The 55,766-nt window shown below is 59.7% G+C and carries 54 protein-coding genes (2 of these 54 running past the window's edge); 27 read left to right on the top strand and 27 right to left on the bottom strand.

Going from position 1 to position 55,766, the window contains the following annotated elements; translation table 11 throughout:
- Positions 1–178 carry the final stretch of an alpha/beta fold hydrolase gene (locus tag ACM6G4_RS13905; protein WP_414913904.1) on the top strand. It extends 857 nt beyond the left edge of the window, so only the last 178 of its 1,035 coding nucleotides appear in the window; its start codon lies off the left edge, out of view; it ends in the stop codon at positions 176–178.
- A 129-nt stretch (positions 179–307) separates the two neighbouring features.
- Here ACM6G4_RS13905 and ACM6G4_RS13900 read toward each other — a convergent pair whose 3' ends face one another.
- From ACM6G4_RS13900 to ACM6G4_RS13870, 7 genes are all read right to left on the bottom strand, one after another.
- Complete coding sequence (locus tag ACM6G4_RS13900; protein ID WP_414913903.1) at positions 308–1,636, bottom strand: sigma-54-dependent transcriptional regulator; 1,329 nt, start codon at positions 1,634–1,636, stop codon at positions 308–310.
- Entirely contained in the window at positions 1,633–3,534 is a 1,902-nt protein-coding gene (locus ACM6G4_RS13895; RefSeq protein ID WP_414913902.1) for a sensor histidine kinase, read from the bottom strand. Before ACM6G4_RS13895 ends, ACM6G4_RS13900 begins: the two co-directional genes overlap by 4 nt.
- 151 nt (positions 3,535–3,685) lie before the next feature.
- Positions 3,686–4,420, bottom strand: coding sequence for an amino acid ABC transporter ATP-binding protein (locus ACM6G4_RS13890; RefSeq protein ID WP_056721096.1), 735 nt, complete (start codon positions 4,418–4,420; stop codon positions 3,686–3,688).
- Positions 4,417–5,088, bottom strand: coding sequence for an amino acid ABC transporter permease (locus ACM6G4_RS13885; RefSeq protein ID WP_056721094.1), 672 nt, complete (start codon positions 5,086–5,088; stop codon positions 4,417–4,419). Before ACM6G4_RS13885 ends, ACM6G4_RS13890 begins: the two co-directional genes overlap by 4 nt.
- Positions 5,088–5,834, bottom strand: coding sequence for an amino acid ABC transporter permease (locus ACM6G4_RS13880; RefSeq protein WP_056721091.1), 747 nt, complete (start codon positions 5,832–5,834; stop codon positions 5,088–5,090). Before ACM6G4_RS13880 ends, ACM6G4_RS13885 begins: the two co-directional genes overlap by 1 nt.
- A gap of 195 nt (positions 5,835–6,029) precedes the next feature.
- Entirely contained in the window at positions 6,030–6,944 is a 915-nt protein-coding gene (locus ACM6G4_RS13875) for a glutamate/aspartate ABC transporter substrate-binding protein (RefSeq protein WP_414913901.1), read from the bottom strand.
- A 277-nt stretch (positions 6,945–7,221) separates the two neighbouring features.
- Complete coding sequence (locus ACM6G4_RS13870) at positions 7,222–8,850, bottom strand: glucan biosynthesis protein D (protein ID WP_056721089.1); 1,629 nt, start codon at positions 8,848–8,850, stop codon at positions 7,222–7,224.
- 416 nt (positions 8,851–9,266) lie between these two features.
- Here ACM6G4_RS13870 and ACM6G4_RS13865 point away from each other — a divergent pair, with 416 nt between their 5' ends.
- A complete protein-coding gene (locus tag ACM6G4_RS13865) occupies positions 9,267–9,452 on the top strand; it encodes a hypothetical protein (protein WP_046041279.1) in 186 nt (61 codons plus the stop codon).
- Positions 9,453–9,489: 37 nt separating this feature from the next.
- Here ACM6G4_RS13865 and ACM6G4_RS13860 read toward each other — a convergent pair whose 3' ends face one another.
- The 10 genes from ACM6G4_RS13860 to ACM6G4_RS13815 all read right to left on the bottom strand — a co-directional run bounded on the left by ACM6G4_RS13860 (position 9,490) and on the right by ACM6G4_RS13815 (position 20,190).
- Entirely contained in the window at positions 9,490–9,780 is a 291-nt protein-coding gene (locus ACM6G4_RS13860; protein WP_082562882.1) for a type II toxin-antitoxin system RelE/ParE family toxin, read from the bottom strand.
- Entirely contained in the window at positions 9,758–10,006 is a 249-nt protein-coding gene (locus tag ACM6G4_RS13855; protein WP_056721085.1) for a CopG family ribbon-helix-helix protein, read from the bottom strand. Before ACM6G4_RS13855 ends, ACM6G4_RS13860 begins: the two co-directional genes overlap by 23 nt.
- 261 nt (positions 10,007–10,267) lie before the next feature.
- Positions 10,268–11,752, bottom strand: a complete 1,485-nt coding sequence (locus tag ACM6G4_RS13850; RefSeq protein ID WP_414913900.1) for an APC family permease — start codon at positions 11,750–11,752, stop codon at positions 10,268–10,270.
- A gap of 229 nt (positions 11,753–11,981) precedes the next feature.
- Positions 11,982–13,406 carry a gamma-aminobutyraldehyde dehydrogenase gene (locus ACM6G4_RS13845; RefSeq protein WP_056721081.1) on the bottom strand — a complete coding sequence of 475 codons (1,425 nt, stop codon included), beginning with the start codon at positions 13,404–13,406 and terminating at the stop codon, positions 11,982–11,984.
- Positions 13,407–13,465: 59 nt separating this feature from the next.
- Entirely contained in the window at positions 13,466–14,290 is an 825-nt protein-coding gene (locus ACM6G4_RS13840) for an ABC transporter permease (protein ID WP_414913899.1), read from the bottom strand.
- Positions 14,280–15,227: an ABC transporter permease gene (locus ACM6G4_RS13835; protein WP_414913898.1), complete on the bottom strand. Its 948-nt coding sequence runs from the start codon at positions 15,225–15,227 to the stop codon at positions 14,280–14,282. Before ACM6G4_RS13835 ends, ACM6G4_RS13840 begins: the two co-directional genes overlap by 11 nt.
- A 1-nt stretch (position 15,228) precedes the next feature.
- Complete coding sequence (locus tag ACM6G4_RS13830; protein WP_414913897.1) at positions 15,229–16,266, bottom strand: ABC transporter ATP-binding protein; 1,038 nt, start codon at positions 16,264–16,266, stop codon at positions 15,229–15,231.
- 170 nt (positions 16,267–16,436) lie between these two features.
- On the bottom strand, positions 16,437–17,588 hold the full coding sequence (gene ydcS, locus ACM6G4_RS13825; protein WP_223542179.1) for a putative ABC transporter substrate-binding protein YdcS: 1,152 nt from the start codon (positions 17,586–17,588) through the stop codon (positions 16,437–16,439).
- A gap of 83 nt (positions 17,589–17,671) precedes the next feature.
- Complete coding sequence (locus tag ACM6G4_RS13820; RefSeq protein WP_056721067.1) at positions 17,672–19,129, bottom strand: gamma-aminobutyraldehyde dehydrogenase; 1,458 nt, start codon at positions 19,127–19,129, stop codon at positions 17,672–17,674.
- A 146-nt stretch (positions 19,130–19,275) separates the two neighbouring features.
- Positions 19,276–20,190: a LysR family transcriptional regulator gene (locus tag ACM6G4_RS13815; protein ID WP_007975056.1), complete on the bottom strand. Its 915-nt coding sequence runs from the start codon at positions 20,188–20,190 to the stop codon at positions 19,276–19,278.
- Positions 20,191–20,381: 191 nt separating this feature from the next.
- Between ACM6G4_RS13815 and ACM6G4_RS13810 the strand changes: the two genes are divergently transcribed.
- From ACM6G4_RS13810 to ACM6G4_RS13775, 8 genes are all read left to right on the top strand, one after another.
- On the top strand, positions 20,382–21,074 hold the full coding sequence (locus ACM6G4_RS13810; RefSeq protein WP_414913896.1) for a tellurite resistance TerB family protein: 693 nt from the start codon (positions 20,382–20,384) through the stop codon (positions 21,072–21,074).
- 268 nt (positions 21,075–21,342) lie between these two features.
- Positions 21,343–22,965: a methyl-accepting chemotaxis protein gene (locus ACM6G4_RS13805; protein WP_056721061.1), complete on the top strand. Its 1,623-nt coding sequence runs from the start codon at positions 21,343–21,345 to the stop codon at positions 22,963–22,965.
- Positions 22,965–23,501 (top strand): chemotaxis protein CheW, encoded by a 537-nt coding sequence (locus ACM6G4_RS13800; RefSeq protein ID WP_414913895.1) that lies wholly within the window; start codon positions 22,965–22,967, stop codon positions 23,499–23,501. Before ACM6G4_RS13805 ends, ACM6G4_RS13800 begins: the two co-directional genes overlap by 1 nt.
- Positions 23,498–24,769 carry a CheR family methyltransferase gene (locus tag ACM6G4_RS13795; RefSeq protein WP_414913894.1) on the top strand — a complete coding sequence of 424 codons (1,272 nt, stop codon included), beginning with the start codon at positions 23,498–23,500 and terminating at the stop codon, positions 24,767–24,769. Before ACM6G4_RS13800 ends, ACM6G4_RS13795 begins: the two co-directional genes overlap by 4 nt.
- Positions 24,766–25,446, top strand: a complete 681-nt coding sequence (locus tag ACM6G4_RS13790) for a chemotaxis protein CheW (RefSeq protein ID WP_414913893.1) — start codon at positions 24,766–24,768, stop codon at positions 25,444–25,446. Before ACM6G4_RS13795 ends, ACM6G4_RS13790 begins: the two co-directional genes overlap by 4 nt.
- Positions 25,443–27,722: a hybrid sensor histidine kinase/response regulator gene (locus ACM6G4_RS13785; RefSeq protein ID WP_414913892.1), complete on the top strand. Its 2,280-nt coding sequence runs from the start codon at positions 25,443–25,445 to the stop codon at positions 27,720–27,722. The genes ACM6G4_RS13790 and ACM6G4_RS13785 overlap by 4 nt, the downstream gene beginning before the upstream one ends.
- A complete protein-coding gene (locus ACM6G4_RS13780) occupies positions 27,719–28,729 on the top strand; it encodes a chemotaxis response regulator protein-glutamate methylesterase (RefSeq protein ID WP_223542176.1) in 1,011 nt (336 codons plus the stop codon). Before ACM6G4_RS13785 ends, ACM6G4_RS13780 begins: the two co-directional genes overlap by 4 nt.
- A 48-nt stretch (positions 28,730–28,777) precedes the next feature.
- Positions 28,778–29,779, top strand: coding sequence for a response regulator (locus ACM6G4_RS13775; protein ID WP_223542175.1), 1,002 nt, complete (start codon positions 28,778–28,780; stop codon positions 29,777–29,779).
- 291 nt (positions 29,780–30,070) lie between these two features.
- On the opposite strand, the gene ACM6G4_RS13770 is transcribed toward ACM6G4_RS13775, so the two are convergent.
- The 5 genes from ACM6G4_RS13770 to ACM6G4_RS13750 are packed head-to-tail and all read right to left on the bottom strand — an operon-like array spanning position 30,071 to position 33,440.
- The gene (locus ACM6G4_RS13770; RefSeq protein WP_414913891.1) at positions 30,071–30,235 is read right to left on the bottom strand and encodes a rubredoxin; all 165 of its coding nucleotides are present in this window, start codon (positions 30,233–30,235) and stop codon (positions 30,071–30,073) included.
- Between the two features lie 18 nt (positions 30,236–30,253).
- Positions 30,254–30,592, bottom strand: coding sequence for a hypothetical protein (locus ACM6G4_RS13765; RefSeq protein WP_414914031.1), 339 nt, complete (start codon positions 30,590–30,592; stop codon positions 30,254–30,256).
- A gap of 20 nt (positions 30,593–30,612) precedes the next feature.
- Positions 30,613–31,320: a hypothetical protein gene (locus ACM6G4_RS13760; RefSeq protein ID WP_414913890.1), complete on the bottom strand. Its 708-nt coding sequence runs from the start codon at positions 31,318–31,320 to the stop codon at positions 30,613–30,615.
- A gap of 21 nt (positions 31,321–31,341) precedes the next feature.
- Entirely contained in the window at positions 31,342–32,076 is a 735-nt protein-coding gene (locus ACM6G4_RS13755; protein WP_414913889.1) for a ferritin-like domain-containing protein, read from the bottom strand.
- A gap of 23 nt (positions 32,077–32,099) precedes the next feature.
- Positions 32,100–33,440 (bottom strand): saccharopine dehydrogenase C-terminal domain-containing protein, encoded by a 1,341-nt coding sequence (locus ACM6G4_RS13750; RefSeq protein ID WP_414913888.1) that lies wholly within the window; start codon positions 33,438–33,440, stop codon positions 32,100–32,102.
- A gap of 553 nt (positions 33,441–33,993) precedes the next feature.
- Here ACM6G4_RS13750 and ACM6G4_RS13745 point away from each other — a divergent pair.
- The 8 genes from ACM6G4_RS13745 to ACM6G4_RS13710 all read left to right on the top strand — a co-directional run bounded on the left by ACM6G4_RS13745 (position 33,994) and on the right by ACM6G4_RS13710 (position 41,170).
- Positions 33,994–34,170, top strand: coding sequence for an SDR family oxidoreductase (locus ACM6G4_RS13745; protein WP_414913887.1), 177 nt, complete (start codon positions 33,994–33,996; stop codon positions 34,168–34,170).
- A 119-nt stretch (positions 34,171–34,289) separates the two neighbouring features.
- Positions 34,290–35,385, top strand: a protein-coding gene (gene prfB / locus ACM6G4_RS13740; protein ID WP_109790603.1) for a peptide chain release factor 2 whose coding sequence is annotated in 2 segments (ribosomal slippage) — positions 34,290–34,361 and positions 34,363–35,385 — 1,095 coding nt in all. Because the reading frame shifts where the segments join, the coding sequence is not laid out codon by codon here.
- Positions 35,386–35,499: 114 nt separating this feature from the next.
- Positions 35,500–37,002: a lysine--tRNA ligase gene (lysS, locus tag ACM6G4_RS13735; protein ID WP_056721048.1), complete on the top strand. Its 1,503-nt coding sequence runs from the start codon at positions 35,500–35,502 to the stop codon at positions 37,000–37,002.
- 98 nt (positions 37,003–37,100) lie between these two features.
- Positions 37,101–37,817 carry a TetR/AcrR family transcriptional regulator gene (locus tag ACM6G4_RS13730; RefSeq protein WP_056721047.1) on the top strand — a complete coding sequence of 239 codons (717 nt, stop codon included), beginning with the start codon at positions 37,101–37,103 and terminating at the stop codon, positions 37,815–37,817.
- A gap of 121 nt (positions 37,818–37,938) precedes the next feature.
- Positions 37,939–38,493 (top strand): hypothetical protein, encoded by a 555-nt coding sequence (locus ACM6G4_RS13725; RefSeq protein ID WP_409078249.1) that lies wholly within the window; start codon positions 37,939–37,941, stop codon positions 38,491–38,493.
- 32 nt (positions 38,494–38,525) lie between these two features.
- Positions 38,526–39,803, top strand: a complete 1,278-nt coding sequence (locus ACM6G4_RS13720; RefSeq protein WP_056721043.1) for a flavohemoglobin expression-modulating QEGLA motif protein — start codon at positions 38,526–38,528, stop codon at positions 39,801–39,803.
- A gap of 126 nt (positions 39,804–39,929) precedes the next feature.
- Entirely contained in the window at positions 39,930–40,844 is a 915-nt protein-coding gene (locus tag ACM6G4_RS13715; RefSeq protein ID WP_414913886.1) for an alpha/beta hydrolase, read from the top strand.
- On the top strand, positions 40,841–41,170 hold the full coding sequence (locus ACM6G4_RS13710; RefSeq protein ID WP_046041078.1) for a hypothetical protein: 330 nt from the start codon (positions 40,841–40,843) through the stop codon (positions 41,168–41,170). The genes ACM6G4_RS13715 and ACM6G4_RS13710 overlap by 4 nt, the downstream gene beginning before the upstream one ends.
- A 75-nt stretch (positions 41,171–41,245) precedes the next feature.
- On the opposite strand, the gene ACM6G4_RS13705 is transcribed toward ACM6G4_RS13710, so the two are convergent.
- The 3 genes from ACM6G4_RS13705 to ACM6G4_RS13695 all read right to left on the bottom strand — a co-directional run bounded on the left by ACM6G4_RS13705 (position 41,246) and on the right by ACM6G4_RS13695 (position 43,113).
- Positions 41,246–42,043 (bottom strand): OmpA family protein, encoded by a 798-nt coding sequence (locus ACM6G4_RS13705; protein ID WP_414913885.1) that lies wholly within the window; start codon positions 42,041–42,043, stop codon positions 41,246–41,248.
- Between the two features lie 45 nt (positions 42,044–42,088).
- Positions 42,089–42,502, bottom strand: coding sequence for a DUF4398 domain-containing protein (locus ACM6G4_RS13700; protein WP_414913884.1), 414 nt, complete (start codon positions 42,500–42,502; stop codon positions 42,089–42,091).
- A 266-nt stretch (positions 42,503–42,768) separates the two neighbouring features.
- On the bottom strand, positions 42,769–43,113 hold the full coding sequence (locus ACM6G4_RS13695) for a hypothetical protein (RefSeq protein ID WP_056721034.1): 345 nt from the start codon (positions 43,111–43,113) through the stop codon (positions 42,769–42,771).
- Positions 43,114–43,315: 202 nt separating this feature from the next.
- On the opposite strand from ACM6G4_RS13695, the gene ppc reads away from it, so the two are divergent.
- From ppc to ACM6G4_RS13665, 6 genes are all read left to right on the top strand, one after another.
- Complete coding sequence (gene ppc, locus ACM6G4_RS13690) at positions 43,316–45,946, top strand: phosphoenolpyruvate carboxylase (protein WP_414913883.1); 2,631 nt, start codon at positions 43,316–43,318, stop codon at positions 45,944–45,946.
- Between the two features lie 288 nt (positions 45,947–46,234).
- Entirely contained in the window at positions 46,235–46,882 is a 648-nt protein-coding gene (adk, locus tag ACM6G4_RS13685; protein ID WP_056721029.1) for an adenylate kinase, read from the top strand.
- Between the two features lie 94 nt (positions 46,883–46,976).
- The gene (gene tsaB, locus ACM6G4_RS13680) at positions 46,977–47,651 is read left to right on the top strand and encodes a tRNA (adenosine(37)-N6)-threonylcarbamoyltransferase complex dimerization subunit type 1 TsaB (protein ID WP_056721027.1); all 675 of its coding nucleotides are present in this window, start codon (positions 46,977–46,979) and stop codon (positions 47,649–47,651) included.
- Between the two features lie 218 nt (positions 47,652–47,869).
- Entirely contained in the window at positions 47,870–48,175 is a 306-nt protein-coding gene (locus ACM6G4_RS13675; RefSeq protein ID WP_056721025.1) for a hypothetical protein, read from the top strand.
- Positions 48,175–49,035, top strand: a complete 861-nt coding sequence (locus ACM6G4_RS13670; protein WP_414913882.1) for a DUF72 domain-containing protein — start codon at positions 48,175–48,177, stop codon at positions 49,033–49,035. Before ACM6G4_RS13675 ends, ACM6G4_RS13670 begins: the two co-directional genes overlap by 1 nt.
- A 34-nt stretch (positions 49,036–49,069) precedes the next feature.
- Entirely contained in the window at positions 49,070–49,891 is an 822-nt protein-coding gene (locus ACM6G4_RS13665) for an isocitrate lyase/PEP mutase family protein (RefSeq protein ID WP_414913881.1), read from the top strand.
- A 3-nt stretch (positions 49,892–49,894) separates the two neighbouring features.
- Here the strand turns inward: ACM6G4_RS13665 and ACM6G4_RS13660 are convergent, their stop codons facing one another.
- Positions 49,895–50,515 (bottom strand): hypothetical protein, encoded by a 621-nt coding sequence (locus ACM6G4_RS13660; RefSeq protein ID WP_056721020.1) that lies wholly within the window; start codon positions 50,513–50,515, stop codon positions 49,895–49,897.
- A 93-nt stretch (positions 50,516–50,608) separates the two neighbouring features.
- Between ACM6G4_RS13660 and ACM6G4_RS13655 the strand changes: the two genes are divergently transcribed.
- Positions 50,609–51,391, top strand: coding sequence for a class I SAM-dependent methyltransferase (locus ACM6G4_RS13655; RefSeq protein WP_056721019.1), 783 nt, complete (start codon positions 50,609–50,611; stop codon positions 51,389–51,391).
- Positions 51,392–51,522: 131 nt separating this feature from the next.
- Here ACM6G4_RS13655 and ACM6G4_RS13650 read toward each other — a convergent pair whose 3' ends face one another.
- Complete coding sequence (locus tag ACM6G4_RS13650; protein ID WP_056721017.1) at positions 51,523–52,161, bottom strand: TetR/AcrR family transcriptional regulator; 639 nt, start codon at positions 52,159–52,161, stop codon at positions 51,523–51,525.
- 93 nt (positions 52,162–52,254) lie between these two features.
- Between ACM6G4_RS13650 and ACM6G4_RS13645 the strand changes: the two genes are divergently transcribed.
- Entirely contained in the window at positions 52,255–53,355 is a 1,101-nt protein-coding gene (locus tag ACM6G4_RS13645) for an efflux RND transporter periplasmic adaptor subunit (protein WP_056721015.1), read from the top strand.
- A gap of 6 nt (positions 53,356–53,361) precedes the next feature.
- Positions 53,362–55,766 carry the 5' portion of an efflux RND transporter permease subunit gene (locus ACM6G4_RS13640; protein WP_414913880.1) on the top strand. Its footprint extends 661 nt past the window's final position, so the window shows 2,405 of its 3,066 coding nt (coding positions 1–2,405); it begins with the start codon at positions 53,362–53,364; the stop codon falls past the right edge of the window.

The raw sequence follows: 55,766 nt of genomic DNA, 5'->3' as shown, positions 1-55,766 counted from the left end.
CCTGGCGGCGCATCTGCGTGGCAGTCAGTTGGTCCTGATTCCGGGCCTGGCCCATCGCTTCCAGGAGGCATTCAAGGCGCCGTTGCTGGGGGCGGTGTTGCCGTATTTGCGCGAGCACCGTGAAGACACCTCGCACTGGGCGCAGATCGAGCCTGTGGCCGATCGCAACCTCCTCTAACCCCTGATCACCTGTAGGAGCTGCCGAGGCTGCGATCTTTTGATCTGGATCTTGAAAATCAAAAGATCGCCCGAACGCGGACCGAGCCTCCGGCAGCTCCTACAGAGGTTGTGGGCGATCAGGTTTTGCTCAATGGCTCAGGCCGTACTTTTTCACTTTGTCGAACAGCGTGGTCTTGGCCATGCCCAGTTCCTGGCTGGCCTGGGTCAGGTTGCCGCCGCTGCGTTGCAAGGCGTCGCTGAGCAGGTTGCGCTCGAACGCCTCCACCGCTTCGGCAAAGGCCAGTCCCTGGTTGCCGGCGCCGGCACCGGTTTTCTTGAACGCCGGCAGGCCCAGGGCAAAGCGCTCGGCAACGTTGCGCAGTTCACGCACATTACCCGGCCAGTCGTGGCTCATGAGGTTCGAAACGGTCTGGTTGTCCAGTTCCGGTACCGTGCGGTCGAAGCGCAGGGACGACTGCTGCAGGAAGTGTTCGAACAGTTGCAGGATGTCTTCGCGGCGTTCGCGCAGCGGCGGCAGTTCCAGGGTCACCACGTTGAGGCGGTAATACAGGTCGCTGCGGAACTCGCCGGCCTTGCTCGACTCGACGAGGTCGGATTTGGTCGCTGCGATGACGCGGCAATCCACCGCTACGCTCTGGTTCGAACCGAGGCGTTCGAGGGTGCGTTCCTGCAACACCCGCAGCAGTTTGATCTGCAAGGGCAGGGGCATGCTTTCCACTTCGTCGAGGAACAGCGTGCCGCCGTCGGCGTGCTCGATCTTGCCGATCCGACGTTTGCCCGCGCCTGTAAAAGCGTTGGCTTCGTGGCCGAATATTTCGCTTTCGAACAGGTTCTCCGGCAGGCCACCGCAGTTCAAGGCGACAAACTGCTTGGTATGCCGCCGACTGAAATCGTGCAGGCAACGGGCAACCAATTCCTTGCCGGTGCCGGTCTCGCCTTCGATCAGCACGTTGGCCGAGGTATCGGCAACGTTGGCGATCAGTTCCCGCAGGTTCTGCATGGCCGGCGAGCGACCGATGATCCGCCCTTCGAGGGAATCGCGTTCGGCCAGTTGCCGACGCAACGACGACACTTCCCGCGCCAGGCTGCGTTGCTCCAGGGCGCGGCGGGCCACATCCACCAGGCGCTCCGGGGAGAACGGCTTTTCCATGAAGTCGTAGGCGCCTTTCTGCATCGCGTCGACGGCCATGGAGATATCGCCGTGCCCGGTGATCAGCACCACCGGCAGGCTACGGTCCCGGGCCTTGAGACGGGTCAGCAATTCCAGGCCATCGATGCCCGGCAGGCGAATGTCGCTGAAGACGATGCCGGCGAAGTTGTCGCCGACCCGCTCCAGGGCTTCTTCGGCGCTGCCCACGCCAATGCAGGGAATGTCCTCCAGGGTCAGCGCCTGTTGGCAGCCGAGCAGTACATGGGGGTCGTCTTCGACGATCAATACACTAAGGTCGTTGTTCATATTGGCTCGGCGGGAGTGGGGCTTACCAACGGTAAACTGAGGACGAACGCGGTACCACCGCTGGCCGGGTGCTCGACACCCAGGTGACCGCCGGTGGCGGCGGCCAGGCTGGCGGAAAGGGTCAGGCCCAGGCCCAGGCCTTGTTCGCCGGGTTTGGTGGTGAAGAAGGGTTCGAACAGGTGCTTGCGCGCTTCGGCATCGATGCCGTGGCCGTTGTCACGCACCCGCAGGCGGTATTTGCCATCGAATGCTTCGCCTTCGAGCCACAGTTCGGGTTGTGGCTGCGCTTGCATGGCGTCGAGGGCGTTGCCGATCAGGTTGACCAGAATCTGTTCCAGGCGGGTCTGGTCGATCTGCACCTGTACATCGGTGAAATCGCGGTGCAGTTGCAGGTGAATGTTTTCCACCCGGCCGCCGAGCAATTGCAAGGCCGCGTCCACGCCTTTGCCGAGGCAGGCCTGGCCCTTGTCGTCACCGCGCCGGGCGAACGAGCGCAGGCTGGCGGTGATCCGGCCCATGCGGTCGATCAGTTCGTTGATGGTCTTGAGGTTGGTGCTGGCCACGTCGAGCTGGCCGCGTTCGAGGAAGCGCACGGTATTGCCGGACAAGGTGCGCAGCGCTGCCAGCGGTTGGTTCAGTTCGTGGGCGATGCTGGTGGACATCTGGCCGATGGCCGCGAGCTTTCCGGCCTGTACCAGTTCATCCTGGGCGCGGCGCAAGGTCTCTTCGGCTTGCCGGCGTTCGCGGATCTGGCCCTTGAGCCGTTCGTTGCTGGCGCGCAGGTCGGTGGTGCGTTCGGTAATCCGACGCTCCAGCTGACTGTTGGCTTCCTGCAAGGCTTCCCGGGCCGCGAGGCGAGTGGCGATCACCTTGCGCCGCTCGTTCCAGGCGATCAAAAGGAACGCCAGCAGGGCAAACGCCACGGCCACCAGGATCCCCTGGTTGATCGCTTCGCGGCGCAGGTCCTGCAGCGGCGTGAGCAGGGTGAAATTCCACGGCGTATCGCCGAGCGGCCGGGTCTGCGCCAGGTAGCTGATGTTTTCATCGTCGGACACCAGTTCGCTATTGGCCGGGAACGTGAGTTTTTCCACGCCTTCGGACAGGGTTTCCCGGGCCAGCGGCTGCAATTCGTTGAGCGGGAACCAGTAATACTGCAGGCTGCGGGCGAGTTTTTCCTTGGTTTCTTCGCTCAGCGGTATCACCGATTTCAAGCGTCGTGCCGGATCGCTGGACAGAATGATGATGCCGTTTTCGTCGCTGACGAAGGCTTCCAGGCGTGCCCGTTGCCAGCGTTCTTCCATGGCCTCCAGACGGACCTTGACCACCGCGACGCCGATGATCTTGCCGTGTTCTTCCAGGCCGTGGGCCAGGTAGTAACCGGGTTCGCCATTGGTGCTGCCGATGCCGTAGAAGCGCCCCGGCTGACCGCGCACGGCGTTCTGGAAATAGGCGCGAAAGGACAGGTCTTCACCCAGGTAACTGTCGACATCGCGCCAGTTGCTGGTGGCCATGACGCGACCGGTGGTGTCCATCACGTAGATGGCCCGACTGCGGCTGCGCCGGTTCAGGCCTTCGAGGTAATCGTTGACCGTCTGCCGGTGTTCCGGAGTCGGGTCGGCCAGCAACAGCGCAACGCTGGTTTCGAGTTCCAGCAGGCTGGGCAGGTAGGTGTATTTGCTGATTTCGCTTTCGACTGCACGGGCGTGCAGTTCCAGCTGGCGCTGGCCGTTTTCGCTGAGGCTGCGGATGCCGTAGTGTTCACTGATCCAGAAGCCGATAAAGCCCAGGCCGATCATCATGGCGATGATCAGCGGCGGCAGGAACAAATGGCGAACCAGACGGGGTTTCACGGCGAGTGATGGCGACGTGGCGCGATAAAGAGTGGGGTCGCATTTCATCACAGATGCCTTGGGTCAACCACAACAACAAGCCCAGAGGACTCCCTGTAGGAGCTGCCGCAGGCTGCGATCTTTTGATCTTTGCTTGTTAAAGGCAACATCAAAAGATCGCAGCCTGCGGCAGCTCCTACAGGGGAGACCGTGAAGCTTTTTAGTGCTGCAGGATCTTGTTGAGGAAGTGCTGCGTACGCTCGGCGCGGGCGTTGATATCACCGAAGAACTCTTCTTTCTTGCAGTCTTCGATGATCTTGCCGGCGTCCATGAAGATCACCCGGTCCGCGACTTTACGGGCGAAGCCCATTTCGTGGGTCACGCACATCATGGTCATGCCTTCGTGGGCCAGTTGCACCATCACGTCCAGTACTTCGTTGACCATTTCCGGGTCCAGCGCCGAGGTCGGTTCGTCGAACAGCATGACGATCGGGTCCATCGCCAGCGCACGGGCAATCGCCACACGCTGCTGCTGACCGCCGGACAGTTGGCCCGGATGCTTGTGGGCGTGGGCCGAAAGACCGACGCGCTCGAGCAGTTGCAGGCCTTTCTTGGTGGCTTCTTCCTTGCTGCGACCCAGCACCTTGATCTGCGCGATGGTCAGGTTTTCGGTGATGGTCAGGTGCGGGAACAGCTCGAAGTGCTGGAACACCATGCCCACGCGCGAACGCAGTTTCGGCAGGTTGGTCTTCGGGTCGGCGATGGAGGTGCCGTCGACCACGATGTCGCCTTTCTGAAAAGGCTCCAGGGCGTTGACGCATTTGATCAGGGTCGATTTGCCGGAACCGGACGGCCCGCACACCACGATCACTTCGCCTTTTTTGACCTCGGTGCTGCAATCAGTCAGTACCTGGAAGTCCCCATACCACTTGTTGATGCTTTTGATAGAGATCATACGGCGAACCTTTTTTGCAGACGCTTGACCAGCTGCGAGGCGGCAAAGCTGATAGTGAAGTACACGAGACCCGCGAAAATCAGGAACTCATTGGAGCGGCCAATGATGTCGCCACTGGCGCGCGACGCATTGAGGAAGTCCACCAGGCCGACGGCGTAGACCAGCGAGGTGTCCTGAAACAGGATGATGCTCTGTTGCAGCAACAGCGGCGTCATCTTGCGGAACGCTTGCGGCAGGATGATCAGGCGCATCATCTGTCCGTAAGTCATGCCCAGCGCTTGGGCAGCGCCCATCTGGCCCTTGGGAATCGACTGCACACCGGCACGGACGATTTCGCAGAAGTACGCCGCTTCGAACATCATGAAGGCCACGATGCACGAGGCGAACGCGCCGATCGGCGTGTCTTCGCCAGTGATCCAGCGCAGCACGAACGGTACCGCCAGGTAGAACCAGGTGATCACCAGCAGCAAGGGGATCGAGCGGAAATAGTTAACGTACGCGCCGGCGATGTTCGACAGCACTTTGTTGTGGGACAGGCGCATCAGGGCAAGGATGGTGCCGAGGATGATGCCGCCGATCACGCCCATGGCCATCAGCTTGAGGGTCATGATCATGCCGTTCCACAGGCCCGGCAGAGACGGGATGATGCCCGAGAAGTCGAATTCCATCATTTACCCCCTACGGAAATCAGGCCCGGTACGGCGACTTTCTTCTCGACCATACGCATCAGCAACATCAGGCTCATGTTCAGGGTGAAGTAGATCAGCGTTGCCAGGGTGAAGGCTTCGAACAGGTTGGCGGAGAACTCGGCGGTCTGCTTGGTCTGCGCGAGCAGCTCCATCAAACCGATCAGCGAGGCCACGGAGGTGTTCTTGAAGACGTTCAGGAATTCCGAGGTAAGCGGCGGAATGATGATCCGGTAGGCTTGGGGCAGCAGCACGTTCCAGTAGATCTGCGGTAGCTTGAAGCCCATGGCGCGAGCCGCGGATTCCTGGCCCTTTGGCAGTGCCTGGATACCGGTGCGCACCTGTTCGCAAACCCGGGCGGTAGTGAACAGGCCCAGGCACACGACGACGCTGAGGAAGGCCGAGGTGGTCGGGTTCAGATCCTGCTTGTACCACTCTTGCAGGTCGGCCGGCAGCAGGTCGGGTACCAGGAAGTACCAGATGAACAGCTGAACCAGCAGCGGCACGTTACGGAAGAGTTCGACGTAGCAGGTGGCGATGCCCGATACGATGCGGTTCGGCACGGTACGCATGACGCCCAGGATCGAGCCCAGTGTCAGGGCGATGATCCAGGCCGCGATGGCGATGCCGATGGTCCAGGCCAGACCGGACACGTACCAGTCGAAATAAGTCTCGCTGCCCACGCCGGTGGACTTGAAGAACACGCCCCAGTCCCAGTTGTAATTCATTAGGGTCTCCCCTCAGTTCAATCGATGTACAAGTGCCCGCTTGGGGGAAGCTCCGTTCCCGCCTGTCCTTGAGGGACAGGCACACGCTACCGGCTCGACAGCCACCGGTTCGAGTGTTTCCAAAAAAATGCCAGCAGGAAGTGACCACCTCCTGAAAGGGCCAGGGCCCTCTCAGGAGATAAGGTTAGTCAGAAATCAGGACTTCTTGTCGTCAGCCGCTTTATCAGTCGGTTTGGCGATCAGGGCCTTGAGTTCGTCGCTCATCGGGAAGTTCAGGTTCAGGCCTTTTGGCGGGATTGGCTGCATGAACCACTTGTCGTAGATCTTGTTGATCTCGCCCGATGCGTAGGTGGCCTTGATAGCGTCATCCACAGCCTTTTTGAACGGCTCGTCGCCTTTGCGCACCATGCAGCCGTAGATTTCGAAGGACTGTGGAGTGCCGGTCACGGCCCAGTCGCTTGCCTTCTTGGCCTTGGCGGCTTCACCGGCCAGCAGGGCGTCGTCCATCATGAAGGCCACTGCACGGCCGGTTTCCAGCATCTGGAACGACTCGCCATGGTCTTTGGCGGAGATGACGTTCATGCCCATCTGTTTGTCGGCGTTCATCGCCTTGAGGATGCGCTCGGACGTGGTGCCGGCGGTGGTCACGACGTTCTTGCCGGCCAGGTCAGGAAAATCCTTGTACTTGGAGTCTGCCTTGGACAGCAGGCGAGTACCGATTTCGAAGATGCCGACGGAGAAGTCAACTTGTTGCTGACGCTCGACGTTGTTGGTGGTGGAGCCGCACTCCAGGTCCACGGTGCCGTTCTGCACCAGCGGGATACGGGTTTGCGAGGTGACCAGGTTGTACTTGACCTGAAGGTTCGGCATGTCGAGGTCTTTTTTCAGCGCTTCGACGACTTTCAACTGGATGTCGTGGGAGTAGCCGACCGGTTTGCCGGAAGCATCCGCGATATAGGAAAACGGAATGGAAGCGTCGCGATGGCCCAGGGTGATGGTGCCGGACTCTTTGATCTTCTTCAGGGTGCCGGTGAGTTCGGCGGCGAAAACTGGCGTGCTGATCAGAGCGGCAGCAATGGCTGCGCCCAGGATATGGGGAACGATGCGCATCAAATTTTCCTCGACTTTGTTTTTTTTATGGAGCCAGTTCATCGGCCCTTTTGTGCTGCAAAACACCTGAGCGCTATTGAGAGCCGGCGCAAAGGACATTCGTCGAAGAAGTGTAGAGCATGACTCGTGCCAGACCAGTCGAAATTGATCATGGCATTGATTTGTAAGGGAATTAAATATTTTTTGCGTTGAAATTTCAGTGAGATGATCCGGTTAACCGAACTGACTCGCGGGTCGCGTTCGGAAAACCGAATGGTGGCAGGGTGCTACCCGATCATCAGCTGTACTTGCGCTTGTCCGGCGCTGGCGGGAAGTACTGGTACAACCAGGTTTCACTCAGGGTGCGGTCGTTGGTGCGGATGAATAGACGCAGTTCGACAGGTTCGACGCTGTCATTGGTCGGGTACCAGTCAAACAGGATGCGGTAGCCCTTGATGTCGTCGAGCTTCAGTATGCTGAAATCCTTGACCTCGCCGTTCGAGCAGGTAACGACCGGCTCGATACCCGTACCTTCGGGCAAGCGGTCCAGGCCGCCGCCGGTGAAGTCCACGGCAAAGCGCCGCGCCCACACCGGCGGGTAATGCTCGCCTGGCGCCCAGCCTTCGGTGAAGCCGCCCATGCCCGAACGGGTCGCGTTGACCCGTGCCAACGGCGTTCCGACTGGCGGCAATGCGCTCCAGTAGAGCTTGTAGCCGTAGTTCAGCGAATCCCCCGCAGCCACCGGTTTCTTCGGCGTCCAGAAGGCGACGATGTTGTCCATGGTCTCGCCGGTGGTCGGGATCTCCAGCAGATCGACCGAGCCTTCGCCCCATGAGGTGGTTGGTTCGACCCACAGGCTCGGGCGGCGGCTGTACCAGTCGACGGTGTCCTGATAGCTGGCGAACTCGTGGTCGGTCTGTACCAGGCCGAAACCTTTTGGGTCGGTATCGGCGAAGGCATTGAATTGCAGGGTAGCCGGGTTGTTCAACGGGCGGCAGATCCACTCGCCGTTGCCGCGCCACATCGCCAGGCGGTCGGAGTCATGGATTTGCGGGTGAATGGTGTCGCACATGCGACGCTCGTGGGTGCCGCAACTGAACATGCTGGTCATCGGCGCGATGCCCAACTGGTCGATGGCGGTCCGGGCGTTGACATGGGCGTCGATCTCCATCACCACGCGCTCGGCCTGGCAATCGATATCGAAGCGGTAGGCACCGGTGGCGCTCGGCGAGTCGAGCAGGGCGTAGACCACGAAGCGGGTGCTGTCCTTGTTCGGTGTCTCGAACCAGAACTTGGTGAAGTCCGGGAATTCCTCACGTTTTTTGGCGTAGGTATCGATCGCCAGCCCGCGGGCCGACAAGCCGTACTGGCCGGTGGCGTCCACCGCGCGGAAGTAACTGGCGCCGAGGAAAGACACGACATCGTGCTTGTCCAGTTCCGGGGCCTTGAACAACTTGAAGCCGGAGAAGCCCAGGTCGCCCTTGAGCTGTGCGGTGTCGACCGTGGTGTTTTCATAGTTGAACAGCGACGGGCGGAAATGCACCTCGCGGGCCATCCGGGTTTTCGGATCGACGCTGTACATGCGCACCGGCTGCTTGAAGCCCATGCCGACGTGGAAGAACTGCACGTCCAACTGGCCCTTGAGCTCTTTCCACAACGAATGATTGCCGTCGTAGCGGATCGCATTGAAGTTCTGCGGCGTCATGGTCGCCAGGGTCGGCGGCAACTGCTGCTTGGTGTCCTGGTAGCGATTGCTGGCGAGCTGCTTGGCCTGGAGCTTCAGCGCCTCGAAATCGAACACGGTAGCCTCGCCATCAGCGGTGCCACTGCTGGCGGCCCAGGCCTTGGCGGCCAACAGACCCGTGGCGGACAAACCGGTGTAGGCCGCGATGGCCATGGAGGCTTTGAGCAAGTTCCTGCGGTGCATAAATACAACCTGTCGTGAGCAATCCCGCGCCGTTCCTGGCACGTGCTGGATCGGAAATATCGGTTCGGACATGCCTTCGGCCAAACACAACGGACTTTTAAACAGATGCCCGACAGCTTAAACCGTTCGATTGCAGAGCAAAATTGATTGATGGCATTGCGCTGGCTCGGCAATGAAACAAGACATGTCGGGAAACAATTCCGACAGGGGTTTCTGATTTACAGGGCATTTCTGCTTTTTTCGACTAATTACTCTAAAAACCGCTTTTCAGCGCCCGGAATATTTCTATTCTGTGCACATGACCGGTTTATGCCCGAAAGACCGGTGCGGTTCAGTCGGCACGATGCGGCTGCTGAATAGGGGGAGGGCGATGCGGTTTTTTGCAGTTTTCTTTGACGTTTAGAAGGACATCGTCCATGTCGAAAGTACAAGGCATCACCGAAATGTTGGGAATCTTTCCGTGTCTGGCCCTGGGGCGACGAAGACGCCGGCTCAATAGCGAGGAAATGAAACTGGTGGAACGCTATCGGGAGCTGTCGGAGAGCGACAGGATCGCGATGAGGTATCTGGTTGATGCGATGAGGAGTGTTTCGAGGTTTTGAAGCAATGGGGCATCCCGTCCTGGCTGGATGCCCTCATCTACCAATCCTGGGAACGCTCGGATCGCTGATGCAGCACGCGCAGAACTTGTACCTGGCCTTGGGAAAATCGGTAAGGGGCGATAAAGGGAAAACGGCCAAGTACCAACTCTCGGACATCGGGCATGCCTGAAGGCCTGCCCGAGCCGGGAAACTGTTCCAACAGTTCAAAGGATTGCAGCATCGTGGAAATGATTTCGAGAGCGGCTTTTGCGCCAACTACCTTTCGGTAGTGTTCGTGGATGGCATCGAGATCGCTATCGGCTTTTTCAGTCAGTACTACGCTCGGCACGTTTTGCCCACTTAGCCTTCACGGCATCCAGATCGGTGAGTTTCCCTGCGTCGGCATCGGCGATGCCGTCACTGATGGCTTGCAGATGCCAGGACTCGGCTTCCACATATCGAACCAATGCACGCTTGAGATGGTACTGACGATCTCTGTCGGTCGCCGCAGCCAATAAATCCAGCTGCTGTGCCAATTGTTCTTCGACGCGAAAAGACAAAACGGGTGAGGCCATGATGGCTCTCCTAAGGTGTATACGCTGTAAACGACGTAAACACCCTAGGCCGAGCCAGGGTTTTCGTCAACCGCAGGCGTGCATGGGTTGCACGAAACTCTAGTGCGGCGAACACGAACGAGAGAGAGGGATGTGTTGCCAGATGCTAACGCAACGAGATGGGGTTAACCGACTCAACCCCCGTCGGGGTGATATCCATATTCAATCCTTGTTGGTTTTTTAGATCACCCCGGTACCACGACGGCACCGGGGCGAATGCCGTTACCGGCTGACTTTCCAGGCATCCCCAGCAGGCGCCATGCCATGGTCATACGGCTTGGCGAACCACATGTAGAGCAGGCCCAGACCAATCACGATGGCGGTACTCAGCACCATCGCGTAGTTGATGTACCACGCGGCATCCGGGGTGCGTGGCCAGGCCATGTTGATGATGGCGCCGACGCCGTAGACCAGCGCGCCGATGTTCACCGCCCAGCCCCAGGCGCCGAGGGTGAATTTGCCGCTCGGTTTCCAGCCTTTCATGCGGGCGTACAGGGCCGCGAGCACGATCATCTGGAACGCCAGGTAGATGCCGATGGCCGCGAAGCTGACAATGGTGGCGACCGCGTCCTGCAGGAAGAAGCCGAGGATGATGATCAGCGCCGGCAGGACACCGGAGACGAACAGGGCCGCGACAGGAACCTGTGTTGTAGGGGAAATCTTCTTCAGCAGTCGGCTGCCGATGACCATTTCATCACGGGCGTATGAATACAGCAGGCGACTGGCCGCTGCTTGCAGGCTGATGACGCAGGAGATGAAGGAAATCATCACCACGCCCATCACCACTTTCGAACCGATCGGGCCGAAGGCGTTGTTGAGGATGGTGGTGACCGGGTCCTTGTCGGTGCCGTTGATCACCGCTTGCATGTCCGGCACGGCCAGGATCAGCGCCAGGCAGGCGAACATCGCCGCGATGCCGCCGATGTAGATGGTCATGCGCATGGCCACCGGGATTTTCTTGCTTGGGTTCGGGGTTTCTTCGGCCACGTCGCCGCAAGCCTCGAAGCCGTAATACAGGAACATCCCCGCCAGCGACGCGGTGAGGAACGCCGGCAGGTACGAGCCGTCGACGCTGATATCGAAGGTGTTGAACAACACGCTGATGGATTGATGACGCTCGAAGATCAGCAAGTAAACGCCGACGATCACCGCGCCCACCAGCTCGCACAGGAAGCCGAACATGGCAATGCGCGCCAGCACTTTGGTGCCGCTGAGGTTGACCAAAGTGGCGAACAGCGTCAGGAACAGGGCGATGATGATGTTGGTGTTGTTGCTCGGTTCAAAACCCATCATGGCGGCGAGGTACGGACCGGCACCGACCGCAACGGCGGCGATGGTTACGCACAGGGCGATGGAGTAGATCCAGCCGACCATCCACGCCCAGCGTTTGCCCACCAAGCGGCGAGCCCAGGGGTATACGCCACCGGAAATCGGGAACTGCGAAACCACTTCGCCGAAGATCAGGCACACCAGCAGTTGGCCGCAACCGACCAGCAAGTAAGCCCAGAACATCGGTGGCCCGCCTGCGGCCAGGCACAGGCCGAACAGGGTATACACCCCGACCACCGGGGACAGGTAGGTGAAGCCCAGGGCAAAGTTTTCCCACAGGCTCATGCTGCGATTGAAGTTGGAGGTGTAACCGAGTTTGCGCAGTTGCTCGGCATCGCTGTCGGCAAGGGCTGCAGAGAGATCGGGTGATGCACTCATGTGTGATTGCTCCGGAAAATCGGCAGATTTCGGATGTCCGAAACCGTGGCGGGGCCTTGAGGGCGCCGCCCGGATCGGTGGTTATTGTTTTTTTGAGTTGCGGTGAATCCTTGGTGTAAATCGCTGACATCATCCGTGTGTCTGCTGAAAAGATCGCAGCCTGCGGCAGCTCCTACAGGGTGTACGGCGCTCTTTGTAGGAGCAGCCGCAGGCTGCGATCTTTTCGCGGTTAGTGCTTGAACATCACATGCCGCACAACGGTGTAGTCCTCCAGCCCGTACATGGACATGTCCTTGCCATAGCCGGACAGTTTCTGACCGCCGTGGGGCATTTCGCTGACGAGCATGAAGTGCGTGTTGACCCAGGTGCAGCCGTACTGCAGGCGAGCCGACAGGCGATGGGCGCGGCCGACGTCGGCGGTCCACACGGAAGAGGCCAGGCCGTAGTCCGAATCGTTGGCCCAGCCCAGCACCTGCGTTTCATCGCTGAACCTGGTCACCGAGACCACCGGCCCGAACACTTCGCGGCGCACGATTTCGTCGTCCTGCTGCGCATCGGCCAGTACCGTCGGTTCGAAGAAGTAGCCGTTGCCCTCAACCGCCTTGCCGCCAGTGATCAAGCGAATGTGCGGCTGGGCGATGGCGCGTTCGACGAAACCGGTCACGCGGTCGCGGTGTTGCGCGGTGATCAGCGGGCCGAGCTCGGTCGATGGATCATCCTGCAAGCCGTACTTGATACTGCTGACGGCGGCGCCGAGTTTTTCCACGAACTTGTCGTAGATGCCTTCCTGGGCATAGATGCGGCAGGCAGCGGTGCAGTCTTGCCCTGCGTTGTAGAAACCGAAGGTGCGGATGCCTTCGACGGCGGCATCGATGTCGGCGTCGTCGAAGATGATCACCGGGGCCTTGCCGCCCAATTCCATGTGCATGCGCTTGACGCTGTCGGCGGTGCTGGAAATGATGTTCGAGCCGGTGGCAATCGAACCGGTCAACGACACCATGCGCACTTTCGGGTGGGTCACCAGCGGGCTACCGACCGTAGGACCACGGCCGAACACCAGGTTGAGTACACCGGCCGGGAAGATCTCCGACGCGAGCTCGGCCAGGCGCAGGGCAGTCAGCGGGGTTTGTTCCGACGGCTTGAGCACCACAGTATTACCGGCGGCCAAGGCCGGGGCGATTTTCCAGGCGACCATCATCAGCGGGTAGTTCCACGGTGCGATGGAAGCGATCACGCCCACCGGGTCGCGGCGGATCATCGAGGTGTGCCCCGGCAGGTACTCGCCACCGGCTGAACCGCTCATGCAGCGGCTGGCGCCAGCGAAGAAGCGGAACACGTCGGCAATCGCCGGGATCTCGTCGTTCAGCGCAGCGCTGTAAGGCTTGCCGCAGTTGTCCGATTCCAGTTTCGCCAGCTCTTCGCCGTGGGCTTCGATGACATCGGCCAGTTTGAGCAGCAGCAGCGAGCGCTCTTTCGGCGGGGTATGCGACCAGCTGTCGAACGCGGCGTCGGCGGCGCGTACGGCGGCATCGACCTGGGCTTCGCTGGCTTCGTTGATTTCCACCAGTACACGACCCAGGGCCGGGTTGAATACGGGTTGGGCGGGGCCTTCGCCGTTGAGCAATTGGCCGTTGATCAAGAGTTTGGTTTGCATGGCACGTGTCCTCTTCGAAGCAATTATTTTTCTCTGTAGAAACCGTAATGGGGTGTCGGTTACTTGCCTCCACTGCCCGCAACGCTTTCACCACCCCGGGTCAGGTAATAGGCACCAAGAATCGGCAGCATGGTCACGATCATCACCAGCATCGCCACGACGTTGGTCACCGGCACGTCCCGTGGGCGGCTGAGCTGGTTGAGTAGCCACAGCGGCAGGGTGCGTTCATGGCCGGCGGTGAAGGTGGTGACAATGATTTCGTCGAACGACAGGGCAAACGCCAGCATGCCGCCGGCCAGCAGCGCCGAACCAAGGTTCGGCAGGATGATGTAGCGGAAGGTCTGCCAGCCGTCGGCGCCGAGGTCCATCGAGGCCTCGATCAAACTGTGGGAAGTGCGGCGCAAGCGAGCGATGACGTTGTTGTAGACGATCACCACGCAGAAGGTCGCGTGGCCGACGATGATGGTGAACATCCCCGGTTCGATTCCCAGTGTCTTGAAGGTCGCCAGCAACGCGATCCCGGTGATGATCCCCGGCAGGGCGATCGGCAGGATCAGCATCAGCGAGATGCCTTGCTTGCCGAAGAAGTCCCGGCGATACAGCGCGGCCGAAGCCAATGTGCCGAGGACCATGGCGATCAGCGTGGCAATCGAGGCGATCTGCAACGACAGCTTGATCGCTTCCAGTACATCTGGCCGCGAGAACGCCACGCCGATCCACTTCCAAGTGAAACCCTTGGGCGGAAAGCTGAACGCCGCGTCTTCGGTGTTGAAGGCGTACAGGAAGATGATCAGGATCGGGAAGTGCAGGAACACCAGCCCGCCCCAGGCCGCTATGCGTAGCCCGAGGGATGCCTGCCCTTGAGATGAAGAGTCAGAGCGCATCGAAGGCCCCCAGTCGTTTGACGATGGACAGGTAGATGGCGATCAGTACGATCGGCACCAGGGTGAAGGCAGCGGCCATTGGCATGTTGCCGATCGCGCCTTGCTGGGCGTACACCATGCTGCCGACGAAGTAGCCGGGCGGGCCCACCAGTTGCGGCACGATGAAGTCGCCCAGGGTCAGCGAGAAGGTAAAGATCGAACCGGCGGCAATGCCCGGGATCGACAGCGGCAGAATCACTTGCATGAAGGTCTGGCGCGGCTTGGCGCCGAGGTCGGCCGACGCTTGCAGCAACGAAGGCGGCAGGCGTTCCAGCGAGGCCTGGATCGGCAGGATCATGAACGGCAGCCAGATGTAGACGAACACCATGAAGCGCCCCAGGTGCGAGGTCGACAAGGTGCTGCCGCCCACCCCCGGAATCCCCAGAACGAACTGCAGGACCGGTTCCAGCCCCAGATGCTGCACGAACCACTGCGCCACGCCGCCCTTGGCCAGCAGCAGTGTCCAGGCGTAGGCCTTGACGATGTAACTGGCCCACATCGGCATCATCACCGCGATGTAGAAAAACGCCTTGGTCTTGCCGGTGGTGTAGCGCGCCATGTAGTAGGCAATCGGGAACGCGACGATGGCGCTGGCGATCGACACGACGATGGCCATGCTCAGGGTGCGCAGGATGATGTCGAAGTTCGAAGGCTGGAACAGTGCGGTGAAGTTGGCCAGGGTCAGGTCGGGGGTGACCGCCATGGTGAAGTCGTCGAAAGTGTAGAAGCCTTGCCACAGCAGCGTCAGCAACGAGCCCAGGTAGATCGCGCCGAACCACAGCAACGGCGGCACCAGCAGCATCGACAGGTACAGGTTCGGCCGGCGATACAACAGGTTGGAAAACCTGCGCAACGGCGAGCCGCCCGACGAGGATTGTGAAATAGCCAAGGTGCTCATCTCACACCCCGCCTGCAAGGGTGTCGTGCAACTGGACCATGGCTTCCCGCGCCCAGCGTGCGCTCAGACGCTGGCCAGTCTGATGTTGCGCGCTGCTGTCGATCCACTGATTGTTGGCCTGGCTGATGTTCAGGGTCTGGCCGTTTTCCAGTTTCAGTTCGTAGCGGGTGGCGCTGCCCTGGTACTGGATGTCGTGGAGCAAACCGCTGACTTCGATCTCGTGGCTGGCCAGCGGGCCTTCGGCGAAGCGCACGTGTTCCGGGCGAATCGAAAATGGCTGCGGATTGCCACTGAGTTGCTTGGCCAGGTCGCCGCGAATCACGTTGGAGGTACCAACGAATTCCGCCACGAAGGTGGTGGCCGGTTTCATGTACAGGTTGCGCGGGCTATCGACTTGTTCGATGCGGCCCTTGTTGAACACGGCCACGCGATCGGACATCGACAGCGCTTCGGTCTGGTCGTGGGTGACGAAGATGAAGGTGATGCCGAGCTGGCGTTGCAGCTTCTTCAACTCGCCCTGCATTTGCTCGCGCAACTTCAGGTCGAGGGCGCCGAGGGGTTCGTCGAGCAGCAGCACCCGTGGACGGTTGACCAAGGCGCGGGCCAGGGCCACACGCTGGCGCTGACCGCCGGAGAGCTGCGCCGGCTTGCGCTCGCCGTAGCCGCCGAGGGCGACCATCTCCAGGGACTCTTCGGCACGCTTGAGGCGCTCGACCTTGCCGATGCCTTTGACTTTCAAGCCGTAGGCGACGTTGTCGCGCACGTTCATGTGCGGGAACAGCGCGTAATCCTGGAACACGGTGTTCACGTCGCGCTGGTACGGCGGCAGGCCGGCGGCCTCTTCGCCATGAATGCGGATGGAGCCTGCGCTCGGTTGTTCAAAACCGGCGATCAGGCGCAAACAGGTGGTCTTGCCCGAGCCGGACGGCCCCAGCATTGAAAAAAACTCGCCGTCCTGGATGTCGATGGAAACCCGGTCTACGGCTTTCACTTCGCCGAATTGACGGGAGACGTTGGTGAACTGGACTGCAAGCGTCATGGTGCGGTGCTCCCAAAAGGCGCGCTTTCTTTCAACGGAATCGAGTGTGCTGTGAAAAGATCACAGCCTGCGGCAGCTCCTACAGATTTTGCATAGGGCGCCACATTTGCGGTGCATGCGATCGGCGTAGGAGCTGCCGAAGGCTGCGATCTTTTGATCTGGTCAGGGGATCAACGACCGCCCATGATCGCGATGTAATCCTGGGTCCAGCGGCTGTACGGCACGAATTTGCCGCCTTCAGCCTGCGGGGTTTTCCAGAAGGCGATCTTGTCGAACTGGTCGAAACCGTTGGTCTTGCAGCCTTCGGCACCGAGCAACTCACTGCCCTGGCACGCCGCCGGCACCGCTGGCAACGAGCCGAACCAGGCCGCTACGTCACCCTGGACTTTCGGTTGCAGCGACCAGTCCATCCACTTGTAGGCGCAGTTGGGGTGCTTGGCTTCGGCGTGCAACATGGTGGTGTCGGCCCACCCGGTGGCCCCTTCTTTCGGGATGGTCGAGGCGATTGGCTGCTTCTCGTTGATCAGGCCGTTGACCTGATACGGCCAGGCACCGGAGGCGACCACGCCTTCGTTCTTGAAGTCGCTCATTTGCACAGTGGTGTCGTGCCAGTAGCGGTGGATCAGCGGCTGCTGGGCGCGCAGCAGATCGAGCACGGCCTTGTACTGGGCTTCGGTCAGTTCGTAGGGGTTCTGGATACCCAGTTCCGGTTTGGCCGATTTGAGGTACAGCGCCGCGTCGGCGATATAGATCGGGCCGTCATAGGCCTGTACGCGGCCCTTGTTCGGCTTGCCGTCCGGCAGGTTTTGCGCGTTGAACAACACGCCCCAGCTGGTGGGCGCGGACTTGAACACGTTGGTGTTGTACATCAGCACGTTCGGGCCCCACTGGTACGGGGTGCCGTAGGTCTGCTTGTTGACAACGTACCACGGTGCATCTTTGAGGCGCGGGTCGAGATTCTTCCAGTTCGGGATCAACGCGGTGTTGATCGGCTGCACACGCTTGCCGACAATCAGGCGCAGGGACGCGTCGCCGGATGCGGTCACCAGGTCGTAACCGCCCTTGGCCATCAGGCTGACCATTTCATCGGAGGTGGCCGCCGTCTTGACGTTGACCTTGCAGCCGGTCTCCTTCTCGAAACCGGTCACCCAGTCGTAGGCCTTGTCGCTCTCGCCACGTTCGATGTAGCCGGGCCAGGCCACAATATCCAGTTGGCCTTCGCCCGCCCCGACAGCTTTGAGCGGCTCGGCGGCCTGGACACTGGCGCTGGCCAGCAGCGCGGTAGTGATTGCACTGAGCAGTGCGGTCTTGTGCACGAACATGGGAATTCCCTCTTCTTCAAATTATGGTCGGGGCAGTTGTGAACGTGGTGAAGCATGCCGTTGGTGGCTTGTTATTAGCGTAGTCAGAGATGCTCGCCATGGCGGGCCATGATGTGCCGCACCACGCTGTAGTCCTGAAGCGAATCGCTGGACAGGTCTTTGCCGTAGCCCGAACGTTTCAGGCCGCCATGGGGCATTTCGCTGACCAGCATGAAGTGGCTGTTGATCCAGGTGCAGCCGTACTGCAAGCGCGCCGCGACCTGCATGGCCTTGTCGAGGTTTTGGGTCCAGACCGAGGAGGCCAGGCCGTATTCCGAATCGTTGGCCCAGTCCACCGCTTGTTCCAGCTCATCGAAGCGGGTCACGGTGACCACCGGCCCGAACACTTCGCGCTGGACGATCTCGTCACTTTGCTTGCAGCCGGCGAGCAGGGTCGGCTGGTAATAGAAGCCGGCACCGGAGTGCACCGCCGCGCCGGTCACCCGCTCGATGTGCGGCTGGCCCAAGGCACGCTCGACAAAACTGGCCACGCGGTCACGCTGGCGGGTGCTGATCAGCGGGCCGATTTCGTTGTCGGCATCGCGCTTGCCGGCGAAACGCAGGCTGCTGACGGCCGCACCGAGCTCGGCCACCAGGCGGTCATGAATCCCGGCCTGGGCATAAATGCGGCAAGCGGCGGTGCAATCCTGGCCGGCGTTGTAGTAGCCGTAGGTGCGCACGCCTTCGACCACGGCCTGAATGTCGGCATCGTTGCAGACGATCACCGGAGCCTTGCCGCCGAGTTCGAGGTGGGTGCGTTTGAGTGTCTTCGACGCGGCCTGCAGAATCTTCTGGCCGGTGACGATATCGCCCGTCAGCGACACCATGCGGATCTTTGGATGGCTCACCAGATGGCTGCCGACGCCTTCGCCGCCACCGCAAACGATGTTGATCACTCCCCGTGGCAGGATCTCGGCCAGTGCCGGGGCCAGGGCCAGGATCGACAGCGGCGTGTGTTCCGATGGCTTGAACACCAGGGTGTTGCCCGCGGCGAGGGCCGGGGCGATTTTCCACGCGGCCATCATGATCGGGTAGTTCCACGGCGCAATCGACGCCACGACCCCGATAGGATCGCGCCGGACCATGCTGGTGTACCCCGGCAGGTATTCGCCGCTGAGCTGGCCGGTCTGGCAACGCACGGCACCGGCGAAGAAACGGAACACGTCGACCGTGGCACTCAAGTCGTCCTGACGGGCCAGGTGCAGCGGCTTGCCACAGTTCATGGATTCGAGGCGGGCCAACAGGTCGGCGTTTTTTTCGATGGTGTTGGCGATTTCCAGCAGCAGGTTCGAACGCTGCTGCGGCGTGGTCCGTGACCAACCGGCAAAGGCACGGTGGGCGGCGAGGATCGCGGCTTCGACTTGCTCGGTGCTGGCTTCGGCGATCCGGGTCAGGACTTCCCCGGTGGCGGGGTTGAGAATCGGCTCGACGCAGCCTTGACCGGCAACCAATTCACCATCGATCAACAATGCGGTGAACAACGGGGTCTGCGCGCCAGCCATTTTTCGGGTTCTCGTTTTTTGTGTGGCTTGTTGTGTAGACATGGCAGCGCTCCCTGTAACTGGGGCCCGGCCGTCTTTATTAGATGCACAAGACTAGTTCGCGGGCCCGAGGACAACAAATACTAAATACTGAAGGTGGCGTTCGATTAAATAGATGGCTTGCGCCCGCCGTGGGGTTGTTCGCGGGCGACCGTCAGGAACGGGTCCACCAGCGCCGGTCGCGCGGTGCCGCGACGCCAGGCCAGGCCGACATCCAGGGTCTGGCTGAGGTCGGCGATCGGTCGCGCTTCGATGATGTCGCCCTCCAGTGACCACGGGCGATAGGTCATGTCAGGCTGGATCGACACGCCCAAACCGGCGGCCACCAGGCTTCGCACCGCTTCGGTGGAGGCCGTGCGCAGGGTGATGCGCGGTTGCAGGGAGGCGGCCGACCACATGCGTTGGGCGTTACGGTCCATTTCATCGACGTTCAGTTGAATCAATGGCTCGCGGGCCACGTCGGCGAGGTTGATGCTGTCGTGTTCGAGCAGCGGGTGCTGGGCCGGCAGCCATAGCCGGTGCGGCGAGTGGGTCAGGACTTCGGTCTGCAGGGCGTGGCGGTCTTCGAGGTTGGAGAGGATCAACACGCCGACATCGATCTCGCCGCTGACCAGCAAATGCTCGATGTACGGGCGCTCGTCTTCCATCACGCGGATTTCCACGTTGGGGTAGGCGCGCTGGAAACGGGTGAGCAGATCCGCCAGGTAATAACCGGCCACCAGGCTGGTCACGCCGACGATCAGTTGCCCGGCAACCTGGTCGGTGCTCTGTTGCAGGCTGCGCTTGGCGTTATCCACCGTGGCCAGGATCAAGTGCGCCTGACGCAGGAACTGATGCCCCTGGTGGGTCAGGGTCATGCCCTTGGCGTGGCGGCTGAACAGGCTGACGCCGATTTCCTCCTCCAGTTGCTGGATCGCCAGGGTCAGGGTTGACTGGGAAATGAATGCGGTTTGCGCGGCGGCCGAGATCGAGCCGGTCTCGGCCACGGCGATGAAGTGACGGATCTGACGCAAGGTCATCATGGGAAAGCACCCGGTGGGCTGTTTTTATCGATTGGCGAGAGTGTATATCTTTTTTTTTGATAGGCCGTCGCAAGCGGCAATGGGCGCTGAGGCATGCAACATCTGGAAGCACTCTCGCCCATGGGGCGGGGGCACTTTCGTTTTAGGCTGGTGGTCTTGGTTTCAGGTTAAACGTCTTTTGGAGGCGGTAAATGAACACCCGTGGATTGCTCGATCAACTACTCAAGTCCGGCCAGGACCTGTTGCAGAACAAGGCCGGCAGCCCGCAGCAAAAGGGCGCGAGCGGTGGCACCAGCGCCCTCGGCGGTTTGCTCTCCGGTGCGAGTGGCGGGGCATTGGCGGCAGGTGCAATGGGTTTGCTGCTCGGCAGCAAAAAGGCCCGTAAAGTCGGGGGCAAGGTCGCGGTCTACGGTGGTCTCGCCGCGCTGGGCGTGCTGGCTTATAAAGCCTACGGTAACTGGCAGGCGCAGCAGGGCGGTGCAGCCGCTACGGAGCCGCAAACCCTGGACCGCGTACCGGCCGCGCAAGTCGAGCTGCACAGTCAGGCGATTCTCAAGGCGCTGGTGGCCGCGGCCAAGGCTGACGGTCATGTCGATGCACGTGAGCGCGCCTTGATCGAAGGCGAATTCACCCGGCTCGACAGCGACCGGGAACTGCAACACTGGCTGCACGCCGAGCTCAACAAGCCGCTGGACCCGAGCGATGTCGCCCGCGCCGCCCTCTCTCCGGAAATCGCCGCCGAGATGTACATCGCCAGCGTGATGATGGTGGACGAGGAAAACTTCATGGAGAAGGCTTACCTCGACGAGCTGGCGCGGCAGCTCAAGCTGGAGCCGGGGTTGAAGGCCGAGCTGGAAAAGCAGGTTCGCCAGGCCTCCCTGTAAACCTTCAGGCTGCATTCGCGAGCAGGCTTGCTTCCCACATCAAGTCTTCAGTGATCGCAGATTCTGCATACACCAGAGATTGAATATGGGAGCGAGCCTGCTCGCGATGGCGTTTTCAGCCACACCACCGCCCCTTTTCTGCCCAATCACCCTGGTACCCGTCCCGCCTTTTTTTGACGGGATGAGAAGCGCTGCGCATCCGTCTTATAAATGAAACACCGCCCTCGGCTATACTCCCCGCATTTCGAATCGGCCCCGAGGAATGACTGTGAAGAACTGGACGTTACGCCAACGCATTTTGGCGAGCTTTGCGGTAATTATCGCCATCATGTTGTTGATGGTGGTCGTCTCGTACTCCCGGCTGTTGACGATCGAAAACAGCGAGGCCAGCGTGCGTGAGGACGCTCTGCCAGGGTTGTATTACAGTTCGATGATTCGTGGCGCGTGGTCCGACAGTTATGTGCGCATTCAGGCCATTCTCGGCCTGGAGGAGGGGCAGAGTTTCACTGCCGAGGATGCCGCGAACTTCAAGGGCTTCGCTGATCGGTTGAAAGAGCAGATGGACCTCTACCGTGCAACGATGGGCGACGAAGAAGACAGGGTCGATTTCGCAGCGTTCGAAAAACTTCATGACGACTACCACCGGATTCTGGCCGCGGTGATCGAGTTGCATAAACGCAACCAGAGCGCCGCGGCCGTCAACATGTTCAACAGTGAACTGACCCCGACCTGGGCAGCGGGTCGAATGAAGGTCAATGACATCCTGCGTCATAACAAGACCGTGGCGGACACAGAAATCGCGGCCATTGATGATGCGGTGGTCACCGCCAAAGTCATCATGGGCATTTCCCTGGTGATCGCGGTGCTGGCCGCCGGTCTCTGCGGCCTGTTGCTGATGCGCGCCATCATGGCGCCGATGAACCGCATCGTGAAAATCCTCGAAATCATGCGCACTGGCGACCTCAGCAGCCGTCTGAACCTGGAGCGCAAGGACGAGTTCGGCGCGGTAGAGACCGGGTTCAACGACATGATGACCGAGCTCACTTCTCTGGTGTCCCAGGCCCAGCGTTCGTCGGTGCAGGTGACCACCTCGGTGACCGAGATCGCCGCGACGTCCAAGCAGCAACAAGCCACAGCCACCGAAACCGCCGCCACCACCACGGAAATCGGCGCGACCTCCCGTGAGATCGCGGCCACTTCCCGGGATCTGGTGCGCACCATGACCGAGGTCTCCACCGCCGCCGACCAGGCTTCCGTGGCTGCCGGTTCCGGTCAGCAAGGTCTGGCGCGCATGGAAGAAACCATGCACTCGGTGATGGGCGCGGCCGATCTGGTCAACGCCAAGCTGGCGATCCTCAACGAGAAGGCCGGCAACATCAATCAGGTGGTGGTGACCATCGTCAAGGTCGCCGACCAGACCAACCTGCTGTCGCTCAACGCCGCCATCGAGGCCGAGAAGGCCGGGGAATACGGACGCGGCTTTGCCGTGGTCGCCACCGAAGTGCGGCGCCTGGCGGACCAGACGGCCGTGGCCACCTACGACATCGAGCAAATGGTGCGCGAGATCCAGTCGGCGGTATCGGCCGGGGTCATGGGCATGGACAAGTTTTCCGAGGAAGTGCGTCGTGGCATGTCCGAGGTGCAGCAGGTCGGCGAGCAGTTGTCGCAGATCATCCATCAGGTCCAGGCGCTGGCGCCGCGGGTGCTGATGGTCAATGAGGGCATGCAGGCCCAGGCCACCGGTGCCGAGCAGATCAACCACGCGCTGGTGCAGTTGGGTGATGCCAGCAGTCAGACCGTCGAGTCTCTGCGCCAGGCCAGTTTCGCCATCGATGAGCTGAGCCAGGTGGCCGTCGGGCTGCGCAGCGGCGTTTCGCGATTCAAAGTCTGATGAGCGAAATCACGGCCAAACGCTCTGCCGTGAAGCAGGCGCTGCATGCCTTGTTTCTGGTGTTTCGCATCGGCAACGAGCGCTATGCCTTGAAGGCTGTCGAAGTGGCTGAAGTGCTGCCGCGCCTGCCGTTAAAGCCAATTCCCCATGCTCCCGGCTGGGTCGCCGGGGTATTCGCCTATCGGGGCGCGGTGGTGCCGGTGATCGACTTGAGCGCACTGACCTTTGGCACGCCTGCACAGGCCCGTACCAGCACGCGACTGGTGCTGGTCAACTATCGCCCGGACGAAACCGCCGAGACGCAGCTGCTCGGGCTGATCCTCGAACAGGCGACCGACACCCTGCGCTGCGATCCGGCGGATTTTCAGCCCTACGGCCTGGACAATCGCCAGACGCCTTACCTCGGGCCGGTGCGCAAGGACGAGCAGGGCTTGTTGCAATGGGTTCGGGTCGGCGATCTGCTGGACGATCAGGTACGCGCCTTGTTGTTCCCCTCGCCGCCAATGGATCCGGCACTGCTGCAGGAGCGGCCATGAACAGCGACCAGCGTTTTTTCGACTTCCTCAAGGAAACCATCGGGCTCGACGTGACCTCGGTAGGGCCGGCGATCATCGAGCGAGCGGTGCGCCAGCGCAGCATCGTTGCGCAAGCCGTGTCGGCCGATGAATATTGGCGCACCCTGCTGGGCTCGCGGGACGAGCAGCAGGCGTTGATCGAAGCGGTGATCGTTCCGGAAACCTGGTTCTTTCGCTACCCGGAGTCCTTCGTCACCCTGGCTAAACTCGCGAGCAAGCGTCTGGCCAAGATCAACAACCTGCGTGCATTGCGGATTCTCAGCCTGCCGTGCTCCACCGGCGAAGAACCGTACTCGATCGCCATGGCGTTGCTCGATGCCGGGCTCAAACCGCACCAGTTCAAGGTCGACGGCCTGGACGTCAGCCCGTTGTCAGTGGAAAAAGCCCGGCGTGCGTTGTACGGCAAGAATTCCTTCCGGGGTGACGACATTGCGTTTCGCGATCGCCATTTCATCGCCGAAGGCGAGAGCTATCGCCTCGATCAGCGGGTGCTCGAGCAGGTGCGCCTGCGGGTCGGCAACCTGCTGGACCCGGCCTTGCTGGCCGGTGAGCCGCCCTTCGATTTCGTGTTTTGTCGCAACCTGCTGATCTATTTCGACCAGCCGACCCAGAAGCAAGTCTTCGAAGTGCTCAAGTGCCTGACCCACGTTGACGGCGTGCTGTTTATCGGACCGGCCGAAGGCAGTCTGCTGGGGCGTTTGGGGATGCGCTCGATCGGGATCCCGCAGTCCTTTGCGTTCAGTCGACAGGGGACTGCGGACCCTGATCCCTTGCCGGTATTCGTTCCTGCACCGCTGCCAGTGCCGCAACCGTTGCGCAATCCACCGCCTGCGCCAGTGCGCAGCCGTCCGTTTGCCCAGGTTGCGCCGCCGCGGCTGGCGCCTGCCAACTCTGGCTCCGACACTGCCGCGCTGCTGGCCAATATCGCCGTGCTGGCCGATGAAGGCAAAAGCGCCGAGGCGCGAGCAGCGTGTGAAAGCTACTTGCGCAGTCATGAGCCGGTGGCCCAGGTCTTTTACTGGCTGGGACTGCTCAGCGATGTGGCCGGCAATACCCTGGAAGCCCAGGGTTTCTATCGCAAGGCGTTGTACCTCGAACCGCAACATCCTGAAGCGTTGATGCACCTGGCCGGGTTGCTGCAGGCCCAGGGCGACGCGATGGGAGCCAGACGATTGCAGGAGCGTGCCGCCCGCAGCGCACGCGCCGCCGACAGTGAGCGTAAACGATGATCGCCTCCGACACCTTTAGCGTCACCCGGGATGCCCAGGCCATCGATGACTGCTGGAACCGCATCGGTATCCACGGCGACAAGTCCTGCCCGCTGCTCAGCGAGCATATTCATTGCCGCAATTGTGCGGTGTATTCGGCGGCCGCTACACGCTTGCTCGATCGTTATGCATTGCTGCAGGAAGATCGCGGGACTGTGTCCGTCGCGGTTGAGAGCGAGGTAAAAACCCGCTCGCTGTTGATGTTCCGTCTGGGTGAGGAGTGGCTGGGGCTTGCGACCCGTAGTCTGGTCGAGGTGGCGCCGCTGCAAGCGATTCACTCTTTGCCGCATCAACGTTCCCGGGCCTTGCTTGGCGTGGCGAATGTGCGAGGCGCGCTGGTCGCCTGCCTGTCGCTGGTGGAGCTGCTGGGGCTCGACGGCGCCAGCAGCGTGGCCACCGGTGCGCGGGTCATGCCGCGCATGCTGATCATCGCCGCCGATGGTGGACCGGTGGTGGTGCCGGTGGACGAAGTCGACGGGATTCACGCCATCGACGAGCGCACCCTCGATGCCGCATCGCGCTCGGGTACCCAGGCCAGCGCCAAATACACCCGTGGCGTATTGCAATTCAAAGGTCGCAGCCTGCGCTGGCTGGATGAAGAACAGCTGCTGTCCGCCGTGACCCGGAGCCTTACATGACCCCCGAGCAAATGCGCGACGCCTCTTTGCTGGAGCTGTTCAGCCTGGAGGCCGAAGCCCAGACCCAGGTCTTGAGCGCCGGCCTGCTGGCGCTTGAGCGCGATCCGACCCAGGCCGATCAACTTGAATCGTGCATGCGTGCGGCGCACTCGCTCAAGGGCGCGGCGCGGATCGTCGGTGTCGACGCCGGGGTCAGCGTCTCCCATGTGATGGAAGATTGCCTGGTCAGCGCCCAGGAAGGCCGCCTGTTGCTGCGCCCCGAGCACATCGATGCGTTGCTGCAAGGCACCGATTTGCTGATGCGCATCGCCACGCCGAACAACAACCCGGAGGCTGCGGACATCGAGGCCTACGTGGCGTTGATGGCGCGGTTGCTGGACCCGGCGGCTCCGCGGGTTGCGCCTGCCGCGCCGGTGATGGCCGAACTTCAGCTTGAACCACCCGCGCCCAGGATCGAGCCGCCGACGCCTGCCGTCGAAGCGTCATCGGCGCCGGCTCCGCGCAAGACCAAACGCACCACTGAAAACGGCGAACGTGTGCTGCGTGTCACCGCCGAGCGCCTGAACAGCCTGCTCGATCTGTCGAGCAAATCCCTGGTGGAAACCCTGCGGCTCAAACCGCATCTGGCGACCATGCAGCGACTCAAACGCATGCAGAGCAACAGCCTGCGCGCACTGGAGAATCTCAATGTGCATCTCAAGGACCACGCCTTGAGCCTGGAGGCCCGGGAAGCCCTTGAGGATGCGCGGCGTTTGCTCGCGCAATCACAGCAACTGCTCATGGAAAAGAATGCCGAACTCGACGAGTTCGCCTGGCATGCCAGCCAGCGGGCGCAGGTGTTGTACGACACGGCGCTGGCTTGTCGCATGCGGCCGTTCGCCGATGTGTTGACCGGGCAGGTGCGGATGGTCCGGGATCTGGGGCGCGACCTGGGCAAGCAGGTGCGCCTGGAAATTGAAGGCGAAAAGACTCAGGTCGATCGCGACGTACTGGAAAAGCTTGAAGCGCCGCTGACTCACCTGTTGCGCAACGCCGTCGATCACGGCATCGAAACCCCGGAGCAGCGATTGCTGGCGGGCAAGCCGGCTGAAGGTTTGATTCGCCTGCGCGCCTCTCATCAGGCCGGTTTGCTGGTGCTTGAATTGAGCGATGACGGCAACGGCGTGGATCTGGAAAAGGTCCGTCGCAGTATCGTTGAGCGAAATCTGTCGCCCGTGGAAACCGCCGCGCAGTTGAGCGAAGAGGAGTTGCTGACGTTCCTGTTCCTGCCCGGGTTCAGTCTGCGGGACACGGTCACCGAAGTGTCCGGTCGCGGCGTCGGCCTGGATGCGGTGCAGCACATGGTCCGGCAGTTGCGCGGTGCGGTGGTGCTGGAGCAGACGGCGGGCGAGGGCAGTCGTTTCCACCTTGAGGTGCCGCTGACCCTGTCGGTGGTGCGCAGCCTGGTGGTGGAAGTCGGCGACGAAGCCTATGCCTTCCCGCTGGCGCACATTGAGCGCATGTGCGACCTGGAGTCGGCGGATATCGTGCAGGTCGAAGGTCGCCAGCATTTCTGGCACGAAGGCCGGCATGTCGGCCTGGTGGCGGCCAGTCAGTTGTTGCAACGCCCGGCCAGCCAGAACAGCGGGCAAACCCTGAAAGTCGTGGTGATTCGCGAGCGTGATGCGATCTACGGCGTGGCCGTGGAGCGGTTTATCGGTGAGCGGACCTTGGTGGTGCTGCCGCTGGATGAGCGTCTGGGCAAGGTGCAGGACATCTCCGCCGGGGCCTTGCTCGATGACGGTTCGGTGGTGCTGATCGTCGATGTCGAAGACATGCTGCGTTCAGTGGAGAAGCTGCTCAACACCGGTCGCCTGGAGCGCATTGCCCGTCACAGCAATCAGGTGGTCGAGGCGGCCCGCAAACGAATTCTGGTGGTGGATGATTCCCTGACCGTGCGAGAGTTGCAGCGCAAGCTGTTGCTCAATCGCGGCTACGACGTGGCGGTTGCGGTGGACGGCATGGATGGCTGGAACGCGCTGCGTTCGGAGGATTTCGATCTGCTGATCACCGACATTGATATGCCGCGCATGGACGGTATCGAACTGGTCACGCTGTTGCGTCGGGACAATCGCCTGCAATCGCTGCCGGTGATGGTGGTGTCCTACAAGGATCGTGAAGAAGACCGGCGCCGTGGACTGGATGCCGGGGCCGACTATTATCTAGCCAAGGCCAGTTTTCATGATGACGCCTTGCTCGATGCAGTGGTCGAGCTCATTGGAGGAGCGCGGGCATGAGGATCGCAATCGTCAACGACATGCCCATGGCGGTGGAGGCCCTGCGCCGCGCCCTGGCATTCGAGCCGGCCCACGAGGTGGTCTGGGTCGCCGGCAATGGCGCCGAAGCGGTGCGCCAGTGCGCGCTGGACACCCCGGACCTGATTCTGATGGACCTGATCATGCCGGTGATGGACGGTGTCGAGGCCACGCGGCGGATCATGGCCGAGACCCCCTGTGCCATTGTCATCGTCACAGTGGATCGCCAGCAGAACGTGCACCGGGTGTTCGAGGCCATGGGCCACGGTGCGCTGGACGTAGTCGATACTCCGGCGGTCGGTGCCGGCAATGCCCAGGAAGCGGCCGCGCCGTTGTTGCGCAAGATCTTGAATATTAGCTGGCTGATCGGCGACAAGGGCAATCGCCCGCGCCTGACGACGGCGCCATTGCACCGCTCGGGCTCACGCCAAAGCCTGATCGCCATTGGCTCATCCGCTGGCGGGCCGGCAGCGCTGGAGGTCTTGCTCAAGGGGCTGCCGCGTGATTTCTCTCCGGCGATCGTGCTCGTGCAGCATGTTGACCAGGTGTTTGCCGCCGGCATGGCTGAATGGCTCGGCAGCGCCAGCGGCCTCGACGTGCGCCTGGCCCAGGAAGGCGAGCCGCCGCAAAGCGGCACGGTACTGTTGGCCGGCACCAATCACCATATTCGTTTGCTGAAAAACGGCACGCTGGCCTACACCGCCGAACCGGTCAACGAGATCTACCGGCCATCCATCGATGTGTTCTTCGAGAGCGTGGCCAGTTACTGGAATGGCGATGCCGTGGGGGTTTTGCTCACCGGCATGGGGCGTGATGGCGCCCAAGGGCTTAAACTCATGCGCCAACAGGGCTACCTGACCATCGCACAAGACCAGGGCAGCAGTGCGGTGTACGGCATGCCGAAGGCGGCCGCCGCCATCGACGCTGCCGTGGAGATTCGCCCGCTGGACAAGATAGCGCCACGATTGCTGGAGATTTTCGCCAAATGAGCACCTTTTCCCTCATTCCTGGCTCAGGTAGTACTCAGGTGACCGCACATGACTGAATTACAGCTCGACGACTTCAAGACCGACGAAAACGCCGCCATGGTGTTGCTGGTGGACGATCAGGCCATGATCGGCGAAGCCGTGCGTCGCGGCCTGTCGAACGAAGAGAACATCGATTTTCACTTCTGCGCCGACCCGCACCAGGCCATTGCCCACGCGGTGCGCATCAAGCCGACTGTGATCCTGCAGGATCTGGTCATGCCCGGCCTCGACGGCCTGAGCCTGGTGCGCGAGTACCGCAATCACCCGGCGACCAAGGATATTCCGATCATTGTCCTGTCGACCAAGGAAGACCCGTTGATCAAGAGCGCGGCCTTTGCCGCCGGGGCCAACGATTATCTGGTCAAGCTGCCGGACAACATCGAACTGGTCGCGCGCATCCGCTATCACTCGCGCTCCTACATGACCCTGCTGCAACGGGACGCGGCGTACCGCGCGTTGCGGGTCAGCCAGCAACAACTGCTCGACACCAACCTGGTGCTGCAACGCCTGATGAACTCCGATGGCCTGACGGGGTTGTCGAACCGTCGGCACTTCGACGAATACATGGAACTGGAGTGGCGCCGTTCGTTGCGTGAGCAGAGCCAGTTGTCGTTGCTGATGATCGACGTGGACTATTTCAAGGCCTACAACGACAGCTTCGGTCATCTGGAAGGCGATGAAGCCCTGCGCAAGGTCGCCGCGGCGATCAAGGATGCCAGTGCCCGACCTTCGGACCTGCCGGCCCGCTACGGCGGCGAAGAGTTCGCCCTGGTGCTGCCCAATACCTCCCAGGGCGGAGCCCGACTGGTGGCCGAGAAGCTGCGCCAGACCGTGGCGGCCCTGAAGATCCCGCATAACTCGCCCACCGAAGGTTCGAGCCTGACCATCAGCATCGGCCTGTCGACCATCACGCCGAAAGCGGGCAGCAACTGCCGCGACCTGATCCTGGCGGCGGACAAGGGGCTGTATTCGGCGAAGAACAATGGGCGTAATCAGGTGGGGATCGGGTGACGGTACAACGCTTCGTAACGCTGTATCAGCTGCGGAGCCCGCGAGGCTGCGTCCGAAGACGAAGTCCTCGCAAACCCTGTGCATGAGGTTTGACTAAAGAAGCTTGCTGCATGATTTACGAGGGTTTTTGTACGGATAGTCGCTCCATACAATTATTGGTTGTTATTTAAGAATGCTGGCAGGTTTGCTTTCGAGTGTCTGAAAATAATCATGTCAGCTATTCATAAAGATTTGGGGGGGGGGGAGTGTCGTGTTTAATAAAAATAAAAGCGAACCTCGCAATAAGTATTCTTATTCAAAATCTTCTTTTGGCATCTGACAATCTGGGCATAACCAATCTTCGGGTAGATCGTCCCAAGGCGTGCCTGGTGGTATTCCATTCTCAGGATCGCCCAGAGCGGGATCATATTCATAGCCGCAAACAGTACAGCTCATTATTTTTTCTTTGCTTGACATGACTTTTCCTGAGGGGGGTTAAAGTGTGACGGTGGCGATCAAGCCAGTTGCTCCTAAGATGAAGCCGATTAGAGCGCCTCTTTCTGGCAACTCCTTTAGCATTGCGTATATCACAATTGGTTCAAGAATAAGAAGGAACGTCAAGGAAGCAACAGTTACTACCCAGATGTTTCCGGTTGCTTGATATCCTAGCCAGTACGCAAAAACTAGACTTATACCAGCAATGCTGATAAGGGCTATAGGTTTTACAAATATTAAAGGGGTTTCCAATGATCGGTCGGGAAGCTTGGAGGCGTATACTTCGCTGTAAATCGTTAGTATCTCACCGAAAACCATCAGTATTAAGGAAGCAGCCATGTAGTAGTGGTTTTTCATTTTTAACCTTTAGCTAGTATGGATAAAATGTCATTTACTACAGGGTCTCCGAGTTCGCTAGGTTTTAGCAAAAAGTGAGGGCCGTCGTGATCAAAAAGAAATGTGTTCTGATAGGGCATATTTTCAAGCTTGGCAATGCTGTGAAGTATGTCTTCGGCTTTATGTAAGTTTGAGGAATGTTTGTGTTTTAGTATTTTTATTGCATTCCCGAAGTGTATGGCCTCGTCCGCAATCAGGTTTTTAATCCAAGTGTTGAAGTTTTTGTGCCCGAACTCATTGTAGAATGTGTCTTTTTTATATGTTTTGACTGATGTGTATTCATCGTAAGTCAATAGAAGTAGTAGGTTGAATTCGCTTGTAAACATTTCTTGTAGTTGATCGAAGTTTCCGCTTCTTGTTTTTAGTTGATCTATCAGTTCTTCCTCGGTTGAGCCAAATAAAAGACGAATAAGCTCAAAAAAACCGTCGGAATGATTTTTTTCATCTGCAAACCATAGGTCGAGATACTGGACGAAGTACGGCGAGAACTTTGCTCTTTGCTGGTGTAAATTATGATAAAGATTGATGGCGTCATACTCGGAAAATAAGTCTGCCATAAAAAATTCTTTGTATTTTAAGTCAATTCCAGGGTTTGTCCATTCGCTACCAGATATTTCATTGAAAAGTGCTCTTGAACTCCAGTGTCTTTTTGTTAGAAAAGATGGGTTCATTTTTTTCTCCTGTAGTTCGTTTTATGCGTTTATTTTTTTTATAATGGTGGGGATTATGAAGTCTCTAATTTCTTGTTTTTGAATAGGGAAGTCTGGCGTGTTGTGGTCCAGAACAAATGTTCCAGAGTAGTTTGGTTTCTCAAAGTCTATAGCGAAGATTTCTTCCAGGATTGAAGCGGTTTCATTAATCCTCTCGGGGAATAATTTTTTGGCTTTTTCGATAAAGGAGAAAAAGTGATTGATTTCATCTTTTTTTGTTTTTCTGATCCAGTTCGAAAGCTGTGGAGATTCGAATTTATCGTACTTCACGATGCTTCGGTGGTAAACGTGTGTGGTTATAATTTCGTCGTAGGCCAGCATGATGAGAAGTTTGAATGTGTCATCAGTTATTGGGTTGATTGCACTGAAGTCTGAGTTTCTAACTTCAGCCTCCAGAGTAACTTGATCAAGGGGGGTGCCTGTGAATGATGAATAGATCAGAGCAAAACCATAGGCATGATCAATTTCGTCCCTGAGCCAAGGGTTTAGTACTCCAACTAGTAACGGAAAGCAAGTCGGGTATTTGGTCTTTAAATGCCAATAAAGTCGCCGTGCATCGTACTCAGTGATTATTGAGTCGAATAATATTTCCTTCCATTCAGTGCGCTCGATATTGCTTAATTTTGTATCAGGGAATCGGAAGTTTGCCAGCACCACTGCAGCATCTGGGGTCGAACGGTGGGGGATTCTGGGTTCTGTTGTTCTTGTTGTGTTCATGGTGTTTGACCTCCATTGTTTTATCAGTTTTTTTGGTGCACCCTAAAATTATGAAATTGTAGAGTGTCGCTGCAGTTTGGGCGCCAGTCAGTTTCTTGGATAATTATTGGCTGCCAGTACGGCTCTACGAAGTCGTAGATGTATTCCCAGTCTAGACTTTCGGATTCTAGAACCCCGGATTCTGAATTTTGCTCGGCCCACTTCATGCCGGCAACGATGCTTGATGTGACTTGTAGGCTCGTTGCACTGTTATGTTTTGCCATTTTTCTTGCCTTGCCTATTGAAAGATTAGAGCCGAGCCAAAGTGATTTGTATTTTTTGCTGATCAGGAAAATGCCGAGTTCGTCGATGCCGGAAACTATATCGTCTTTCATTACTTCCCTTGATTCGATCTGATCTTCACTCCCACTGCAAAGTAAATGCATCGAATCTACTGCTTGGTCGCAAGGATGATATGCGTAGTATACGGTTGGTCGATATTTGGGTGCTGATGGGGTATCTGAAGTTAAATATTCGGCGATTGATAGCGATTCATTATGTGTTAGTAGATATGCGTTAAATTCTAAGTAATTGGGAGACCAGCTCTTTACGATGACATTTCGGCCTTGTTCAATCAGTTCGAGTGAGTATCCGTTGTTCTTGGCGTTCAATGGAGCGTCTACCTCGTGAGATCCCCAGCCCAGCTCCGACGGTTGCAAGCACTCTGTAATCAGTCCGTCCACAGACCACGTACAGATAAAGCTTTTTGGTGCGCGCTTTTTGGACGAAATTTGCGTGTCTCGTTCTGATATTTGTATGACCTGTAATTCTAAGCGTTCTGATAGTTTGGCCCACTCGGGTTGTGTTGTTGGTTGTTCATGTATTCCATTTTTTAGTGCCATTTCAAGCATTGCTTTTTTTAGCAATATAGATATGAATCCAGGGTTTGCTCCGTGCCCAACAATTGCTGTTGTTGTGCTGGTCTGGGTTTGCGAATATTGCTTCAGGCTTTCCCTTAGCGAATGATTGCTTTTTAAGTTGTTGTTTTGATTTACGTACTCCCAAGGCTCTATGCACGTGTCTAAATATAGTGTGTTGAACCGCTGGGCTAGATTTATCAGAGCTAAGCTGGAAACAGATACCGCCAGATTTAAGAGGAAGCTATTGTCACTTAATAATGGTGACAAAACACTGTGGAAATTATTTGGGGTTATCAGCTCTTTGTTTAATGTTGCGGAATACTCACTCGCGATGTTTTTTCGGGTTGTGTCGATTTCTTTATCGAAAATAATGATTTCTGAATTGTAATTCTCTGAAAGTAACGGCAGCAAAGCTTGGGCGATACTTCCAAAACCTACAATTATTATTCTGTCGATTTTTTTCATGGTAGTCCTTTATTTAGTAAGTTGAGGTGACATATCCATGTTTTTCGGTGGTGCTGTAGCTTGCTTAGGTTTCTGGTGATTAAGGTTTTCGATGATGGTGTTAGTAAAATGTTGGTGATTTTTTTGTGTTGCATAGTTATAGGGAAAGCAGGTGCGTTGCGCAATTGCCAATTAAGTAGGATTGGTCCGTTATTTTTGAGGTTGTTTTCCTACAGATCGGTCGAGGTCTTAATCTTGTTGTTGATTAGTACTCTGGGAGATGTTTACGGCATCATCCTCAAGGACGAGTTGTTTACAGCCATGGCAGTTGCGCGAGCCATACAGCCGCGCGATAGCGGTGCTATCGTGCAAACCGGCTGGTTGTGGGCCCAGCAGGCCATCAGAACCACACTGTCGGGGGATTACTTGGTCGTGAATGCCGGTGTGAATGTACAGCCCCGCAACCAGACCCCCGAACTGGCTTCACCAAGCATTAGCATCAACTCAGTGGCCCCGGCCATAGTTGAATCTCTAGTCTAGGGCGCCTTTCTGGGAGTCGAGCCGGTCATGGACGTTGCCGACCTTAAACCCTTTCCATCAACTGCGGCGTAACGGTCAGCCCGCTGATGTAGCTTGGGTCATTCCGTTTCTGGTATCGAATCAGTCTTCGGGGATCACCGGCACTGTGCTTCCAATCGACAGCCGCATCACTGAAAGACATGAGCAGGGTCATGGCAGCGTTGATGGTTAGTGTGAGGCAGGAAAAAACAGAAACCATTCGCCGGTAAACCCGCCATGCGGGCTGCCGGGGCCGCTTGATTACGGTATACTCGCCGGCTTTCAAAAGTTCGCCAACGAGTGCTGCCCGTCATGGAAATCAACCCGATCCTGAACACCATCAAGGACCTGTCCGAGCGCTCCGAAACTATTCGGGGGTATCTTTGACTACGATCAAAAGCATGAGCGTCTGACCGAAGTCAATCGCGAGCTTGAAGATCCGAGTGTCTGGAACAAACCTGAATACGCCCAGGAACTGGGCCGCGAGCGCGCCGCGCTGGCGCAGATCGTCGATACCCTCGACGAGCTGAACACCGGTCTGGCCGATTGCCGCGACCTGCTGGACATGGCCGTCGAAGAGAACGACGAAGGCGCAGTGGGCGATGTCGTCGCCGAGCTGGCCCGTCTCGAGGAAAGTCTGGCCAAGCTGGAATTCCGCCGTATGTTCAGCCACGAAATGGACCCGAACAACGCCTACCTGGACATCCAGGCCGGTTCCGGCGGCACCGAAGCCCAGGACTGGGCCAACATCCTGTTGCGCATGTACCTGCGCTGGGCCGACAAACGCGGTTTCGACGCCACCATCATGGAACTGTCCGCCGGTGAAGTCGCCGGGATCAAGGGCGCGACCGTGCACATCAAGGGCGAATACGCCTTTGGCTGGTTGCGCACCGAGATCGGCGTGCACCGCCTGGTGCGCAAGAGCCCGTTCGACTCCGGCAACCGTCGCCACACCTCGTTTTCCGCGGTGTTCGTCTCGCCAGAGATCGATGACAAGGTGGAAATCGAAATCAACCCGGCAGACTTGCGGATCGACACCTATCGTTCCTCCGGTGCCGGTGGTCAGCACGTAAACACCACCGACTCGGCCGTACGTATCACCCACGTACCGACCAACACCGTGGTCAGTTGCCAGAACGAACGTTCCCAGCACGCCAACAAAGACACCGCCATGAAAATGCTGCGGGCCAAGTTGTACGAGCAGGAAATGCAAAAGCGTAACGCGGCGTCCCAGGCGCTGGAAGACACCAAGTCCGATATCGGCTGGGGTCACCAGATCCGTTCGTACGTGCTCGATGCCTCGCGGATCAAGGATCTGCGCACCAACATCGAACGCAGCGACTGCGACAAGGTGCTCGATGGCGACATCGACGAATACCTGGAAGCGAGCCTGAAGTCCGGGCTGTAAAACACGCAATACAAGATGATCCCTGTAGGAGCTCAGGGGGACGCCTAGTCCCTGCTGAGCAATCCCCGGGCCGCAGGGCCCGGGGGCAACGAACCTGATGGAATATTTAAAGACATGAGCGACCTAGAACTCGACCCGCAAGCCCTGCAACAGGAAGAAAACTCCCTGATCGCCCTGCGCAAGGAAAAGCTTGCTGCCGAGCGCGCCAAGGGCAACGCCTTCCCGAACGACTTCCGTCGCGAAAACTACTGCGAACAACTGCAGAAACAGTACGCGGACAAGACCAAGGAAGAGCTGGCAGAGGCTGCGATCCCGGTCAAGGTTGCCGGTCGCATCATGCTCAACCGTGGCTCGTTCATGGTGATCCAGGACATGACCGGGCGTATCCAGGTCTACGTCAACCGCAAGACCCTGTCCGAAGAAACCCTGGCCGCGGTGAAAACCTGGGACATGGGCGACATCATCGCCGCCGAAGGCACCCTGGCCCGTTCCGGCAAGGGCGACCTGTACGTCGAAATGACCAGCGTGCGCCTGCTGACCAAATCCCTGCGCCCGTTGCCGGACAAGCACCACGGCCTGACCGACACCGAACAACGCTATCGTCAGCGTTACGTTGACCTGATCGTCAACGAAGACGTGCGCCAGACATTCCGTGTGCGTTCGCAAGTCATCGCCCACATCCGCAGCTTCCTGATGAAGCGTGACTTCCTGGAAGTGGAAACGCCGATGCTGCAGACCATTCCGGGCGGCGCGGCAGCCAAGCCGTTCGAAACCCACCACAACGCGCTGGACATGGAAATGTTCCTGCGTATCGCGCCTGAGCTGTACCTCAAGCGCCTCGTTGTCGGCGGCTTCGAGAAAGTGTTCGAGATCAACCGCAACTTCCGTAACGAAGGCGTTTCGACTCGTCACAACCCTGAATTCACCATGTTGGAGTTCTACCAGGCCTACGCCGACTACGAAGACAACATGGACCTGACCGAAGAACTGTTCCGCGAACTGGCGCAGCTGGTCCTTGGCAGCACCGACGTGCCGTACGGCGACAAGGTATTCCACTTCGGCGAGCCGTTCGTGCGTCTGTCGGTATTCGACTCGATCCTCAAGTACAACCCCGAGCTGACCGCCGATGACCTGAACGACATCGACAAGGCTCGCGCCATCGCCAAGAAGGCCGGCGCCAAGGTGCTGGGCTTCGAAGGCCTGGGCAAGCTGCAGGTGATGATTTTCGAAGAGCTGGTCGAGCACAAGCTGGAGCAGCCGCACTTCATTACCCAGTACCCGTTCGAAGTGTCGCCGCTGGCCCGTCGCAATGACGACAACCCGAACGTCACCGACCGTTTCGAGCTGTTCATCGGTGGTCGTGAAATCGCCAACGCCTACTCCGAGTTGAACGACGCGGAAGACCAGGCCGAGCGCTTCATGGCCCAGGTGGCCGACAAGGACGCCGGCGACGACGAAGCCATGCACTACGACGCCGACTTCGTTCGTGCGCTGGAGTACGGCATGCCGCCAACGGCGGGTGAAGGCATCGGTATCGACCGTCTGGTGATGCTGCTGACCAACTCTCCGTCGATCCGCGACGTGATCCTGTTCCCGCACATGCGGCCGCAAGCGTAAGTGTTTCAAATAAAAAGCCGCCTTTGAGGCGGCTTTTTATTGCCTGTCTGGTACAAACGTATCAACTTGTTACTTTCATCTGAGAGGAAATACCTGTCGTGATTCGTGCAATAGCTCAAGAAGGTGCAGCGGGTGTCGCCACTGCGGTCGCTGAAAGTGTTCAGTACCAGGGTCGCAAGGCCAGCCGACAGGGCAGCGAACAGCGACGACAGGAAATCCTGGATGCCGCCATGCGCATTGTCGTGCGTGACGGTGTGCGGGCCGTACGGCACCGTGCGGTGGCCGCAGAGGCACAAGTGCCGTTGTCGGCGACCACTTACTATTTCAAGGATATCGATGACCTGCTCACCGATACCTTCGCCCAATACGTGGAACGCAGTGCGGCGTACATGGGCAAACTGTGGGTGAACAACGAGGGCCTGCTGCGCGAGATGATCGACAGTGGCGATGGCAGCCCGCAGGCGCGCTCGAAACTGGCGGACGACATTGCGCGGCTGATGACCGATTACGTTCACCGGCAACTGGTCAATCGCCGTGAGCATTTGATGGCCGAGCAGGCGTTCCGTCAGGAGGCATTGCTTAACCCGCGCCTGGCCGAACTGGTGCGCTCGCATCAGCAAATCCTGTTGCAGGGCTCTTGCCAGCTGTTCCAGGTATTGGGCTCGCGCGAGCCGCATCAGGATGCCAAGGTGTTGACGGCGATTATCGGCCGGATGGAATATCAGGGCCTGCTCAACGTAGACGAGCCTGCCGCCGAAGAGGAAATGCTCGGCATCCTGACGCGCTACATGCACCTGGTATTGGCGTCGGTCTAATCCGCGTAGGAGCTGCCGAAGGCTGCGATCTTTTGATCTTGATCCTTTGAAAAACAAGATCAAAAGATCGCAGCCTGCGGCAGCTCCTACAGGTTAGCGGTGTGTTCATAGGGAGTTTCGAATGAAAGCCTGGCGTGTCGTTGTGATCGCCTTGTCGTTCCTGCTGCTCAGTGGCTGTCTGGTGACCTTCAAGGAGCCGCTGCCTGCCAGCGAACCCGCGCCCAAGGGATTGCTCGGCAAATGGACCAGCACCAATGCCTGGGGCGAGCCGCTCAACCTCGAACTGACCCGCATCGGCGACAACCGCTATCAGGCCGTCAGTTATTACCGGGCCAGGCCCAGGGAGCGGGAGGCCTATCCCTTCACAGTGACGCGCCATGGCAACCGCTGGTATCTGTCGGCGAAGGTGCCGGCACAGTTCGGCGGGCATTTCACCATTGGCGGGTTTGAACTGACCGACAAGCATGAATTGGTGGTCTACAACCTCGACCTCGACCAGATCAACCAGGCCATGAAGCAGAAAGCCCTGAGCGGTGAAAGCTTCCAGACCCACGACGGTGATGGCGTATTGGTCGACAGCCACATGGATCAAGTCGCAGCCTACCTCGACGACCCGGCCAATTCCGATGTGTTCGTCGAAGCCGTGCGCTACCAGCGTCAGGCCAAAGCCAAATAAGCAGTACAAACAGGTTTCTACAGGAGTTTCGGGTGGACGATTACCAACAGTCGATACGCATTTTGTCCGATCGCATCGTGCTGGCGCAGACGCCGATCCGCGTCCTCGATGCGGTCAAGTGGGACGACAACATTCGTAAGGGCTTCCTCAAGGCCAAGGGCAAGGAAATGCCGGCGGTGGACCGCGACTACTACCTCAATCGGCCGCTGGCGTTCGATTCCAGCAAAGTGAAGCTGGAGTTCCAGAACATCGAGCGCGACATCACCCGCCAGCTCGGCCAGTTCAACCCGGTCGGCCAGATCATGCGCCGCATGTGCAAGGAATACCGCATGGTGATCCGCATGCTCGAAGCGCGTGGCACCGAGGATTTCGGCCTGATCTCCCAAGAGTTGTACGGCGCCGCGTCCGACGCGTTCCACGCTGGCGACCCGACACTGTCCGACCTGGGCATGATGTTGTCCGAATACCTGAATAACATCGACGGCCGTGGCGACCTCAAGGATGAGCCAAAGACGCTGACGGCCAAGGATGCGGTCGACCTGTTGCAGCATCGCTTGAACAAGGTGTTTGGCGAAGCCGAGGAAACCATCCGGGTGTTCGAGTCCGACGGGATCGTCGCCGATGCGGCGGCCGGCGCCGATTACATCAAGATCCGCTCCGATGCGATGTTCAACCAGCGCGATGTGCGCGCCCTGGAAGTCCATGAAGGGCTGGTGCACGTCGGCACCACCCTCAACGGCCTGAATCAGCCGATCTGTACCTTCCTCGCCAAGGGCCCGCCATCGTCGACGGTGACCCAGGAAGGCCTGGCGATCCTGATGGAAATCATCACTTTCGCCTCCTACCCGAGTCGCCTGCGCAAACTGACCAACCGCACCCGCGCCATTCACATGGTGGAGGAGGGAGCCGACTTCCTGCAGGTGTTCGAGTTCTTCCGCGAGCAAGGTTTCGAAATGCCCGAGAGTTACAGCAACGCCAGTCGCGTTTTCCGCGGCTCGGTGCCGACAGGTCTGCCATTTACCAAAGACTTGTCCTACCTCAAGGGCTTCATCATGATTTACAACTACATTCAACTGGCCGTGCGTAAAGGCAAGCTGGAGCAGATACCGCTGTTGTTCTGCGGCAAGACCACCCTGGAAGACATGCGTACCTTGCGCCAGTTGGTGGACGAAGGCTTGGTGGTGCCGCCCAAGTACCTGCCGGAACAGTTCCGCGACATGAACGCGCTGTCGGCGTGGATGTGCTTCTCCAACTTCCTCAATCACCTGAGCCTGGACCGGATCGAGGCGGATTACTCGAACATCCTGTGATGCTGTCAAAAGATCGCAGCCTTCGGCAGCTCCTACACTGATCCCCTGTAGGAGCTGCCGAAGGCTGCGATCTTGGCAATTGGAGCTTCACCGAAAATCCTTCCTTCCATCGCGAGGTTTCACCGGATGAGAACCCTCGGCATCCTCTGCCTTCTCCTGGCCTTGAACGGTTGCAGTTCGCTGCTGTTCTACCCCGAACCCGGCCAGTTGTTCACGCCGGAAAAGGCCGGGCTCGAATACCGCACGGTCACCCTGATCACCGCCGATGGCCTCAAGCTGAACGCATGGTGGCTGCCGGCGAAGAAGGGGGTCGAGGTCAAGGGTACGGTGCTGCACCTGCACGGCAACGGTGGAAACCTGCCCATGCACCTCGGTGGGAGCTTTTGGTTGCCGAAAAATGGTTACCAGGTGTTGCTTGTGGACTATCGCGGTTATGGCCTATCCGAAGGTGAACCCAGCCTGCCGGCGATCTATCAGGACATCGACGCGGCCTTCAAATGGCTCGACCAGGCGCCGCAGGTCAAAGGCAAGCCGCTGATCCTGCTCGGCCAGAGCCTTGGGGGCTCGATGGCCGTGCATTACCTGGTCCAGCACCCGGAACGCCAGAAACAACTGAAGGCTTTTGTCCTCGACGGAGTGCCCGCCAGCTACCGAAGCATCGGTCAGTTTGCCTTGAGTACGTCATGGTTGACCTGGCCGGTGCAGGTGCCGTTGTCGTGGCTGGTGCCGGACGGCGACAGCGCGATCAACTCCATGACGCAACTCAAGGACGTGCCGAAACTGATCTACCACAGCATCGACGATCCGATCGTGCCTCTTTCCAACGGCATCCGTCTGTATCAAGCTGCGCCGCCGCCACGGGTGCTGCAACTGACCCGTGGCGGTCATGTGCAGACGTTCGCCGACCCGGTCTGGCGCAAGGTCATGTTGCGTTATCTCGATGATCCGCAGCATTTCAACGGCCTGCGCCGCCTGGGTGAAATCCCCAACTATCCGGCACCCCCGAATTCAGAAGATGAACCACCAGAGAGTCCGCAATGAGTGAAGAACGTAACGCCATCCCGCTGATCATCACCGGTATCTGCAGCATCCTAGGCACTGTCGGTGCCCTGTGGTGGTACGGCTACCTGCATTTCGCCAAGCCTGAGGATGCGTTGCTGCTCAACGAATTCACCATGCTCAAGACCGTGCCGGGTGAAGACTACAAAGTCTCCCTGGAACCGGCCGCGCAAGTGGCGCAGTGCATCGATGGCGTGCTGGTGCTGTTCGACATGGAACAGAAAGGCCTGACCGGCGTGCTGGTCGACAGCAAGAAAAAAGCCGTGCGCTGCATGGGGCAGGAAACGCCGCAGAAGCTGGAGCAGTAAACCGGTATTTGTTGGCAATAGAGATCAAATGTGGGAGCAAGCCCGCTCCCACACTGGTTTCGCGCAGTAGCTTGATTATTGGGTGTATGAACTCATCGCCGAACGCGGAATCACCGGCTGATTGTCATTGGAGATGGTCACCTCTACCCGACGGTTCATCGCCCGGCCCGAGGTGCTGCTGTTATCCGCCACCGGATACTCCTTGCCGTAACCCTGGGCGACGATACGCGCCGGATCAACGCCCATCTTCACCAGCGCCGCCCGCACGGAGCCCGCGCGACGTTCCGACAGCGACTGGTTGTGCGACGCCGTACCGGTGCTGTCGGTGTAGCCCTCGACAATCACTTTGCGCTCGGGGTTTTCCTGGAGGTACTGCGCCAGTTTGCTGATGTTCGCCAGGCCGTTGGATTTCAGCTCGGCCTTGTCGGTGGCGAACAGCACATCACCGAAGGTCACCAGCGTCCCGCGATCGGTCTGCCTGGCGTTGAGGCTGTCTTTCAACTGTTTGATCTGCTGGTCACGGGCGTCGAGGCGCGCCTGGGCCCGTTGCGCCGAGGCATCTTTCAGGCTGGCCTCGGCGGTGCGCAGGGCGATGGTCTGCCTGGCCACTTCGACGCGCTGGTTGGTCAAATAGGCTAGCTGGTCGACCTTGGCCGCGTCCTCCTTGTCCCTGTAGGCCTTATCGGCCAGGTCCAGAGAGTCGCTGGCCTCCTTGGTCTCCAGCGCCGCGACTTTGCTGGCCTGCGGATCGGCTTGCAGGCCAGTGTAGTTGTTGCGGGCCTGTTCGAGGTTGGCGTTCGGTGGTGTGGAGCAGGCTGCCAGGGCTACGGTGACAGCCAGCAGGGCAGGGATCATCAATTGATTGGATTTCATGATTTCGTCCTTTTAGTCGAGTGGGAATGCGGGGGGCCGCGCCGCTTACTGAACGGTGCGCTGGCTTTCCTGACGCAATTCCTGAACGCCTTTCTGCGCGTCCTTCACTGATTGTTCGGCCTTCATCGCCTGGGCCTTGCGCTCGGCCACGCGAGCGTCCCACTCGGCCTGTTCGGCGAGCATCCGGGCCTGGTCGTATTGCTTGTCGTGCATGGCAATTTCGGCTTGCTTGAGCTTGTCCTGGGCCGACTTCATTTCCACTGCGGCGAACTCGGTGCCGCCGGCGCTCACGGCGTCGTTGACGGCCGATTGGGTGACCGCGTACTGCTCGGTTGGCGGATTACCGGCGCAACCGGCCAGCACCAGGCAGCTGCCCAGGGCCAACGCTGCCAGTTTGAGGCTTTGCGAACAGGTAAATGAGGGGGTTCCGGTTCGGGTTTTCATGGTCTTCAACTCCATTGGGCCAGTTCCTGAAAAACGTCGAAGTCCACCCCGGGCAGGGCGCTGAAACCATCAATTGCGGGGTATTTTGAAACACTCGTCCCAGGCGTGGTTACTTGGGTTGACCCGAGGCTTTTTTTGAAAGTTCAGAGAAAATAGCCGGCTATCGAAAACCTGGATCAAGTCGACAGCGCCCTTTAGGGCAGGAGAAGTGCGATTTTTTGAATTGGAATACGGGCTAATGTGGGAGCGAGCAAGCCCGTTCCCACAGGTTTTGCGGATGTTCAGTGTTTCTGTTTGTCTTCAGGCACCGACAAGTCATGCAAATGTCGACGGGACAACGCCAGAAAGCGCGGGGTCGGCCCGATGTCTTCGTACAGCGGATCGCCTTCTTCATCGGTGGCAACCACGGTAGTGCCCTTGACGTACGGGAAGCTTCTTTCCAGCTCTTCCAGTGCGGCGCCGATCAGATCGCCGAGCAGTTCTTCGGGATGCCGCTTGGGGTACATTTCGACGAGCGCGGCCAGCCGTGCGGCAGACTCCACGTCCAGATGAATCGAGTAGCCGGTGTCGGTCAGGCGACCCTTGGCGTTTTCTTCCCAGTGGTGGGCAAGCTCGCGGATTTTCATATTGACCTCATTGCGCTCCCGCTCGTGGCAGGCAGAGTGAGTGTCCGGCACTGGCCGGTGACAACCGTTGTACGGCTTACTGTTCAGACTAGCCTCAACAGGCAGGGTTTACAGGCCCTTCGTCGTCTTGCTTGTAAGAACCTGTCTGGGGCGGCACTCTCTTGTTTCTTAGCCGCCCGGATTTTTTGCTGGAGACCTGCTGATGACCGATATTGATGCACGCTTGCGCGAGGACGTTCACCTGTTGGGTGAGCTGTTGGGCAACACCATTCGTGAGCAATATGGCGACGGTTTTCTCGACAAGATCGAGCAGATCCGCAAGGGCGCCAAGGCTGACCGGCGCGGTTCCATGGACGCCGAACTCAGTGCCAGCCTCAATCAGCTGAGCGAAGATGAGTTGCTGCCGGTGGCGCGTGCGTTCAACCAGTTTCTCAACCTGGCCAACATCGCCGAGCAATATCAGTTGATTCACCGTCGCGAGGAATCCCGGGAGGCACCGTTCGAAGCCCGGGTGCTGCCGGAGTTGCTCGCGCGCCTGCGCGCCGAGGGGCATGGCGCCGACTCGCTGGCCCGGCAACTGGGCCGGCTGGAGATCGAGCTGGTGTTGACCGCGCACCCGACCGAAGTAGCCCGCCGCACGCTGATCCAGAAGTACGACGCCATCGCCGCGCAACTGGCGGCTCAGGATCACCGTGACTTGACCGGTGCCGAGCGCGAACAGATCAAGACCACCCTGCAGCGCCTGATCGCCGAAGCCTGGCACACCGAGGAGATCCGCCGCACGCGCCCGACGCCGGTGGACGAAGCCAAGTGGGGGTTCGCGGTGATCGAGCATTCGCTGTGGCAGGCCATTCCCAATTATCTGCGCAAGGCCGATCAGGCCCTGTACGCCGCCACCGGCCTGCGCCTGCCACTGGAGGCGGCACCGATTCGCTTTGCCTCGTGGATGGGCGGCGACCGCGACGGCAACCCGAATGTGACGGCGGCGGTAACCCGGGAAGTTTTACTGTTGGCGCGCTGGATGGCGGCTGACTTGTACCTGCGCGATGTCGATCGCCTGGCCGCCGAGCTGTCGATGCAGCAGGCCAGCGATGAATTGAAGGCCCGGGCGGGAGACAGCGCCGAGCCCTACCGGGCTGTGCTCAAACATCTGCGCGAACGCCTGCGGGCAACGCGAAACTGGGCACACGCCGCCTTATCGACGCCCGCGCCGGCGCCGATCGACGTGCTGCAAGACAACCGCGAACTGCTCGAACCACTGGAGCTTTGCTACCGCTCCTTGCACGAGTGCGGCATGGGCGTGATCGCCGACGGGCCGTTGCTCGATTGCCTGCGTCGGGCCGTGACATTCGGCCTGTTCCTGGTTCGTCTGGATGTACGCCAGGACTCGTCGCGGCACACCGCGGCGATGACCGAAATCACCGACTACCTCGGCCTGGGTCGCTACGAGGACTGGAGCGAAGAAGAGCGCATCGCCTTCCTGATGCGCGAACTGAGCAATCGTCGGCCCTTGTTGCCGACATACTTCAAACCTTCCGCCGACACCGCCGAAGTACTGGCGACCTGCCGGGAAATCGCCGCTGCGCCGTCGGCATCCCTCGGTTCCTATGTGATTTCCATGGCCGGTGCGGCTTCCGATGTACTCGCCGTGCAGTTGCTGCTCAAAGAGTCCGGCGTGTTGCGGCCGATGCGCGTGGTGCCGTTGTTCGAAACCCTGGCCGACCTCGACAACGCGGGGCCGGTGATCGAGAAGCTGCTGCTGTTGCCGGGCTATCGCGCGCGCCTGCAAGGGCCGCAGGAAGTGATGATCGGCTACTCCGACTCGGCCAAGGACGCCGGCACCACCGCGGCGGCCTGGGCGCAGTACCGGGCGCAGGAGCGACTGGTGGATATCTGCCGTTCGCACGACGTCGAGCTGCTGCTGTTCCATGGTCGCGGCGGCACTGTGGGGCGAGGCGGCGGCCCGGCCCACGCGGCGATCCTGTCGCAGCCACCGGGCTCGGTGGCGGGGCGTTTCCGCACCACCGAACAGGGCGAAATGATTCGATTCAAATTCGGCCTGCCGGACATCGCCGAGCAAAACCTCAATCTGTACCTGGCCGCGGTGCTGGAGGCGACTTTGCTGCCTCCGCCGCCACCTACGCCCGAGTGGCGCCATTTGATGGACGAACTGGCCGCAGACGGTGTCAGCGCCTACCGCGCGGTGGTGCGGGAAAACCCGCAGTTCGTGGAGTATTTCCGCCAGTCGACGCCGGAGCAGGAACTCGGCCGTTTGCCGCTGGGCAGTCGTCCGGCCAAGCGCCGGGCCGGGGGGATCGAAAGCCTGCGGGCGATTCCGTGGATCTTCGGCTGGACCCAGACGCGCCTGATGCTGCCGGCCTGGCTGGGTTGGGAAGCGGCCCTGAGCAAGGCACTGGAGCGTGGCGAAGGCGAGCTGCTGGGGCAAATGCGCGAGCAGTGGCCGTTCTTCCGCACCCGCATCGACATGCTGGAAATGGTCCTGGCCAAGGCCGATGCCGACATTGCTCGGTCCTACGATGAGCGTCTGGTGGAGCCGAATCTGTTGCCATTGGGTGCGCATTTACGCGACCTATTGTCGCAGGCGTGCACCATCGTTCTCGGCCTGACCGGGCAGTCGCAGTTGCTGGCACATAGCCCAGCGACCCTTGAGTTCATCCGCTTGCGCAACACTTACCTCGACCCGCTTCATCTATTGCAGGCCGAGTTGCTGGCTCGTTCAAGAGTGCAGGACGTGGCGCAGGGCAGCCCGGTAGAACAGGCCTTGCTGGTGTCTGTGGCGGGGATTGCCGCCGGTTTGCGTAACACCGGCTAAGGTTTTTGCCGTGGGCTGAGGCGTCCGGCAGGTGAGCCGGATGCCGACGTTTGACGGGGGCAAAAGTGCTGTCAGGCGACAGTTAATGATGGGGTTGCGACTTGGGAAACTGCGCGCAATGGTCGCAAGAGGCAGCGGTTTCTCCGACTTTTGGCGTCTTGTGTGGGCGCAGCCTGCTGTGTATCTTGATCAGCCTTTGACCGTTTGGGCGGTCACGACCCTATTTTTGAGATTGGCCCCACGAGGCGAATCTGACGTTATCCATATAAAAAATTGAGGAGCACATCGATGCGCGTCATTCTGCTGGGAGCTCCCGGGGCCGGTAAAGGTACTCAGGCTAAGTTCATCACCGAAAAATTCGGCATTCCGCAAATCTCCACCGGCGACATGTTGCGTGCAGCGGTCAAGGCCGGCACCGAGCTGGGCATCAAGGCCAAGAGCATCATGGATGCCGGTGGCCTGGTGTCCGATGACCTGATCATCGCACTGGTCAAGGACCGCATCGCCCAGTCCGACTGCGCCAACGGTTTCCTGTTCGACGGCTTCCCGCGCACCATTCCCCAGGCAGAAGCCCTGGTGACTGCAGGCGTCGAGCTCGATGCCGTGGTTGAAATCGCCGTTGAAGACGAAGAAATCGTCCAGCGTATCGCCGGTCGCCGTGTTCACGAGGCCAGCGGCCGCGTGTACCACATCGTCTACAACCCGCCGAAAGTGGCTGGCATTGACGACGTCACCGGTGAAGAGCTGGTACAGCGCAAGGACGACACCGAAGAAACCGTGCGTCATCGCCTGTCGGTCTACCACTCCCAGACCAAGCCGCTGGTTGAGTTCTACCAGACGCTGTCGGCTGCCAATGGCAAGCCCAGGTACAGCCACATCGAAGGCGTCGGTTCGGTTGAAGCGATCACCGCCAAGGTGCTTGCAGCCCTGAGCTGAAAAACCTGACCCGCTGCATCATCCACGGCCCGCTTGCGGGCCGTAGTTGTTTATACTGACGCACTTTTTTCTGATTTCTCTTGTGGATACATCGATGAGCACCTTGCTGGCCCTGGACACCGCGACTGAAGCTTGCTCCGTTGCCTTGCTGCATGACGGCAAGGTCACGAGCCATTACGAGGTGATCCCGCGCCTGCATGCGCAGAAGCTGCTGCCGATGATCAAGCAGTTGCTGGCCGATGCGGGCACCACGCTGCAAGCGGTCGACGCCATTGCGTTCGGCCGTGGCCCGGGGGCCTTCACCGGTGTGCGCATTGCCATCGGCGTGGTGCAAGGCCTGGCGTTCGCCCTGGATCGCCCGGTGCTGCCGGTGTCGAACCTGGCCGTGCTGGCGCAACGTGCGTTGCGTGAACACGGCGCCACTCAGGTCGCCGCCGCCATCGATGCGCGCATGGATGAAGTCTATTGGGGTTGCTACCGCGAAGCGGCCGGGGAGATGCGCCTGGTGGGGGCTGAAGCTGTACTGCCGCCGGAGTCCGCTGCATTGCCGGCCGATGCCGGCGGCGAATGGTTCGGCGCAGGCACTGGTTGGGGTTATGCCGAACGTATCGCCGTCAGCCTGAGCGGGCAGGACGCGGGCATGTTGCCCCACGCGCAAGACTTGCTGACTCTGGCGCGGTTTGCCTGGGAACGTGGCGAGGCGATCGTGGCCGACGAAGCGCAGCCGGTATATCTGCGTGACAAGGTGGCGACGCCCAAGGCGCGTTAAGCCTTTACAGATCGCAGCCTGCGGCAGCTCCTACAGAAGATCGCATTTCCCTGTAGGAGCTGCCGCAGGCTGCGATCTTTTCCAGGCACCACCAATCGTCTTTTTCTAACCTCAGCTTTCAAACCTTTTGCCTTTTATGTGTTCTAGTTATCACTCGGCGGTTTGCGAAGTGGGATATGCGCCACTAAACTGCCATCACTGATTCCGAGTATGCACGTATGCGTATAGACGGCGTTTCCTCTCAGTCCTACCCCATCAAGCGCAAGCCTCGCAAAGACCGCGTGGTGGAAGACGACGCCATTGATATCGAAGGCGAGCTGGAATTCCCGACTGAAGAGCAACTGGCTGCCCGCGCCGCCAAAGCCTCCGCGCAAAAACTGAGCAATCTCCCCGCCCGTCAACAAGACATGATTTACCACCGTGCCATGAGCAAAAGCGTGGCGACAGCCTTGGCCAGCTACCTGAGCACCGCCGGTTTCGTCGATTGGGAAGCGGATGTGCTGGGTCTCGACCTGTACATCTGATGTTGCTGCCGTATTACCTCGGTTGTCCGTCCTGGAGCGAAAACGCCTGGCGCGACTACCTGTATCCGTCCGACGCCAGACCCGCCGACTTTCTTGATCTCTATTGCCAGGTTTTCAATGCCGTGGAAGGCAACACGACCTTCTACGCGAGCCCGGCTGCCAGCACCGTGCAGCGTTGGGCCGAGACCATGCCCGAACACTTTCGCTTCACCGCCAAGTTTCCCGGCGAGATCAGCCACGGTGGCGATCTGCGCGAGCAGCTGACCTCCGCCGAAACCTTCCAGCAGTTGCTCAGCCCGCTGGGTGAGCGGGTGTCGCCGTTGTGGTTGCAGCTGTCGAAAAGCTTCACGCCCCAACGCTTGCCGGAACTGGCCGGATTCATCGATGCCCTGCAGCGGCCGCTGGCCGTGGAAGTGCGGCACGACGAGTTTTTCGCCAAGGGTGACAGCGAACGAATGCTCAATCGTCTGCTGCTGGATCGCGGTGTCGAACGCATCTGTCTCGATCCCCGTGCGCTGTTCAGTTGCACCTCGACCGAGCCCTCGGTGCTCCACGCCCAATCGAAGAAACCTCGGGTGCCACCGCGCCCCGCGGCATTCACGCAATTCCCGCAGGTGCGTTTTATCGGCCATCCGACGCTTGAAGCCAACGATACGTTCCTGGAGCCGTGGGTCGAGAAAATCGCGCTATGGATTGAAGAGGGCCGTACGCCGTACATCTTCCTGCACACCGCCGATAACTTGCTGGCCGCGAAGCTGGCGCAGCGTTTTCATGCCAGGCTGATGCTGCGTTTGCCTGGCTTGCCGGCGCTGCCTGAGCTATACAGAGAACCCGTCGCCGAGCAACTTGGCCTGCTCTGAGGCGGATTCTTTCCCCTCTTCAGGAGCCTGCCCAATGGATGCGCAAACCCTTCGAGCCCAGGCGTTCAAAGCCCTTCATGAACGCCCCGGGGCTTTTGTGATTCCCAATCCGTGGGATGCCGGCTCGGCGAAAATGCTCGCCAGCCTTGGCTTCGAGGCGCTGGCAACCACCAGCGCCGGTTATGCCTTTTCCCAGGGCCGTGCCGATGGCGGACTGACTCTCGACGATACCCTGATGAACGTCCGGGCGATTGTCGCCGCCACCGACCTGCCGGTTGCCGTCGACCTGGAAAACGGCTTTGCCGACAACCCGGCTGACTGCGCGAAAAGTATCTTGCGCGCGGCAGAGGTCGGCGCCGTCGGTGGTTCGATCGAAGATGCCACCGGCCGCGAAGAAGGCCCGATCTACTGTTTCGAACACGCCGTGGCGCGCATCGAAGCCGCTGTGGCAGCCGCTCGCAGTTTGCCGTTCGACTTTACGTTGACTGCCCGGGCGGAAAACTTCCTGCACGGCAATCCCGATCTGGCCGACACCATCCGGCGCTTGCAGGCATTCGCCGAGGCCGGTGCCGATGTGCTCTACGCGCCGGGCCTGCGCAGCGCCGAGGATGTGCTGGCGGTGGTGCGCGCCATGGCGCCAAAGCCGGTGAATGTGTTGATGTCGGGCGGCTTGAAGCTGACGGTCGCGCAGTTGGGTGAAATGGGCGTCAAACGCATCAGTGTCGGATCGGCACTGGCATTGGCGGCCTATGGAGAGTTCTTTCGCGCCGCCGAAGAAATCCAGACATCAGGTACGTTCGGTTTCACGTCCCGGTCGATGCCCTATCAGAAGGCCAATCAGTTTTTCAAAGGCTGAGGATCAGGCGGCGATGCGCAGGTTCTGCAGGATGATCGGGCGCGCCCAGCCATTGTCGAAATCGAATTGTTTCTGTTGTTCCACCAGCTCTTGCGGCGAGAACGGCGGGAACGGCTTGTCGAGCAGATCGAGTTCGAATTCGGCAATCGGCAGGTGCAGCGGACGCGGTTGCGGGGCAGGGCCACCTTCTGGCAGCGGTTGACCGGCGTTCAATACGATCGGGCGAACCCAGCCGCTTTCGAAGTCCTGCTGTTTTTGCTGGGCGACGATTTCGTCCGCCGGGAACGGTGGGGATGGCTTGTCGGCCAGGTCCATCTCGAATTCGGCGATCGGCAGGAACAGCGGCTCGGGCGGGCGGATTACGTTGTCCTTCACGTCGCATTCGCGCTGGGACACGATGTGGGCCAGCAGGTCGCTGCCGATCGTGGGTTCAACCGGGCTTTCGAGATCGACCGGTGGAAAGTTCAGCGATTGCGGCAGCACTTCACCCGACTGTTCTGCCAGCGCCCGGGCAAAGAAATCCTGCCAGATGTGGCTGACGCCGCTCAGTGCCTGGGTGTTTCGCAGGTTGTAGTCGCCGTAGGGCGAGATAAAACCTGTGATTGTGGGTTGAATGTCTGACATTTCTCTCGGTCGACGCTCAGCTCTGGCAAAATGCTCGATAGTTTTGTTATCGGCCGTTTTTGCCGATCATTAATTTTTTGAGCGTGTTTTCCGATGATTGATCAACCTGCGGCCTGCCGCATCCATGTCCAGGCCCTCGACGCGGCTTTCGAGCCACAAGCCGAACAATGGGCTGAGCGCCTGGGCTTGCCAATGCAAGTGGCAGACGGCGAGTTTGCCTTGCAGGTGGGTGACATGGGCTTGCAGTTGCAACAACTGGGGCCGGATGCGCCGGGGCCGGTGCGGGTGGACTTCGTCGAGGGCGGTGCGGCCCATCGCCGGCTGTACGGCGGCGGCAGCGGGCAGATGATCGCCAAGGCCGTCGGCGTCGCCCAAGGCGTGCGCCCGCGGGTGCTGGATGCCACGGCAGGGCTGGGCAAGGACGCGTTCGTGCTGGCCAGCCTCGGTTGCGAGATGAGCCTGATCGAGCGTCAGCCGCTGATCGGTGCCTTGCTCGAAGACGGCCTGGCCCGTGGCGCGGAAGATTTCGACGTGGCGCCGATCGTGGCGCGCATGCGCTTGCTCAAGGGCAATTCGATCGAGGTCATGCGCAACTGGGAAGGCGAACCACCGCAGGTGATCTACCTCGACCCGATGTTCCCGCACCGTGAGAAAACCGCGCTGGTGAAGAAGGAAATGCGCCTGTTTCGGCCATTGGTGGGCGATGACCCGGATGCGCCGGCATTGCTCGAAGCCGCGTTGGCCCTGGCCAGCCACCGGGTGGTGGTCAAGCGCCCGCGCAAGGCGCCGTGCATCGATGGGCCGAAGCCGAGTCATGCGCTCGATGGCAAGTCCAGTCGGTATGACATTTATCCGAAAAAGGCGCTCAAGCCGTAAGACCGAGTCGCCCCCTTCGCGAGCAAGCCCGCTCCCACATTTGATCGCATACTGTCTGACGGAACCGGGTCACTTGTGGGAGCGGGCTTGCTCGCGAATACGCCCGCCCAATCACCATAAACTCACCAGGCTCACTCAGGCCGATAAGCCCGCATAAACAATCCCACCACTTCCTGCACATGACTCTCGGCGGCCTCGTCGTCCAATGGTTCGCCACAGCCGAAGAGCAGCCGGAAATTCGCTGCGCCCTTGAGCAGGCAGAAGAAGTGTTCTGCTGCATTGTGCGGTTTGTCGATGCTCAATGCGCCGCTTTCGTTGACCTTGCTCAACAAGCGTTCCATACCGTGCAGCATGCGCTGAGGCCCGGCCTCGAAGAAGATCAGTGAGAGTTTTGGGTCCTGACTGCCCAAGGCCATGATCAAACGGTGCAGGTTCAGCGATTCGTCACTGTTGATCAGTTGATGAAATCCGCGTGCGATGTTCAGCAGCACGGTTTCCACGGCCACGCCTTCCGGCAGTTCGAAGAACAGCGTCGGCAACTGTTCCTCGCACTTGGCCATCACGGCGGCGGAGAACAGCGTCTCCTTGTCGTTGAAGTGGCTATAGACCGTCAGCTTCGACACACCGGCCTCGGCCGCGACGGCATCCATGCTGGTATTGGCATAACCCTTACTCAGAAACAGCGCTTTGGCCGCATCGAGAATCGCCTGGCGCTTGACCAGATCCTTGGGTCTGCCTGGTCCATTGGGTGCTGAAAGATTGTTTGGCATATTCGTTTTTATTACTGGACTGGTGAGTTTGCTATTAATAACATACTGCTCAGTATAATTATTCAAAGCACCATTAGCGAAAGGTCCTTCACCATGTTCCGCTATGCCTTGCCCCTCGCGTTGCCAGTCACCCTGGCTTTTTTATTGTCTGCGTGCGGTCACGAAGAGGCACCGCAGGTCAGCGTGCGCCCGGCCATGGTGGTCCAGCCAGAGCCTTCGGCGCAGGCCATGGAAAGCTATCCCGGTGAAGTTCGCGCACGGTATGAGCCGGACCTGGCGTTCCGTATCGGCGGCAAAGTCAGCCGACGACTGGTCGATGAGGGGCAGCGGGTCAAGGCCGATCAACCCTTGGCGGAGCTCGACCCCCAGGACGTGCGCCTGCAACTGGAGGCCACCCGGGCTCAGGTCGCCGCCGCCGAAGCCAATCTGAACCTGGTGCGTTCCGAGCGTGATCGCTACAAGACCCTGATGGAGCGCCAACTGGTCAGCCGCTCGCAATACGACAACGCCGAAAACCTCTACCGCTCCGGTGAGGCACGTCTCAAGCAAATCAAAGCCGAATTCAACGTTTCCAATAACCAGGCCAGCTACGCCGTGTTGCGTGCGCCGCAGGACGGTGTCGTGGCCAAGCGCCTGGTGGAGGTCGGGCAAGTCGTGGCTGCGGGGCAAACGGTGTTCACCCTCGCAACTGATGGTGAGCGTGAAGTCTTGATCAGCCTGCCGGAGCAGAACTTCGGCCGTTTCAAGGTCGGTGAGCCGGTGTCGGTGGAGCTCTGGACCCAGCCCGATCAGCGATTCGAAGGGCGTATCCGTGAATTGTCGCCGTCGGCTGATCCAAAATCGCGCACCTTCGCGGCCCGCATTGCCTTCAGTTCCGGCAAGGTTCCTGTCGAACTGGGCCAGAGCGCCCGAGTGTTCGTGCAGGCCGTCGACGTGGTTCCGCTGTCCGTTCCGCTGTCTGCGCTGACAGCGGAAAACGGCGTGACCTATGTCTGGGTCGTCAGTGCCAACAACACCTTGAAGAAAACCCCGGTGCGAATCGGTGCCTTCGGCGAGAAAACCGTACCGGTGCTTGAAGGGCTCAACGCCAGCGACTGGGTGGTGGCCGCCGGTGTCCATGTGCTTCTCGAAGGGCAGCAGGTGCGCCCGGTGGATCGCTCCAATCGCGTGGTCAATCTGGCGGACAAGGAGTAAGCCCCGATGCGCTTCAACGTTTCCGAATGGGCGCTGCGTAATCGCCAGATCGTCCTGTTCCTGATGCTGTTGCTGGCCATCGTCGGCGCACTTTCCTACACCAAGCTCGGCCAGAGCGAGGACCCGCCGTTCACCTTCAAGGCCATGGTGATTCGCACCAACTGGCCGGGAGCGACCGCCGAAGAAGTCTCGCGCCAGGTCACCGAACGTATCGAAAAGAAGCTGATGGAAACCGGCGAATACGAACGCATCATGTCGTTCTCCCGCCCCGGCGAGTCCCAGGTGACCTTCATCGCGCGCGACTCCATGCACTCGGTGGAGATCCCGGAACTCTGGTATCAGGTGCGCAAGAAGATCAACGACATCCGCCATACCTTGCCACCGGGGATTCAGGGGCCGTTCTTCAACGATGAATTCGGCACCACGTTCGGCAATATCTACGCCCTGACCGGTGAGGGTTTCGACTACGCCGTGCTCAAGGATTACGCCGACCGCATCCAGATCCAGCTGCAACGGGTCAAGGATGTGGGCAAGGTCGAACTGCTGGGCTTACAGGACGAGAAAGTCTGGATCGAACTCTCCAACGTCAAGCTCGCCACCCTCGGCTTGCCGCTGGCGGCCGTCCAGCAAGCCCTTGAAGAACAGAACGCGGTGTCCACGGCGGGGTTCTTCGAAACCAGCAGCGAGCGCCTGCAGCTAAGGGTGACGGGGAATTTCCAGACGGTCGACGAGATCAAGAACTTCCCGATCCGTGTCGGTGATCGCACTTTCCGCATCTCCGACGTGGCCGACGTGCGCCGTGGTTTCAACGATCCACCGGCGCCGCGCATGCGCTTCATGGCGCAAGACGCCATCGGCCTGGCGGTGGCAATGAAGGACGGCGGTGACATCCTGGTACTGGGCAAGGCGTTGGAAGTCGAGTTTGCCCGCGTCCAGAAAAACCTCCCGGCCGGCATGGAGCTGCGTAAAGTTTCCGACCAACCGGCGGCGGTGAAAACCGGTGTTGGCGAGTTCGTGCAAGTGCTGGTCGAGGCGCTGGCCATTGTGTTGCTGGTGAGCTTCTTCTCCCTCGGCGTGCGCACCGGCATGGTGGTGGCCCTGGCGATTCCGCTGGTGCTGGCGATGACGTTCGCGAGCATGTATTACCTTGGCATCGGCCTGCACAAGATCTCCCTCGGCGCGCTGGTACTGGCCCTGGGTTTGTTGGTGGACGACGCGATCATCGCCGTGGAAATGATGGCGATCAAAATGGAGCAGGGCTTCGACCGGGTCAAAGCGGCGAGTTATGCCTGGACCAGCACCGCGTTCCCGATGCTCACCGGTACGCTGATCACCGCGGCCGGCTTCCTGCCGATTGCCACGGCGCAATCGGGCACTGGCGAATACACCCGCTCGATCTTCGAGGTGGTCACCATCGCGCTGTTGGCGTCGTGGGTGGTCGCAGTGGTGTTCGTGCCGTACCTGGGGGAAAAACTCCTGCCGGACCTGGCGAAGATTCACGCCGCCAAACACGGTGCCGGTCAGCCCGATCCGTATGCCACGCCGTTCTATCAGCGCGTCCGGCGTCTGGTGGAGTGGTGCGTGCGCTGGCGCAAAACCGTGATTCTGGTGACCGTGCTGTTGTTCGTTGCCTCTATCGTGCTGTTCCGCTTTGTGCCGCAGCAGTTCTTCCCGGCATCGGGTCGCCTGGAGTTGATGGTCGACCTGAAACTGGCCGAAGGCGCTTCGCTGAGCAACACCGCCGACGAGGTCAAGCGCCTCGAAGCGCTGCTCAAGGACAAGACCGGGATCGACAATTATGTGGCCTACGTCGGCACCGGTTCGCCGCGTTTCTATCTGCCGCTGGATCAGCAACTGCCGGCGGCGAGCTTCGCCCAGTTTGTCGTCCTGGCGAAAACCATCGAAGAACGGGAAACCCTGCGCAGCTGGTTGATCGCAACCCTCAACGAGCAATTCCCGGCTCTGCGTTCGCGGGTCACGCGCCTGGAAAACGGTCCGCCGGTTGGCTATCCGGTGCAGTTTCGCGTGACCGGGGAGCACATCGAGGAAGTGCGGGCGCTGGCGCGCAAAGTCGCGGCCAAGGTTCGCGAGAACCCCCATGTGGTCAACGTCCACCTGGATTGGGAAGAACCGAGCAAGGTGGTGTACCTGAACATTGATCAGGACCGCGCGCGGGCGCTGGGCGTGAGCACGGCGAACCTGTCGAGGTTCCTGCAAAGCTCCCTGACCGGTTCCAGCGTCAGCCAGTACCGTGAAGACAACGAGTTGATCGAGATCCTGTTGCGCGGCACCTTGCATGAGCGCACCGAACTGTCATTGCTGCCGAGCCTGGCGGTGCCGACCGATAACGGTCGCAGTGTCGCGCTGTCGCAGATCGCGACCCTGGAATACGGCTTCGAGGAGGGCATCAT

Origin of the sequence: Pseudomonas sp. IT-P258, assembly GCF_949767825.1 — a bacterium.
GTDB lineage: Bacteria > Pseudomonadota > Gammaproteobacteria > Pseudomonadales > Pseudomonadaceae > Aquipseudomonas > Aquipseudomonas monachiensis.
This window is presented reverse-complemented; position numbering and strand designations above follow the sequence as displayed.

What these genes read in the sequence shown, in the direction of transcription:
- ACM6G4_RS13900 (WP_414913903.1), bottom strand. Translation starts at nt 1,636, where the DNA reads ATGAACAACGACCTTAGTGTATTGATCGTCGAAGACGACCCCCATGTA.
- ACM6G4_RS13895 (WP_414913902.1), bottom strand. Translation starts at nt 3,534, where the DNA reads ATGAAATGCGACCCCACTCTTTATCGCGCCACGTCGCCATCACTCGCC.
- ACM6G4_RS13890 (WP_056721096.1), bottom strand. Translation starts at nt 4,420, where the DNA reads ATGATCTCTATCAAAAGCATCAACAAGTGGTATGGGGACTTCCAGGTA.
- ACM6G4_RS13885 (WP_056721094.1), bottom strand. Translation starts at nt 5,088, where the DNA reads ATGGAATTCGACTTCTCGGGCATCATCCCGTCTCTGCCGGGCCTGTGG.
- ACM6G4_RS13880 (WP_056721091.1), bottom strand. Translation starts at nt 5,834, where the DNA reads ATGAATTACAACTGGGACTGGGGCGTGTTCTTCAAGTCCACCGGCGTG.
- ACM6G4_RS13875 (WP_414913901.1), bottom strand. Translation starts at nt 6,944, where the DNA reads ATGCGCATCGTTCCCCATATCCTGGGCGCAGCCATTGCTGCCGCTCTG.
- ACM6G4_RS13870 (WP_056721089.1), bottom strand. Translation starts at nt 8,850, where the DNA reads ATGCACCGCAGGAACTTGCTCAAAGCCTCCATGGCCATCGCGGCCTAC.
- ACM6G4_RS13865 (WP_046041279.1), top strand. Translation starts at nt 9,267, where the DNA reads ATGTCGAAAGTACAAGGCATCACCGAAATGTTGGGAATCTTTCCGTGT.
- ACM6G4_RS13855 (WP_056721085.1), bottom strand. Translation starts at nt 10,006, where the DNA reads ATGGCCTCACCCGTTTTGTCTTTTCGCGTCGAAGAACAATTGGCACAG.
- ACM6G4_RS13850 (WP_414913900.1), bottom strand. Translation starts at nt 11,752, where the DNA reads ATGAGTGCATCACCCGATCTCTCTGCAGCCCTTGCCGACAGCGATGCC.
- ACM6G4_RS13845 (WP_056721081.1), bottom strand. Translation starts at nt 13,406, where the DNA reads ATGCAAACCAAACTCTTGATCAACGGCCAATTGCTCAACGGCGAAGGC.
- ACM6G4_RS13840 (WP_414913899.1), bottom strand. Translation starts at nt 14,290, where the DNA reads ATGCGCTCTGACTCTTCATCTCAAGGGCAGGCATCCCTCGGGCTACGC.
- ACM6G4_RS13835 (WP_414913898.1), bottom strand. Translation starts at nt 15,227, where the DNA reads ATGAGCACCTTGGCTATTTCACAATCCTCGTCGGGCGGCTCGCCGTTG.
- ACM6G4_RS13830 (WP_414913897.1), bottom strand. Translation starts at nt 16,266, where the DNA reads ATGACGCTTGCAGTCCAGTTCACCAACGTCTCCCGTCAATTCGGCGAA.
- ydcS (WP_223542179.1), bottom strand. Translation starts at nt 17,588, where the DNA reads ATGTTCGTGCACAAGACCGCACTGCTCAGTGCAATCACTACCGCGCTG.
- ACM6G4_RS13820 (WP_056721067.1), bottom strand. Translation starts at nt 19,129, where the DNA reads ATGGCTGGCGCGCAGACCCCGTTGTTCACCGCATTGTTGATCGATGGT.
- ACM6G4_RS13815 (WP_007975056.1), bottom strand. Translation starts at nt 20,190, where the DNA reads ATGATGACCTTGCGTCAGATCCGTCACTTCATCGCCGTGGCCGAGACC.
- ACM6G4_RS13810 (WP_414913896.1), top strand. Translation starts at nt 20,382, where the DNA reads ATGAACACCCGTGGATTGCTCGATCAACTACTCAAGTCCGGCCAGGAC.
- ACM6G4_RS13800 (WP_414913895.1), top strand. Translation starts at nt 22,965, where the DNA reads ATGAGCGAAATCACGGCCAAACGCTCTGCCGTGAAGCAGGCGCTGCAT.
- ACM6G4_RS13795 (WP_414913894.1), top strand. Translation starts at nt 23,498, where the DNA reads ATGAACAGCGACCAGCGTTTTTTCGACTTCCTCAAGGAAACCATCGGG.
- ACM6G4_RS13790 (WP_414913893.1), top strand. Translation starts at nt 24,766, where the DNA reads ATGATCGCCTCCGACACCTTTAGCGTCACCCGGGATGCCCAGGCCATC.
- ACM6G4_RS13785 (WP_414913892.1), top strand. Translation starts at nt 25,443, where the DNA reads ATGACCCCCGAGCAAATGCGCGACGCCTCTTTGCTGGAGCTGTTCAGC.
- ACM6G4_RS13780 (WP_223542176.1), top strand. Translation starts at nt 27,719, where the DNA reads ATGAGGATCGCAATCGTCAACGACATGCCCATGGCGGTGGAGGCCCTG.
- ACM6G4_RS13775 (WP_223542175.1), top strand. Translation starts at nt 28,778, where the DNA reads ATGACTGAATTACAGCTCGACGACTTCAAGACCGACGAAAACGCCGCC.
- ACM6G4_RS13770 (WP_414913891.1), bottom strand. Translation starts at nt 30,235, where the DNA reads ATGTCAAGCAAAGAAAAAATAATGAGCTGTACTGTTTGCGGCTATGAA.
- ACM6G4_RS13765 (WP_414914031.1), bottom strand. Translation starts at nt 30,592, where the DNA reads ATGGCTGCTTCCTTAATACTGATGGTTTTCGGTGAGATACTAACGATT.
- ACM6G4_RS13760 (WP_414913890.1), bottom strand. Translation starts at nt 31,320, where the DNA reads ATGAACCCATCTTTTCTAACAAAAAGACACTGGAGTTCAAGAGCACTT.
- ACM6G4_RS13755 (WP_414913889.1), bottom strand. Translation starts at nt 32,076, where the DNA reads ATGAACACAACAAGAACAACAGAACCCAGAATCCCCCACCGTTCGACC.
- ACM6G4_RS13750 (WP_414913888.1), bottom strand. Translation starts at nt 33,440, where the DNA reads ATGAAAAAAATCGACAGAATAATAATTGTAGGTTTTGGAAGTATCGCC.
- lysS (WP_056721048.1), top strand. Translation starts at nt 35,500, where the DNA reads ATGAGCGACCTAGAACTCGACCCGCAAGCCCTGCAACAGGAAGAAAAC.
- ACM6G4_RS13725 (WP_409078249.1), top strand. Translation starts at nt 37,939, where the DNA reads ATGAAAGCCTGGCGTGTCGTTGTGATCGCCTTGTCGTTCCTGCTGCTC.
- ACM6G4_RS13715 (WP_414913886.1), top strand. Translation starts at nt 39,930, where the DNA reads ATGAGAACCCTCGGCATCCTCTGCCTTCTCCTGGCCTTGAACGGTTGC.
- ACM6G4_RS13710 (WP_046041078.1), top strand. Translation starts at nt 40,841, where the DNA reads ATGAGTGAAGAACGTAACGCCATCCCGCTGATCATCACCGGTATCTGC.
- ACM6G4_RS13705 (WP_414913885.1), bottom strand. Translation starts at nt 42,043, where the DNA reads ATGAAATCCAATCAATTGATGATCCCTGCCCTGCTGGCTGTCACCGTA.
- ACM6G4_RS13700 (WP_414913884.1), bottom strand. Translation starts at nt 42,502, where the DNA reads ATGGAGTTGAAGACCATGAAAACCCGAACCGGAACCCCCTCATTTACC.
- ACM6G4_RS13695 (WP_056721034.1), bottom strand. Translation starts at nt 43,113, where the DNA reads ATGAAAATCCGCGAGCTTGCCCACCACTGGGAAGAAAACGCCAAGGGT.
- ppc (WP_414913883.1), top strand. Translation starts at nt 43,316, where the DNA reads ATGACCGATATTGATGCACGCTTGCGCGAGGACGTTCACCTGTTGGGT.
- adk (WP_056721029.1), top strand. Translation starts at nt 46,235, where the DNA reads ATGCGCGTCATTCTGCTGGGAGCTCCCGGGGCCGGTAAAGGTACTCAG.
- tsaB (WP_056721027.1), top strand. Translation starts at nt 46,977, where the DNA reads ATGAGCACCTTGCTGGCCCTGGACACCGCGACTGAAGCTTGCTCCGTT.
- ACM6G4_RS13675 (WP_056721025.1), top strand. Translation starts at nt 47,870, where the DNA reads ATGCGTATAGACGGCGTTTCCTCTCAGTCCTACCCCATCAAGCGCAAG.
- ACM6G4_RS13670 (WP_414913882.1), top strand. Translation starts at nt 48,175, where the DNA reads ATGTTGCTGCCGTATTACCTCGGTTGTCCGTCCTGGAGCGAAAACGCC.
- ACM6G4_RS13665 (WP_414913881.1), top strand. Translation starts at nt 49,070, where the DNA reads ATGGATGCGCAAACCCTTCGAGCCCAGGCGTTCAAAGCCCTTCATGAA.
- ACM6G4_RS13660 (WP_056721020.1), bottom strand. Translation starts at nt 50,515, where the DNA reads ATGTCAGACATTCAACCCACAATCACAGGTTTTATCTCGCCCTACGGC.
- ACM6G4_RS13655 (WP_056721019.1), top strand. Translation starts at nt 50,609, where the DNA reads ATGATTGATCAACCTGCGGCCTGCCGCATCCATGTCCAGGCCCTCGAC.
- ACM6G4_RS13650 (WP_056721017.1), bottom strand. Translation starts at nt 52,161, where the DNA reads ATGCCAAACAATCTTTCAGCACCCAATGGACCAGGCAGACCCAAGGAT.
- ACM6G4_RS13645 (WP_056721015.1), top strand. Translation starts at nt 52,255, where the DNA reads ATGTTCCGCTATGCCTTGCCCCTCGCGTTGCCAGTCACCCTGGCTTTT.